Below are 56064 nucleotides of genomic sequence, written 5' to 3'. Positions count from 1 at the left end.
TGCCGCAAGTGCTGCGATGGAATCCGGCTCACGGTAGTCGAGATAAAAGGCCTCGATGCCGTCGGCTTCAAGTGCGGCTATGTCATCCGGCTTGCGCGCCGTTGCAAACACGCGCCAGCCATCCGCCTTCAGCGCACGGGCGCAGTGGGCGCCTATCCCGGACGAGGCGCCGGTGACGATGATGGTGCGCAACTCTTTGGCAGGCGGCATCGTGGTTTGAGCAAGGGTTGCCATTTGCCACAATCCCTTCCCATATTCGCGGCGTCGAGACAATCGAAGGGAACGCGGCTCTTGATGCGGAATATCGTCGTGCTGCGCCGCGTGCTCTATGACGCGCTTGGCCATTTCAACACCGATGACGGCTGGGCCATGGCCAGCCATCTGGCGATCACTTCGCTCATGGCGCTGTTCCCGTTCCTGATCTTCGCCACCACGCTGGCGAGCTTCCTCGGTGCGCAGGCGTTCGCCGATACTGCCGTGCACCTGGTCTTCGACACCTGGCCCGAACAGATCGCCAAGCCTATCGCGCGCGAGGTGCTCAACGTGCTGACCGTGCGGCGCACCGATCTTTTGACCTACGGCGTGCTTCTGGCGGCCTATTTCGCCTCCAACGGCATCGAGGCGCTGCGCACCTCGCTCAACCGCGCCTACCGCGTCGCCGAAACGCGCGGCATCATCTACCGCCGGGTGCAGAGCATTTTCTTCGTGCTGATCGCGACGGCCGGTTTCCTGGCGATCAGCGTGCTCCTGGTCTTTGCGCCTTTGCTGGCGCGGCTGGCGGAAGCTCATTTCGAGTGGATCAAACCCTATACGGGCACGATCACGCTGTGGCGCTACGTCATCGCCTCAACCGTCATCATTGGTGGCTTGTTTGCCGTCCACTACTGGCTGCCGGCGGGCAAGCGCCGCTTTGTCTCGCTGGTGCCTGGCATCATCTTCACTCTGGCTGCGTGGCTTGTCGGCTCGACGATGTTCGCGACCTACCTCGACCATTTCTCGTCCTATGTGACGACCTATGCCGGCCTCGCCTCGATCATGATCGCCGTGGTTTTCCTCTATATGCTGTCGGCGATCTTCATCCTCGGCGGCGAACTCAATGCGGCGATCAGCCGCTTTCTCGAAGCGCGCGCACGGGTCGGCAGCTAGGTTTTGGCTGGCCGAGCCGTGGCCAGCCCGACGCCGAGCGTCGCGATTGCCATGCCGACGATCTGCACGAGGCTGAGCTGTTCGCCGAACAGCGCCCAGGCGATGACAGCGGTGACGGCCGGCACCAGGTAGAACAGCGACGCGACCTTCGACATCTCGCCGTCGCGGATCATCACCATCAGCAGGAAGATGGCGCCGATCGACAGCACCAGGACCAGCCAGGCCATGGCGAAGATCAGTTCGCCGTTGATGATCACCGTGTGGGTCTCCAGTGCCAGCGAAGCCAGGATCATCAGCGAGCCGCCGCCGATATATTGCCACATCGTCGCCGCCACCAGGTCGCCACCCGAGGCATAGCGCTTCTGCCAGATGGTCCCGGCGCTCATGCCCAGCACCGAGACCAGCGACGCCGTCAGGGTTTCGGGCGTAACGCCGCCGCCGAGAGCGCCGAGCTTCGGCCACAGCACGATGATCACTCCCACAAGGCCGACGGCAAGGCCGGCCCAATGGCGCGGCAGGATGTCCTCGCCGAGGAACCGGCCGGCAAGCACGGCGGTGATCAGCGGTTGCAGGCCGACGATCAGCGCCGAAAGCCCGGCGGGCATGCCCCTGTGGATCGCCCAGAACACGGCGCCGAGATAGATGCCATGCATGAGGATGCCGGCGACCGTGGCGTGAAGCGCTTCTGCCCTTGTGGCTCGCTTCGAGCCAAGCACGAGCATCAGCCCGGCAAGCAGCAAGGCGGCGATGACAAAGCGGGCTGCCAGAAAGGTGAAGGGCTCCGCCCAGGGCATGGCGTAGCGCGCGCCGATGAAACCTGTCGCCCATAGGACGACAAACGAGGCGGGGATGAACCGCTTGAGACTGTGCATTTTCGGGGAAGCCGTTTCCGGTGGAGAGGTCCGATTCGGTGAAGAGACAAATACGGCAATTGCTCTAATGCGGTTCAATCCGGCAAGCAAAGCGAAACAATTGGTACATAAGCTCATCCTGATGTAGGAGGTGGCCGAATTCAAAGGGCGGCGTCAGGGCAATCGACTTCTGTCGATCGATCCGGCGACATGGCGTTTTGGCTTCGACAGGGAGCGCGCATGCTGTTGCATCTGGACACAAGCTGGCTGTTGATGACGGTGGCCAGTGTGGCCGTGTTCGGCTTCTTCTTCGGTTCAGCGCTCGACGCCATCATGCAGGAGGACGGTTTTGGGTCGACCGGCAACACGCTGCTGTTCACGCTCGGCTTTTTCGCCGCGGTCATGGCCGCGAACGAACATGGCATCGTCCTGAGAGATCTGAAGCTCGCGGTTGCCTGGGGACTGGGCGGCGCCTTCGCGTTTATCGGCGCGTTGGCGCTGCTCAAGGCGGGGCTGGCCCGGCTTTAGTCATAGCCCGGCCAGCCGCCTGACTTCGTCCGGCGACATGCCTGCCTGCCTCAGCGCGGCAAGGCCGGTATCAGCAAAACTCTTCGACAGTTTGCGCCCATCCGGACCGAGTATGAGACGGTGGTGGAAATACTGCGGCTGGCCGAGGCCGAGCAATTCCTGCAGCAGGCGCTGGATGCCGGTCGCGGAATAGAGGTCGCGGCCACGCACGACATGGCTGACGCCTTGCAGAGCGTCGTCGACGACGACGGCCAGGTGATAGCTGGTCGGGATGTCGCGGCGCGCCAGAATGACGTCGCCCCAGTCCTGCGGACGCGCCTCGACGCGCTGCGTCGCCGAAAGCGTCTCGTTGGTGAATTCGCGCCAGGACAAATCCGTGCCGACGCGCGCCAGCGCCGCCTTAACGTCGAGGCGCCAGGCGAAGGGCGCATTTTCGGCGATGCGGCGGTTGCGTTCGCTGATCGGCAGCGCCTTGTCGGCGCCGGGATAAAGCGGCACGCCGTCCGGGTCGCGCGGCCAGTCGCGGCCGCGCTTTTCGCTGTCGGCGATGAAGGCCCTGATCTCGCCACGGCTCATGAAGGCAGGGTAGACGAGTTCTTCGCGGACCAGCCGGTCGAGCACGGCCTGATAGTCGGTGAAATGCTCGGCCTGGCGCCGCACCGGCTGTTCCCATTCGAGACCTAACCATTCGAGGTCGCGAAAGATGCCGGCCTCGAATTCAGGCGTGCAGCGGATCGTGTCGATGTCCTCGATGCGCAGCAGCAGGCGGCCGCCGGCCGCACGCGCCAGTTGCTGGTTGAGCAGTGCCGAATAGGCATGGCCGAGATGCAGTTCGCCATTCGGGCTCGGCGCGAAGCGGAATGTCAGGAGCGTCATCTCACAAGCGGCAATCGGGTTGTGCAGCGGTTTTGCCAATTGCTACCGTGCGGCCGGTTCAGGAACAAGAAAACATGCAACGCATCGCGACACTGGACGATATTGCGCGCGGGCTGGATGCGCTTTGCGCAATCGATCCGCGCCTGGAAAAGGTGCGCGGCATGGCCGGAGAGGTGCCGCTGCGGCTGTCGGAGCCCGGCTTTCGAAGCCTGGCCTCCATTATCGTTTCGCAACAAGTATCCCGTGCGAGCGCCGATGCGATTTTCGGCCGGCTGGTGAAACTGGTCGCTCCGCTGACGCCGCAGGCGATCCTTGCCGCCGGCGAGGACATGTTTCGCGAGGCCGGGCTGTCGCGGCCGAAGCAGCGCGGTCTGATCGCGGTTGCGCAGGCCGTGGTTGACGGGCTCGACCTGCATCACCTCTGTTCGCTCGACGCCGAAGAGGCGATCGCGGCTATGATCGCGGTGCCGGGCATCGGCCCGTGGACGGCGGAAGTCTATCTCCTGTTTGCCGCCGGCCACCCCGATATTTTCCCCGCGCGCGACGTCGCGCTGCAGAGCGCGGTTGGCCACGCGCTCGGCATAGAGCCGCGTCCGCCGGAGAAAACACTGATCGCTCTGGCCGAATCATGGAGCCCGTGGCGAGGTGTCGCATCGCGGCTTTTCTGGTCCTATTATCGCGAAACCAGGGGCAGGGACGCAGCACCCCCGGCCTGAATCGGCAAAAAAGCGTTAAAATCCTGCATTTTTGCCGCTTTTGACGAGTGACAATCCGCTTCACATCCCTGTCATGTCGGGCTTACAGTATCCGCGCCGATCGGTTCTAGAACGAGGAGGTCAACAAGGTGACGGTTGCCGTATCTCCGGATGGGCTTCCTGCGCTGGTGCTGAATGCGGATTACCGTCCGCTCAGCTATTACCCCTTGTCGCTCTGGTCCTGGCAGGACGCCATCAAGGCGGTGTTCCTCGACCGGGTCAACATCGTCGCCGAATACGAGCATGCGGTGTCTTCGCCGACCTTTTCGATGAAGCTGCCCAGCGTCGTCAGCCTGAAGGCCTATGTGAAGCCGTCGAGGCACCCGGCATTCACCCGCTTCAACGTGTTCCTGCGCGACCGCTTCCAGTGCCAGTATTGCGGCACGCCCGAGGATCTGACCTTCGACCACGTCATCCCGCGCCATCGCGGCGGGGCGACGACGTGGGAGAATGTCGTGGCCGCATGTTCACCCTGCAATCTGAGGAAGGGCGGCATGATGCCGGCGCACGCCAAGATGTGGCCGCTGCAGAAGCCCTACCAGCCGACCGTGCACGACCTGCACAACAATGGCAGGCTGTTCCCGCCCAACCATCTGCATGAAAGCTGGATGGATTATCTCTACTGGGATGTGGAGTTGGAGCCGTAGGGATTGGCCCGATCGGCCTTGCCAGGGCAATCGCCGATGTCAGGTGCTGCCCCTCATCCGGCTGCCGCAACCTTCTCCCCGAATAGTGACGGGGAGAAGGGAATTGGCTGCAAATTTGGCGCCCTTCTTTCAGCGTTCGGGATTGGCGATACCATTGATGACTGCGTCTTTCTCCCCGTCACTATACGGGGAGAAATGCCCGGCAGGGCAATGAGGGGCGGTGCCAACTTAAGAGACTGGCCGCATGGCGCGACCTCGCACTTGATTATTCGCGCGCCAGCGCGCCGCGGAAGGCGACGGCGGCGAGGATGAAGCTGGCGATGGCGTTCCAGCCGGCCAGCGACAGGCCGAGGATACGAAGGGCTGCCTTGTCGCAGGATGGCGGCACGAATTTGTCGAGCGCGTCGAGCACGCCTTTGCCGCCGGTATCGACCGGGCCGGCGCCGGCCGTGCAATCGGCCGGACCCTGCCACCAGGCCCATTCGACGCCCGAATGATAGACGCCGAGATAGAGCCCGTAGAGCATCAGCAGGCCGCCGACGGCAAGCAGGCCGCGCGTCAGCCATGCGGGTGCGCTGAACATCGAGGCGATCACCGCCAGCAACATCAGCGGGGCGCCGATATAATAGGGCGTGCGCTGCTCCAGGCAGAGATGGCAGGGGATGTAGCCGCCTATGTGCTGGAAGGCGAGCGCGGAGCCGACCGTGGCGGCCATGGCGACGGCGAGAAACAAAGCGGTGCGCGTCCGCTGGCGTCCGGTATCGGCTGTCATCGTGGCTGTCATGTTTCGTCCGTTGAATTCGCCGTCCGCCGGCATAGTCCTGACCCACCGCCCGCCTTGGGCGGTCAGAAGGCGTATCTGACGACGATATAGAGCAAAATCAGGGCGGCGGCGCCGGCGCCGACGATCAATCCCAAACGCTTCTCGATGAATTCCTTGATCTCCTCGCCATAGCGGCGCAGCAGCCAGGCAAGAAGCAGGAAACGAGCGCCACGCGCCAGGATGGCGGAGACGATGAAGACGACAAGATTGACGTGGAGGGCGCCTGCCAGAATGGTGACCACCTTGATCGGCGGCAGGTGGGCGGCACCCGATGTGACGAGCAGCACCAGCATCAGCCCGGTGCCGGCCGACTGCCACCTCTCGAACGCGTCAAGGCCGCCAAAGTGCTCCAGCATCGGCCGTGCTATCGTGTCGTAGGCATAGTAACCGATCAGCCAGCCGGCAATGCCGCCCAGCACGGACGCGACAGTAGCGGTCAACGCGTAGCGATAGGCGCGTTCGGGCCGCGCCAACGCCATGGGCAGGTACAAGACGTCGGCAGGTATGAAAAACACCGAGCTTTCGACGAAGGCGATGAAGGCCAGCCACCATTCGGCGGATTTGCGGGCGGCCAGCGACAAGGTCCAGTCGTAAAGTCCGCGAAGCATCGGCTCTCCTGGATGCAGGTTGCCCAGACGCAACGCGCTTTGATGCGCGTCTGTCTAGAAAGATTTTCCGCGCCGCACAATGGCAGGAGCTTCACGAAACAGAAAGGCGGGCTTTTGCCGCAAGCAGGGCACGGCGGCGCATTTGGCCAGTTGACGAACACGCCTCCAACCGTATAGTCCGCGCCCATCCAGGCCTTTGGGCCTGAGCCCCTATGGCGGAATTGGTAGACGCGCTCGACTCAAAATCGAGTTCCGCAAGGAGTGCTGGTTCGATTCCGGCTAGGGGCACCATTTTTGATCTCACGCCAGTTCGCTTCGCTCACGGGCTCCGATGGGGCGGCCTGACCGGCCGACGGGCGGTCGCCCTTGCGAACCCTCCGGGTTCGAACAGTGCCTCGACAAAGACCCAGCGGCGGCTGCTGCGAATGACAGCGATAGCGCCAATCAGCGGCGGCCGGTAGCCCCGCTCTACGTGCTCTCAGGCCGCCGCACGGTGTTCTTCACGGGCAGCTTCCCACACTTCGCGGGCCGCGTCGGCGTTCATGACCGCGATCCCCAATCCCACCGCCAAATCGGGCCACGCGGAATGCCAGAGCAAGGCCGTGACGAACCCTGCGGCAATAATGGCGATGTTGGCCAAGGCGTCGTTGCGGGCCGACAGGAAGGCCGCCTTTGTGAGGCTGCCGCCACGATGCCGGTGCGCGGCCAGCATGTAGGCACAGGACAGGTTGACGGCGAGGGCGCCAAGTCCCGCCAAGGTCAAGGCGATGGGCTGCGGCGGCACCGGCACGTTGAACTTCTCCCAAGCCGTCCAGAGCGTTGCCAGACCCGGCATGAGAAGGATGAGCGCCAATGCCATCCCCACCCGCGCACGGGAGCGCACAGACCACCCAAGTGCGAGCAGGATAAGGAGGTTCACGGAAGCATCTTCAAGAAAGTCGATGCTGTCGGCGAACAGGGACACTGATCCAATGGCGAGCGCCACAGCGAACTCGATCCCGAAATAGGCAAGATTGAGAAGCGCGACGATGAGGACGATGCGGCGAAGGTTCATCTTCTGGCAGGATCCGAAACCAGTGTGTGGAGCTACAGCTTCGCGGTTTCCAAGGAAAGCCCCTGCTCGTTCCGGGTCCCGGCCGATGGGCGGTTGCCCTTGCGACCTTTTGCGTTCGAGCCGCGCCTCGAACACGGACTTAGCGCATATTCCCCGTATGGCCTTGGGAATACCGTCCCGGTTGCGGCCACACCGTCAGGCCGTGCGGCTCTGAGCCAACCCGAAACTTGGTCACCGCGCCCGATGTCGTGTCGATCATGTAGGCGGCACTGTCGAAGCGGCCGGACAGCCATAGTTGTTTGCCGTCGGCGCTGACATTGCCCATGTCGGGGCTGCCGCCGCCGGGGATCGGCCATTGCGTGACGACCGCGCGGGTGGCGAAGTCGATCACGGTCACGCTGCCCGGTCCCTTTGCCTGGCCCTGCTCCATCTTGTGCGAGCCCCGGTTCGAGACATAGAGCCGCTTGCCGTCGCGGCTGACGACGAAACCATGGGCGCCGATGCCGGTCGGGATGAAGCCGATCTCCTTGAAACTGTCGCCATCGACGAGGAACACGCCGTCATTCATCATGTCGGCGACGTAAAAAACCTTGCCGTCGGGCGAGAGGCGGATGTCCTGCGGCATGCCCATTTTCGAGAAGTCGAGATGGCCAAGCACCTTCTGGTTCTTCAGGTCGATCTTTGCCAATCCGCCATTGCCGTATTCGCAGGTGAAGATCGCGTAGGCCCCGTCGACCGAGAATTCGGCGTGGTTGATGCCGGGGCAAGTGGGCGTCGGCAGGCTCGACATTAGCGCCATGGTGTGAGGATCGCGGAAATCGAGCCGCTCCAGGGCTTCGTCGACGACGATGGCCGCGCCCGGCATGAAATACAAATTGTAGGGATCGTCCACGGCGATCTGCGGGCCGGGCTTGCCGGTCATCGGGTCGATCGGCGTCAGGCTGCCGTTCTTGCCGGTGCCATTGTTGGCGACCCAGAGCGTCTTCAGGTCCCAGGACGGCACGACGTGCTGCGGTTTGCTGCCGACCGGGAACCTGTCGACTTCCTTGAGTGTCATGGTGTCGATCACCGTGACGCTGTTGGAGGAGCGGTTCGGCACATAGACGCGCGGCAGTGCACCCAGCGTGGCCGGGCTGAGATGGCTGGCGGCGGTGTGGCTGTAGATGTTGATGGACGGCGCGGGCTCGCTGCAATCCTCGGGACAGCTATCGGCCCAGGCGCGGACAGGCAGCAGCGCAAGCAGCAAAAAGGCCGCACGGGGACCGGCGTGACGCAAAAAGGTTCTGATCATCAGGATGGCTTGTCGTGAAGGCCGGCCGAAATTGCCGCGCCGACCCATAGCTGGTGTCTTGCCGTTGATCCAGTGGCTTTTCTCAGGCTCCCCGCGCGGTTGGCGCAGTCATTGGTGACCTGTATCGCGAGCACAAGCGGCTCGATAGCAACCAAGATCAAAATCCGTTTCGGTCAATATCAGCCTGCTTTGGCGCGTCGGATGCCTTGACCGCGCTACAGCGCCGCCATCGAAGCGGCCGGACAGTCAAAGCTGTCTGCCGTCTGCACTGAGATTGCCCACGTCCGGACTGCCGCCGAAGCGCTCAATTTCGCTCGCAATATTGCATGGCTTCCATCATTACCTCACGTTGCGAACGTCCTCGGATCTCCTCGTCCACCTTGCACACAGGTTGACACACTGCCTGCTAATGACCGCATAAGTTGTTGCTCAGGAGCAACATCGAGAACGCCATGTCGCCGAGCTGGGCCTGGATTCGGGAGGAAAACCGCTATTGACGATTGACTCAACCTTGGGCCGCCGATCACCTTTACGCAGGGAATGGTGGTGGAGGGCGTGATGGACTCAACTTGCAAAGCTTCTCACGAGAGCCGATTTGGCTGCGTAGTGGCCTCGCTGTCAGTGTTTTTTCTCATTCTCATGCTTTCTTCGGTAGCGCCAGCTTCGGCACAGGTCGTCTTCGGTGGTGACGCGGGAGATCCAGAGAACACGATCTGCAGCTTTGCCGGCGTGATCGGCACCACAATAAACGACGATTGTTCGGACTCCGACGATTATTTTGTGCCCGCACCGGGTATCACTATTGGCCCCAACGGCAGCCAAATTAATTTCGACGCGGCGACGGGTGCGGCGACCTTCGGTGGAGCGGTTGATATGGGTGGCAACATCGTAACGAACGTCGGCACCCCGACGGCAGGAACGGATGCGGCCAACAAGGATTATGTTGACGGCGTCGTCGGCGACGCTTCAGCAAAGAACATTGAGCAGGATGGCCGACTAGACGATGTCGAAGCCAAGAACACGCAGCAAGATACTCGGCTCACCGGCGTCGAGACCAAAAACGTCCAGCAGGACACCACCCTCGCCAATCACGAGACGCGGATCACGCAGACGGAAGCGAAGGATACGGAGCAAGACGGCCGGCTTGCCGGACACGACACCATGCTCGCGTCGCTCGATACGCGTGTGACGACAAACACCAGCGATATCGCATCGCTCGACGGACGAGTCGGCGCGCTGGAGAGCGGCTTCTCTGAACTAGGGACGGAGATTTCCGAGAATCGCACCGAGGCCCGTCAGGGCATCGCAGCGGCAATAGCAATGACAACTGCCCCAATGCCGTCCGTTCCGGGCCGCACGAGCTGGGCCGGCAATGTCGGTTATTTCAAGGGTGAAACGGCGTTCGGTGGCTCGCTCGCTCATCGCCTCGACTTCGATGAACCTTTCGCGTTCACCGCGGGTTATGCCTATGGCGGTGGAACCAGCCATGGTTTCCGCCTCGGTCTAGCCGGCGAGTTTTAGCGCCTGCCTGCAAGCGCCGAGGATGGAGCAAGAGCCGGCGGCCTTGGCCGGAGGGTGTGAAAAATGCGCCGATTGACGTGGCTGGCCTTGGTCATGGCCGTCTGCTGCCTGCAAGTGCTTCCCGCCCACGCACAGGCTAAGAAGGATGGTCGTTCGGCGTCCAAGGTGTCCGACGCCCCAAAACCGGCGGACATCGACCACAATGGCGTCCTGATCTTGGTCAGGTCCACATTGCTGGCACTCGACCATGCAAACAGGACCGGAAATTATTCCGTGCTGCGTGAGCTTGGCGCCCCGGACTTTCAAGCCAACAACCCTGCTCGGCTGGGTGAGATTTTCGCGAAGCAGCGCAACGAAGGGCTTGATCTCAGCGGTGTAGCCGTGCTCGAGCCGCAATTGACGTTGATGCCGCAAATCGAATCCAACGGCATGCTGCATATGGCAGGGTTTTTTCCCTCTGCCGCGATGCAGCTAAACTTCGAACTTGTTTTCGCTCCTATCGACCGGCAGTGGAAGATTTCTGCCATGTTGGTCAAAGTCGGCACCAGCGCTCCCAAGGCGCCCGATAGCCCCCCAATTCCAGCCCCCTCCCGCCGGTCCAAAAACCGGAACCGCCAGCTGCCGCGATTACTACAAAGTCTCAGATCAAGAAGCCCGGTCGCGCTCCGCCACTATAACAACGCGCAGGCCATCGGCTCTATCGCCGTCCCAGCAAACTCTTCACGCGATTGCGCAGCAGACGGGCCATGTTGCGGGTCTCGCGGTAGAGATGCAGCTGCGAGGCGGCCTGGCGGGCGAGGCGGTCGGCATCCGGCGTCAGTCCGATCACCAGCGAGCCCATCGGCTTGCGCTCGCTCCACAGCCGGCTCATCACCGGATGGTCGGGCACGGCGCAGGAATCGGTCATCATAATGTTGGGGTCGTCGAGATGCTGCCTGGTCACCTCGATCATCAACAGCGTGCCCGGCGAATAGGTCGCCAGCGTCTCGTCATAGGCGGTCTTCCAGGTGTAGGCGACGCCGGCCTCGACGAAGACGACCAGGCAGGCGATCGTGCGGCCGTCCAGCGTCAGCGAATGGATGCGGCACATGTCGTGCTCGGCCAGCCGGTGCACGGCTTCGCGGGCAAAGGCGGCGCGGTAGCGGTCGATGGCCATGGCGGTGCGCTCGCGGCCCTTCCAGCCGGCGGCTTCCAGCGTCAAAAAACTTTCGATGGCGTGGCGGATTTCGTCCGGTCCCCGCGCCACGACATGTTCCAGCCTGCCGAGATCCCCCAGGCGCCGCTTCAGGCGGCGGAATTCGCGGTAGTGGTGCGCGCGCAGCGATGCCTTCAGATACGCCTCGCCGTCGAGCGTACTTTCCAGCACCGGCCGGTCCGCCTTGCCGGTGGTGACCATTGTCAGGCCGCGCGTCTCGGCAACGGTGGCAAGCACGCTGGCCAACGGGCCGTCGAGCCGCATGTCGGGCAGCACGAAGACCTTCGGCAACTTGAGATGCGGCCGCGACAGCATGCCGAAGAAATCCTCGACGACGCCGATCGGGTCGTCGTGGTCGACCAGCGGTGTGCCGATCGGGCCGAACGGGCTCGACCATGTGCGCATCACCGGAACGCCGAGCGGCACGGCCGGCCTTTCGACCGAGAACGGCACCAGCAGGCGCAGCCGGTTGCGGTATTCGTCGCCGTCGCGGATCACCGCCAGCTTGACCTCGCGATCTTCCAGCCGGGGCATGGCCGGCGCCAGAAAGCGCGGGTTGAAGAAGACGTTGGGCTCGATCGTGCGGGTGCACAGATAGTCGAGTTCCTCGACCAGTTCGAAGCCGGCCGAAGCCGGATAGATCGCCAGCTTGCGCAGCGGCCGGTTGTTGGCGAGGATCTCGAGATGCGCCGGATCGGCGTCGCGCGCCAGGCCGGCAAGGCCGGACACCATGGCGCCGGCCGGACCGCCGCTGGTTTCCTCGATCAGCGGGATGGCGGCCATCAGGCGGCTCCCTCGGCAGCGGGCACGAAGATCAGCATGACGATGCCGAGCTTGCGCCAGACGGTGAAGGACAGGGCGCTGGCCTCGAAGACCATGGCGAGGCTGGTGGCGATCGCCGCGCCCCACAGGCCGAAGAACGGGATCAGCACCACGTTGAGACCGATGTTGAAGGCCAGCGTCATGGCATAGACGGCGGCGCAGATGTTCTGGTTGCCGCTCATCGTCAGAAGGCTTTCGCACGGGCCGACGGCGGCGCGCGCCACGACGCCGAACACCAGCAGGAACAACAGCGGATAGCCGGCGGTGAATTCCGGGCCGAACAGAACCAGCATCGGTTCGCCGAGCGCCAGCACCAGCAGCGCCATCAGCAGCGACGGCCAGAACGTCCACGACACGGTCTCGCGGGCGAAGGCGGCGAGCTTTTCCGGTTCGCCATGGGTGAACTGCGCATAGCGCTGGGCAACGCCGGCCTTGACGGAGAAATAGACGAAATGCACCAGCGCCAGCGTCTTGACGGTGGCGAAATAGACGGCGACATCATTGGGCTGGAGATAGGCGCCGACCATCAGCACGTCGGCGTTGGTGAGCAGGAAGAAGAAGCTCTCGACCAGGAAGATCGGCAGCGAAACGATGAACCACTCGGCGAAATGCACCTTCATCGGCCCGGCCGGGATATTCCTGCCCATGCGTGTGGTCACGCCGATGAGCTGGCCGAGCGTGGTGGCGTAGGTGGCGGCGATCGAAGCGAAGATCGCTGTCCTGGCGTCGGGCGCATAGCCCATTGCCAGCATCAGCGCCATCAGCGCCAGGATCAGCACCGGCCGCACCAGATAGGTTGGCGACAACGCAAACAACGCCCAGGAATTGGCGCGTGACTGGCCTTGCAGCAGATCGCCCATGGCGATCATCGGCAGGCAGAACAGGCCGAGGATGAAGGGCATCACATAGTAGCTCTCGATCCAGTTCGCGCACAGCCAGACGCCCAGTGCGCCAAGTCCGGCGATCGCGGTTGAGGCAATCAGCACGAACAGGCGGCTGGCGACCACGATGCCGCGCAGCTCGGCCAGCATGTTGCGTTCGCGGTATTCGGGGATGAAGCGGATGACCGAGGTGTGGAAGCCGAGGCAGGCGAGGTTGCCGACGATGACCATCGTCACCCAGACGAGGACGAAGATGCCGTATTCGAACGAGCCCATCCAGCGCGCCATCAGAACCTGGCTGATGAAGGCGATAACGGCGCTGACGATGCGGATGGCAAAGGCGATCAGCGACATGCGCCCGGCTTCGCCGCGCTCGTCGGCGGTGAACAGCACCGCATCGATGCGGCCAAGCAGAGGCCCCATGCGCAGCGCCAAGCGCTGCGGCAAGAACCGCCCGGCCGTCGTCGCCGCGGAAAAGCGCACCCCGATGTCTCTCCGTTTTCCGCCTCTTTTCAAGGTTTCGATGTAGCGGAGACACATTAAGAAACGGTTGGGTGGGGAGCGGGTAGCCGAGCGGACAAGGACGGCCGCGTGTGCAAGGTGCGTCAATCGCATGCCGGCGGCAAAACGAACGGCGAGCGAACGCCGGGGAGTTGCCGAAGGCAATCGGTCCCCGGACGGGAGTGGACGAAAGCTTCTCCGAGCAGTTGGAGCTAGCTTTGGCCTGGCGCAAAGCGCCTACTGTTCATCGAACAGAGGGGCCACACCGTACGACGTGGCCCCTCCTTTTAGGTTCGGCGAACTGCTCAGCCTTTCGGCGGATACGGATCATTACCAAAGCTGTCTCGCTCGCGGATCTGTCCGTTGCGCCCGTGAACGAGGAGTTCCGCCGCTTGGTTCTGCGCAATAGACCGCGCATGGCTAATGGCCTCTCGCTGGGTTTCGTGAACGGCTGTGACGCGACTATTTCCCGCGCCCCGTACCGCCCAGCCATCCGCGTGAGGAACGACGTGCTGGTTCTTTCCTGACATATCAATCACCTCCTTTCCGGCCCGGCTTTCACAACTACGGGCTATCACCGATGTGACGCCATAGGTTTACATCATAAAGTTTTGAGTTGTCAATTGATAGGATTAGGTTTACAAATGTCAATTATCAATTGACGTGGTGATCATGGCTATCTCAAAAAACGACGTACTTGAACTCCTCGATGCGGCGCTTGCTGCAGATTACACACGGGTGCGCCGCATCGGAGGCAAAATCGCTCAATCGCTGAGCAAGGAGGATGCAGATGCGGCAAAGGAAATACGTGCGCTAATTCGCAAGAAGGGTGTGCCGCTTCGAGCCTCGGGCTACGTCGAAACGCTGCCGGTGGATGTAAAATCTAGGCTGCCCTTGGTCGAAGAGCAGGTTCTGCCAAGCACCCCTATATTCCTTGATGGCGCCAATAGAAGTACGTTTCAAGCATTCTTGGACGACGTCAAAAACGTAGACATACTTATCAATGAAGGGCTGTCGACACGCCTATCAATGCTTATCTCTGGGCCGCCGGGAACCGGAAAAACACTCCTCGCCGGACATATCGCTTCTCATCTCGATATGCCACTTTATGTGGTTCGCTTGGACTCGGTTATTTCGTCATTGCTAGGGGATACCTCAAAAAATATCCGTAATGTTTTCGAGTTCGTACCAAATCAGCGTGGTGTTTTATTCCTGGATGAAATGGACGCTGTAGCAAAGCTGCGCGATGACCATCACGAATTGGGCGAACTCAAGCGCGTCGTCAATACCGTCATTCAGGGATTGGATTCTTTAGACGACCACGCGGTTGTGATAGGTGCAACAAATCATGCGCAACTGCTTGACGCAGCGATTTGGCGCCGATTTCCCTATAAGATTGAGCTTTCAGCACCTAACGAAGCAATACGTGAAGACCTTTGGCGGTATTTTTTACCGCAAGACGACGCATCGATACCTGCCATTTTAGCACGAATTTCTAATGGGCTAAATGGCGCGGACATTCAAAATCTAGCGTTGGCAACGCGCAGGCAAGCACTGTTGGACAATCATGATTTAGATTTAGCCGCAGCCGCATGGTCGATCATTCAGACCAAGAATGGACGTGTAGTTCTCCCGGAGCGCAATGGCCTTTCAACGGAACAGAAGAAATCTCTTTCGGCAACGTTGACCCGTGAAGGTCGCGCGAGTGGTGCGGATGTTGCGCGGATTCTTGGAGTAAGTCGGCAAGCGGTGTCCGCCTACCTGAAGGAGGAGCGAGATGCCAATTGACAAGCGTCCTTCCCAACCGCTGCTCAATCCGGTTTTGGCTCTTACAAAAGAACCAGTTCCTGAGAGCCCTGCAGTTGGAGGGCAGGGGGAGGCCGGTGTCGTCGCCGAGAGATTGGATGGACAGCGCACTGCCTTGGCAAGGGATATTGAAGCGCTCACAAGGGACGTGGAAAGCTACCCGAAACACGGGGGCAAAATACAAATAGTAGCTTCCATGTTCCGAGACTCCTTCGCTCCCACTTGGACGCCGAAGGCATTGTTTGACCTCAGATTTGGATGCACGCTTACCGGCCCTGTGTCGGGTGGCTATCTTGTTGAGGCTGACGTCAAAAAAATAGGTGCCTTCGCCTCGTTTGTCAGAAGTGCAAGCAGTATTGAGGCGCGTACCGCCATTTCGCGCGTGAGATCCATAAAGCCATTTGGCGAAAAGGATATTCTGCGCGGCAACACGATCGAATCCCTTTGGAAGGAAGCAGACGACGTGGATGGTGGGAAGGCATTTATTATCTGGCTTGCTCCATTTCGAGACGAGAATGCCCGCGCGTCAGTCATTGAGACGCTAAGTAGGATAGAGAACCAGAGCCTGATTCTGCCTACATATTCTCGGGTAGATTTGCCGTCGCCCGACGGAGATGCTGATGCGGAAGGCATTGCAGTAGTAATGAGCAATGATCAAACCGCGATTCGCAGAGCGGCTAGGCGTTATCGAAACGATGGCGCGGCCCGCGCTTACGTCAGGGTTCCAAATCGCAGTTCTTTGCGGGAGTTGGTGGCCTCCGGGGCATCATATCGAATTGATCCCGTAAGAAGAGTCGAGGTTACGGCGCCGAACGTTGGCTCGGAACCCGGGCCGCCGCTCCCAACTCCGGCTACACAGCCAGTCGTTGCTGTTGTTGATGGTGGTTTGACCGCTAGAAGCTACCTCGCTCTTGAGGCTTGGCGCGCTCCGCCACTTGTCGTCAATCGTGTCGCCGACCATGTCCATGGGAATAGAATCTCTTCTCTGGTCGTCCAAGCGTTCGCTTGGAACAATCAGCTAAATCTTCCAGAGATTGAATGCCGGATTGGAACGGTACAAGCGATTCCAAGGGCGGGGGGGAATTCTTCCACAAATACTGAGATGCTTATCGACTATCTTCGGCAGGTTGCCAGAAGGTTTCCGGACGCCAAGGTCTGGAACATGTCCTTCAATCAGACAATTCCGGAGGATGATCTTGAAGTCGTCAGCTACCTAGGACACGAAATCCGCCAGATTGCGCGCGAGTTCAACATCTTGCCCGTGATTTCAATAGGAAATCAACATCCGGACAACCCGAAAAAACAACTATGCCCTCCCGCTGATTGTGAAGCTGCCCTCACTGTCGCGGGTCGCAAGTTTGACGGCCGTGGAATGCCTTCTGGCCCCTGCCAAGTATCACTGGTTGGCCCTGGGCCAGATGGAATGCTAAAGCCAGACCTTTCTTGGTATTCAACTCTGAACATGGTTGGGGGTGGCCCACCGCAATCGGGTAGCAGCTATGCGGTTCCGCTAGTTTCTTCTCTTGCAGCTCACACATATGCAAATCTGAAGGAGCCATCCCCTGACCTAGTTCGAGCTCTCTTGATTAACAAGGCAGAGTTGGAGGCTCACGAGACCACGCGTGGTTGGGGCACCCCGTTCCACGGAAACATGCCTTGGATATGTGAACCTGGTAGCGTCACAATGGCATGGCGGGCGGCATTGATCCCAGGTTACGCCTACTATTGGAACGATATTCCAATACCTCCCGAATTGATTAGCGCGGGCAATCTCTTTGGTCGGGCTCGCTTAACAGCAATACTAAATCCGGTTGTGTCTCAGCTAGGCGGACCAAATTATTTTGCCACCAGGCTGCAAGTTGCGTTGCAGTATAAGAAGGCGTCTGGTGGTGTTGGGAATCTACTAGGCAGCATGCGAGAGGATAAGGACCCAGAGGAGACTGCTCGCTCTGAATTGGCGAAGTGGCACCCTGTAAGGCGTCATTCCCGAGATTTCAGCCGCCGCGGCGGACTTACATACTCGGGAAATGTCATGCGGCTTCATGCGCGGGTTTTTGCTCGGGATCTTTTCCAGTTTGGATTGTCAAATCATCGCGAGCTTGGGGAGCAGGAAGTTGCGTTCGTGTTGACCCTCTCTGGTCGGTCGCCCAATTCCGCGATTTATAATTCTACAGCTCAACGCCTCAGAAATTTTGTGGAAAGCGCCGTTATAGGTCAGGAGATCGATGTAGGCGTAGGCAACTAATTGCAGAGATGCCAAAAATAGCACTCTTACCAGCCGCGTTTCCAAACGTTAGGACTTGGTCGTCCTGGGCGCTGAACTTTGCTTAAACGTCCACGATGCCTGCATCCCCCTTCGTCGCCTCGCACGACACGTTCGGGTTCATGTTGGCAAAGGTGCCGGTCGGGTTCCGTTTCCAGGCCCAGGCATGCAGTTCGTAGAGCCGGCCGAGGCCGTAGCGGTTGGGGGCGCTCTTGAATTTGAACAACTGGCCTTCGAGCGAGGCCGCCCTTCGAGGTAATATATTCGACCGTGCTTTCAGGCTGCCGTAGGCCATCGGCTCGTACATCACCGCCTCCGGTTTGGCGACGGCGACGGCGTCGTCCTTGAGATAGGCGGGATTGTCGGAATTGATGCTCTTGGAGCTACCGGTGATGTCGCTGGCGCGTGGGATCGACACGTCTAGTTTGGAAGCGCGGCTGTTGAGGTGCGTCATTTTTCATTTAGCCGGGGTAAAACGAAAAGGCGAGCGAACGCCGGGGAAGACTGGGGAGCCGGTCGGCGTTTCGCTCGCCCCTCCCCCGCCAAGGGGGATGGCCAGGCACCGGGTGTGTCCGGTGCCGGAGGTGTCGGGGCGTTACATCCCCTTCATCGCGTCGCAGGACACGTTCGGGTTCATGTCGGCGAAGGCGCCGGTCGGGTTCTGTTTCCAAGCCCAGACATGCAGTTCGTAGAACGGGCCGAGGCCGTAGCGGTTGGGGGCGCTGTTGAAGTTGAACAGCTGGCCTTCGAGCGAGGCCGGGCCTTTCGAGGTGATGTATTCGACCGCTATCAGCTTCAGGCTGCCGTCGGCCGTCGGCTCGTACATCACCGCTTCGGGCTTGGCGACATCGACGGCATCGTCCTTGAGATAGGCGCCGTTCACATAGTGGATGCCCATGGCGCCGCCGGTGATGCCGCTGGCGCATGGGATTGGCGCGTAGCCTTCGGCAGTGGCGGCTGCCACATTTTCGAAGCGGCTGTTGGCGGCGCGCACCTTTTCGGCCAGCGGGTTGGCGTCGTGCGCCTGGGCGGCCGCACCCGCCGTGATCGAGATGGCGGCGAAAGCCGCGAAGCGTGTCGTCCAAAGAGTTATGGTCATGGTCTTCCGTCCGTTTGTTGACGCTCGAGGCGACGGCGGCCGATCAGGCTGCCCGAAACGCTGCGGCGTTGGTTTAGGATTTGGTTTGTCCGTCCCGGTTCATGCGATGCGGCTTCCGTTGCCGGGCTTTGGCCGCAGCCCTTAAAAACCGTGAAAAATCAACGATCCCAAAAGTAATATTGCCAATATTCCTGCGGGACGTCCCGCTCCGATAGCCCGATGTCGCGCCTCAGATAGTCGCCTTCCGGGGGCAAGCGCCGCCTTTCAGACAGATACGCAGGCAGCTTCGACGCGAACCGCCATAGACGGCCGAGCACGGAGGTTGGCCGGCCGGTCTTTCCCAGGACAGGCCCGATTCCACCGAGCGGCAGGCCATCAGGCAGTTCGCCATGGCCGCGAAGGACAGTTTGATGCTCATCACCGTGGCGACCGAACGCAGGATCAGAGGTAAAAGTAAGGGTCAAGAACCCGCACCTCCGTGATCTTGTCGACCGGCAGCGAGTTTTTCTGAGCGGTGCTGCGGATAGCTTCGGGCGTCGGCGCGTCGTAGATGCAGAAGCTGTGCTTCTTGTCGGGCGTGACGAAGGACTGGATCCAGGTGACGCCCTTTTCGGCATTGCGCATGACGACGCCGCCCACCGCGCTGGCGCCGATGTCGGTCATCGGTATGTTGAGGCCGTCCGGAAATGTGCGTTCAATCAGGTAGCGAGGCATGGAAGGTTTCCTTTTCCATTGGTTCACGCTCGATCGGAGCGCGGCTGGACGTTGACCACGCCGGCCCGGCCCGCGCATCGGAACGATTCCCCATATTTGGCGGGACGATTCCCTATATTGGCGTCGTTCTTTGTGGAAAGAGGCACGGCAATGTGTGCAAAGTCACATTGCGTCGCTTTCTTCACGGGCTAATCGTGAGCGGCCCGCCATGGTGGGAAAACTCCGATCGTATGAGACGATGATAATGATGCTTCTGGAACGGCAGACGCAGCTGCAGCAGTTGGAGAGCCTGCTTGGCGATGCAATAGGCGGCCATGGCCGCGTCGCCGTGTTGGCCGGGGAGGCCGGCGCCGGCAAGACGGCGCTTGTCGAGGCATTCGCGGCCCGTGTCGGAGAGAGCGCGGCGACGTTGCGCAGCGCTTGCGAGGATCTGTCGATCCCCGATCCGCTGGGGCCGCTTTACGATCTGGCCCGTGAGGCGCAATGGGCGCTGCCGCGCGCAATCGACGCCCGGCATGGGCAGAGACTGCCGCTGTTTTCCGATGCGCTCGACGCCTTTGCGGCCAAGGGACCGAGCCTGCTGGTGATCGAAGACCTGCACTGGGCCGACGATGCGACGCTCGATTTCGTGCGCTTCCTTGGCCGGCGTATCGCCAACACCCACATCCTGCTGTTGCTCACGGCGCGCACCGACCGCAGCGAAGGACAGATGCGCGTGCGCCGCGCCCTTGGCGAAATCCCGACCGGCAGCGTGGCGCGCATGGACGTGCCGCTGCTCAGCCAGGCGGCCGTGCTGTCGCTCGCCGATGCGGCCGGCCGCGATGGCGACGCCATCTACCGGGCGACCGCAGGCAATGCCTTCTTCGTCACCGAATTGTTGTGCGCCGAAAACGAAATGGCGCTGCCGGCAAGCGTGCGCGACGCCGTGCTGGCAAGGGCCGAGCGGCTGTCGGTTGGCGCCCGGGCCATGCTCGACGCGGTGTCGGTGTTTCCGCGCCGCGCCGACGCCTGGGCCCTGCAGGGCCTGTGCGGCGTCGCCAGCGCCGGCCAGCTGGCCGAGTGTGTCGCCAACGGCCTGCTCGACGATCTGGGCGACGGCTACGCCTTCCGGCACGACATCGCGCGGCGCGCCATCGAAATGATGCTGACGACGTCGCACAGGCGGCAATTCAACCAGCGTGCGCTGGCGGCACTGCTCGAAAATGGCGACGTCTCCACAGGCCGCCTGGTGCATCATGCGGTCGAGGCGCATAATCTGGCGGCGGTGCGCGAACTTGCGCCAATCGCCGCGCGCGAGGCGTCGCGCGTCGGCGCCCATCGCGATGCCGCCGGCTATTACGAGATCGCCCTGCAGCAGGCCGACAGCCTGCCGGTGATCGAGCGCGCCGCGCTCTACGAAAGTCATGCCTTCGAGTGCCATCTCATCGGCAAGATCGATGATGCGCTTGCAGCGCAGGGACAGGCGCGCCGGTTGCATCAGGCAGACGGCAACAGGCTGAAGGAGGGCGATAGCCTGAGATGGCTCTCCCGGCTGAGCGAAATGGGCGATGACCGCGAGGCGGCGGCCGCCTTCGGCGCCGAGGCTGTGGCGATGCTGGAAGCGGCTCCCGCCGGTCCCGAACTCGCCATGGCCTATTCGAACCTTTCGCATCTGGCGATGCTTTCGGAGAGGGTGGAGGACACGCTGTTCTATGGCGAGAAGGCAGCGGCGCTGGCTGCGCGCATGAACCGTCCCGACATCGCGTCGCATGCCCTCAACAATGTCGGCTGCGTCGAGCAGTGGCTCAATCCGGATGCCGGACGCCTGCGCCTCGACGAAAGCCTTGAAATTGCGCTCCAAGGCAATTTCCAGGAACATGCCGCGCGCGCCTTCACCAACCGCGCCTGTTTCGAGATCACCCAGATGAGCTACGACGCGGCGCGTCCGGTGCTGGAGAGCGGCATCCACTATTGCACCGAAAACGACCTCGGCACCTGGCGCGACTATCTCAGGGGCATGCTGGCCGATGTGCAGCTGCGCCAGGGCCAATGGGATGAGGCCGCCGCGACGGCAAGCGATGTCATCGACAATGAGCGGACAACCACCGTGGGCCGGTTTCCGGCGCTGCTGGCATTGGCGAAACTGCGCCTGAGGCGCGGCGATCCCTCGGCCGAGCCGCTGTTCGCCGAAATGGCGCGCCTGGTCGGAAGCGGCGGCGACCTGCAGATGCTGAGCTCCTACGCGGCCCTGATGGCGGAGCAGGCATGGCTGGGGCTGGCCGACAGGCAAGAGGCGCTGGCGCTGATCACCCGCGCCGAAACGCCGGTGCGCTCGCGCGCCCATGTCGGGGAACTGGCTCTGTGGCGAACATTGCTCGCTCCCGACATGGCCCCCGATATGGCCGTCGTCGATACTGCCGACATGGCGACACCATACCGGCTGCTTCTGACCGGCGACTGGCGTTCGGCTTCGGCACTCTGGGCCGAATTGAATGCGCCATACGAGCGCGGACTGGCGCTCATCCTCGGCGATGACGAGGGGCAGCGGCTGGCGCTCGACATTTTCGATGGCCTGGGGGCACGGCCGGCCGCCCAGCGCCTGCGCGATATCATGCGCAGAAGCGGCGTTGGCGGCATCGCCCGCGGCCCACGCCGGTCGACGCGCGCCAATTTGGCCGGCCTCACCTTGCGCCAGATGCAGGTGCTGCAGCTGATCGAACGCGGCCTGTCCAACAAGCGGATCGCCGAGCAATTGACGATTTCGCCGAAGACGGTCGATCACCACGTCTCGGCGGTGCTGGGCAAGCTGGATGCGGTGTCGCGCGGCGAAGCGACGGCGGCAGCGCGCGATTCGGGGTTGTTGTGAGGTTTTGACGAAGGTTGCACGGAGAGGTCGCGATCCTTCGCGCCCCCCTCTGTCCTGCCGGACATCTCCCCCTCTAGTGGGGAGATTGGCCGTCACGGCGGCTTTCGCCAATTGTCGACGTTGGAAGAGAAGCGGGACGCTTCAACCGCGTAATCTCCCCCCTTGAGGGGGAGATGTCCGGCAGGACAGAGGGGGGCGCTGTCCCTCCGACCTATCAATCGAAAGTCACGCCCTTCAGGCGAACGCGCCGTGGCAGTGCTTGTATTTCTTGCCGGAGCCGCAGGGGCAGGCTTCGTTGCGGCCGATCTTGCCCCAGGTCGCCTGGTTGTTCGGGTCGCGGTCTTCGGGAGCGACGATGGCGTTGCTCTCCTGGCGGACCAGAAGTGCCGTTTCGCCGCCCTGAAAGTCGTCCTCGCCGGTGGTGCCGTCAATGTGGCTGCCGAACATGTCGGGCGCTTCGGGCGGCGGCGCTTCGGCGGCCTGGCGGACCAGTTCGACGCGCATCAATTGCGCGGTGACGGCCTGGCGCAGATTGCCGAGCAGCGCCTGGAACAGCTCGAACGCCTCGCCCTTGTATTCCTGCAGCGGATCGCGCTGGGCGTAGCCGCGGAAGCCGACGACCGAACGCAGATGGTCGAGGTTGACGATGTGCTCACGCCACAGATGGTCAAGCGTCTGCAGCACCACCGAACGTTCGACATAGCTCATCACGTCGGGGCCGAACCGCTCGGCGCGCTCCTTGGCGGCGGCGTCTGCGGCCTCGGTCAGGCGCTCGCGGATGTCGTCCTCGGCAATGCCTTCTTCCTTGACCCAGTCCTCGACCGGCAGGTCGAGATTGAGGAATTCGGCGACCTCGGCCTTGAGGCCGGCGACATTCCACTGCTCGGCATAGGCGTTTTCGGGGATGTTCTTGGTGACGATCTCCTCGATGACGCCTTCGCGCATCTCGGCGATCGTCTCGGACAGGCCTTCGCCGTCCATCAATTCGATGCGCTGCTCGAACACCACCTTGCGCTGGTCGTTCGACACGTCGTCGTATTTCAACAGGTTCTTGCGGATGTCGAAGTTGCGCGCCTCGACCTTCTTCTGCGCCTTTTCCAGCGCCTTGTTGATCCACGGATGGATGATGGCCTCGTCTTCCTTGAGGCCGAGCTTCTGCAGCATGCCGTCCATGCGCTCGGAGCCAAAGATGCGCATCAGATCGTCCTGCAGCGACAGGAAGAATTTCGAACGGCCGGGGTCGCCCTGGCGGCCGGAACGGCCACGGAGCTGGTTGTCGATGCGGCGCGATTCATGGCGCTCGGTGGCGAGCACGTAGAGGCCGCCGGCGGCCAGCGCCTTTTCCTTCAGGCGCTCGACATCGGCAATGATTTCCTTTTCGCGCGCCTCGCGCTCGGGGCCTACAGGCATGTCCCCCAGTTCGTCCTCGATGCGCATCTCGGCGTTGCCGCCGAGCTTGATGTCGGTGCCGCGTCCCGCCATGTTGGTGGCGATGGTGATGGCGCCGGGCTTGCCGGCCTGGGCGACGATGGCCGCTTCGCGCTCGTGATGGCGGGCGTTCAGCACTTCGAAATCCTTGAACCCTTCCTTGCGCAGGCGCTCGGCCAGCTGCTCGGATTTCTCGATCGAGGTGGTGCCGACCAGCGTCGGCTGGCCCTTGGCGCGCGCTTCCTTGATCTCCTTGACGATCGCCTTGTACTTCTCCTCGACCGTCCGGTAGACCTCGTCGTCCTCGTCCTTGCGGATGACCGGCAGATTGGTCGGGATCTCGGTGACTTCGAGGCCGTAAATGTTGCCGAACTCCTCGGCCTCGGTCAGCGCCGTGCCGGTCATGCCGGACAGCTTCTTGTAGAGGCGGAAATAGTTCTGGAAGGTGACGGATGCCAGCGTCTGGTTTTCCGGCTGGATCGCCACATGCTCCTTGGCTTCGAGAGCCTGGTGCAGGCCTTCCGAATAGCGGCGCCCCGGCATCATGCGGCCGGTGAATTCGTCGATGATGACGATCTCGTCGTTGCGGACGATGTAGTCCTTGTCCTTCTGGAACAGCCGGTGCGCCTTCAGCGCGTTGTTGACGTGGTGGACGATGGCGACGTTCTCGACGTCATAGAGCGACTCGCCCTTGAGCAGGCCGGCCGCGCGCAGCAGGTTTTCCAGCTTCTCGGTGCCTTCCTCGGTGAAGATCGAGGTCTTCTGCTTCTCGTCGATCTCGTAGTCGGCCGGGCCGAGCTGCAGCATGAAGGCGTCGATGGTGTTGTACATTTCCGAACGGTCCTCAAGCGGACCGGAAATGATCAGCGGCGTGCGCGCCTCGTCGACCAGGATGGAATCGACTTCGTCGACGATCGCGTAATTGTGGCCGCGCTGCACCATCTGCGCGCGCTCATACTTCATGTTGTCGCGCAAATAGTCGAAGCCGAGCTCGTTGTTGGTGGCATAGGTAACGTCGGACGCGTAGGCGACGCGGCGTTCCTCGTCGGACAGGCCATGGACGATGACGCCGACCGAGAGGCCGAGGAATTTGTAGACGCGGCCCATCCATTCGGAGTCGCGGGTGGCAAGGTAGTCGTTGACGGTGACGACATGGACGCCCTTGCCGGCAAGCGCGTTGAGATAAACGGGCAGGGTGGCGACCAGGGTCTTGCCCTCGCCGGTACGCATTTCGGCGATGCCGCCATTGTGCAGCACCATGCCGCCGATCAGCTGCACGTCGAACGGGCGCATGCCGAGCACGCGGCGGGATGCCTCGCGGACGGTGGCGAAGGCCGGCACCAGCAGGTCATCGAGCGTAGCGCCGTTGGCGATATCCTGGCGGAATTTTTCCGTGCGGGCCTGAAGCTCGGCGTCGGACAGCGCCCGCATCTCGTTTTCCATGGCGTTGATCGCCTCGACACGCGGCCGGGTCGATTTTACGCGACGATCGTTGGAGGAACCGAAAACCTTACGGGCGAGACCGCCGAGACTGACCATCCGATGGTCCTTTCGATAGAATTCTCAATTTTGAGATGAGCGCCGGCCGGCCCCATCAATTCCGCGTGAAACGCGGACAAACACAAAAAGCGCCCGGAAAACGGTTCTGGACGCAAAGTCGTTGGACAGATAAGAGGGGGCTCAACTGATGTCAACGCCGCGTTAGCCCTATGGGCAGCGCCAAATTCCGCCACAATCCGGCTGATCTGCAAGCCCTACCAATCCCCCCTTGGAGTTAATCTTGATGTCCTTACTGTTTCGCCGTGCGTCGCTCGCCAGCCTTGGCTTGGCTTTCGGCCTGTCGGCCCTGTCGCTGTCTCCGCTGATGGCCCAGGAAGCCGCTCCCGCCCCGGCCGCTGCCGCAGCAGCGCCGGCGGCAGCCCCCGTCGATCCGAACGCCGTTATCGCTACCGTCAATGGCCAGAAGCTGACCGAGGCGGACCTTGGGCTTGCCGAGGGCGAGCTGTCGCAGCAGTTCTCGCAGTTGCCACCCGAGCAGCGCCGCGCCGCCGCCCTTTCGGCGGCCATCGAAATCCGCGTCATGGCCGCCCAGGCGGTCGCTACCGGGCTCGACAAGGATCCCGAATTCCAGCGCCGCATGGCGTTCCTGCAGCAGCGCGCGCTGCATGGCGAGATGGTCGAGAAGGGCGTCGTCGACAAGGTTACCGATGCCGAGGTGCGCGCCCGCTACGACCAAGAAATCGCCAGCACGCCGCCGGTCAATGAGATTCATGCCCGTCACATCCTCGTGAAGACGAAGGAAGAGGCCGAGGCGATCATCAAGCAGCTCGATGGCGGTGCCGACTTCCAGAAGCTCGCCAACGAGCATACCAGCGATCCCTCGGGCAAGACCAATGGCGGCGATCTCGGCTGGTTCGGCCCGGGGCAGATGGTGCCGGAATTCGACAAGGCGGCAGTTGCGCTCGAAATCGGCAAATACACCAAGGAGCCGGTGCAAACGCAATTCGGCTGGCATGTCATCAAGCTCGAGGACAAGCGCACCAAACAGCCGCCGGCCTTCGACGACGTCAAGGACCAGGCCAAGCAGGCGGTGATCCGCGACAAGTATTTCGCACTGGTCAAGCAGCTGCGCGGCGCCGCAAAGGTTGAAATCCCCGACGCCAATCTGAAGAAGGCCGTCGACACGATGGAAGCCGGCAAGTAAGGCCGGCACCGAAAACATGCAAAGGGCGCCGTTCGGCGCCCTTTTCAATTGCGGGAGATGCCTGACATCACATAGCGGACAGTGGCAAGGATTGTCGCCTCATCTTCGTCCAGCCGGTTGGTCAAAAGGTGTTTCCAGGCATAGGAAGCGATGAGGTCGGCGACCAGCGCTGCGTCGATATCGGCCGCAACCTCGCCGCGCGCTTTGGCGCGCTCGATGATCCGAGCGGTGTGGGACACGCGCCCATCGGCATAGCCAGTCAGGGCCGCGGCCGCCGCTTCGTCCGACTGGGCCTCGGCGATCAGCGAGCGGAATACGCTGCCCGAGGATGTGTCGCGCCAATGCGCGAAGAGGTTCCTCAGGAAACCGACGAGGTCGTCTTCGAGACTGCCGGTATCGGGGACGTCGACACGCTTTTGCCGCTTGTAGACCTCCAGCAGCAGGGCCGCCTTGCTCGGCCACCAGCGATAGATCGTGGGTTTGCCGGCGCGCGCCCGCCGCGCCACGGCCTCTATGGAGAAGCCGGCATAGCCGGCCTCGACCAGCACCGCCTCCGCGGCCTCGAGAATGGCCTCGGCGCTGTCTGGGTTGCGCCGCGCCCCGATCGATCTGCGGGCCGGATCCTCGCCCATGTCTGTCCTCGCCAACAATGTCTGCCCTCGCCAACAATCTCGCCGGCAATATAGGTGAGCTGGCAGGCAAACGAAACGGCCCGTTTCCAGCGCTTGTAGAAGCAGGTCTCACATTCGCTTCGCGGGGATTTCAGTTCATCGCTTGCGAGGTTTCCGAGGCGATACGCCACTGGCCGTCGCTCTTCACCAGCCCAAGCGTGACTCGTGCCTTGCCGGTCATGCGCGCCGCCGATTTGTCTTTCGACATATAGTCGTAGCTCATCGCGAACACGGCTTCGGCGCGGTTCTCGCCCTGCGGCGTCACCTCGAGGCTGCCGGGCTCGAGACTGAACGACCAGGATGCAAATTGCGCGAACCAGTCCGTCTTGAGCTTGACGACGGCGTCGCTGTCATAGCGCGTGCCGAAGATGGTGGCGGAAGGCGCATAGAGCCGCTTGACGGTCTCGCCGATCGCCGCGGCATCGGGCGCAAGATAGTCGTCGCGCAGGAATTTCTCGATTGCGGTCTTGTCGTCGCCTACAGACCGTTCGAGTGCCGCAACCTTTGTTTCGGGCGCCGGGGGGACGGCGGGCTTCGGCTGTGCAACCGTTTCGCCGCCGGGCACAAACTCAAACCGTTCGAGCAGCGAACCCTGTTCCCATGGGCGCTGTCCCTCGCGGGTTTCGGAGACCACGTCGCGGCGCACCGCGATCATCATGTCGTTGATGCTCTGGCCGGGCTCGGCCATGTGCCGCAGCAGGGCGGCGGCGAACGGCGAATTGCGTCCGGTGCCGTCCATGGCGACAGCGCCTGGCGCCGTCGAGAAGGCGATGAAGGAGCCGCGCGTCGAATCGAACTGCGCCAGACCGGCAAGCGCCGTTGCCGAGCGCGTGGTGGCGGTGCGGCTCAGGCTGCGGGCAAAGGGATTGTTGCGGCAGGCATCGAGAAAGACCAGGCTGACCTTGGTCTGCTGCTCCATGATGTCGAGGACTTCGTCGATCGGCACGGCTTCGAGCTGCAGCTTGACCGGCATGTCGAGCCGGGCGTCGACCGGCACGATGTAGTTGCGCCCTTCCACCTGCAGGCCGTGGCCGGCGTAATAAAAAAGCCCGACGCCCGCACCTTCCAGCGCATCGGAAAATTCGCCGATCTTGCGCTCGAGTTCGCGCTTGCCGAGATCGTTGCCCTCGATGACTTCGAAGCCGATCGAGCGCAGCTTGCCGGCAATATCGAGCGCATCGTTGACCGGATTGGTGAGCGTGCCGGCTTCGGCATAGGTGCCATTGCCGATGACCAGCGCCACGCGCCGTTCCGGCTGCGCATCGGCGCTCAGGAGCAAAAGCCCCATAAACGCCACCGCCAAGATCACCAGCCTGCCCATGGCCGATATCATAACGCCAGAGGCCCCGCCGACGCCAACGGATTTGAAATGCAAGCTTAATCCCTGGTGGCTTGCCCACAGCGGCGGCCAAGAAAACGCCCTTGCGCCGGGCCGTGCTATCGGGCAAACCGGCCTTCGCCTAGCGTTTTTCCGTCGCCCGAGGTCCCCAATGTACGCAACGATTTCGCCGCTCGCGCCGAAGAAATATCCCAAAATGCCTGCCATTGAGGGCGTGCGCATCGCCACCGCAGAGGCCGGGATCAAGTACAAGAACCGTACCGACCTCTTGGCCATGGTCTTCGATGCCGGCACAGCGGTTGCCGGCGTGTTCACGAAGTCGAAATGCCCCTCGGCGCCGGTCGACTTCTGCCGCGAGAACCTTGGCGCCGGCAAGGCGCGGGTGCTTGTGGTCAATTCCGGCAACGCCAACGCCTTCACCGGCAAGAAGGGCCGCGCCTCCACCCAACTGACCGGCGAGGCCGCGGCCAAGGCCGCAGGCTGCACGCCAGGCGAAGTGTTCCTCGCTTCTACCGGGGTAATCGGCGAGCCGCTCGACACCACCAAATTCAGCCATTTGCTGGCCGGACTGGTCAAGGACGGCAAGCCGGATCTGTGGATCGGGGCGGCAAAGGCCATCATGACCACCGACACCTATCCGAAAGTGGCGACAGCGACGGTCAAGCTCGGCGACACCGACGTCATCATCAATGGCATCTCCAAGGGCGCCGGCATGATCGCGCCCGATATGGCGACTATGCTGTCCTTCATCGCCACCGATGCGCCGATCGCCGCCCCCGTGCTGCAGGACTTGTTGTCGCGCGGCACGGCCAAGACCTTCAACGCCGTCACCGTCGACAGCGACACCTCGACCAGCGACACGCTGCTGTTGTTCGCCACCGGAGCCGCTGCCAAGCGCGGCGCGCCCGCCATCAGCGATCCCAAGGATGCGCGTCTCGGCGCGTTCCGCGGGGCGCTGGGCAAGGTGCTCAAATCGCTGGCGCTGCAAGTGGTGCGCGACGGCGAGGGCGCCCGCAAGCAGGTCGAAGTCACCGTTACCGGCGCCAAATCGGCGCGCTCGGCCAAGCGCATCGCGCTGTCCATCGCCAATTCGCCGCTGGTCAAGACGGCGGTTGCCGGCGAGGACGCCAATTGGGGCCGCGTCGTCATGGCCGTCGGCAAGGCCGGCGAGCCGGCCGATCGCGACCGGCTGTCGATCTGGTTCGGCGACAACCGTCTGGCGCATGAGGGCGAACGCGACCCGGGCTACTCCGAGGAAGCGACCTCGGCCTATATGAAGCGCGACGACATTCGCATCCGCGCCGATATCGGTATCGGCCGCGGCAAGGCGACGGTGTGGACCTGCGACCTCACCAAGGAATATGTCGCCATCAATGGCGATTACCGGAGCTGATGGAGTTGGCTTCCAGGCATCCGGCAAGCATGCTCGCCATCGTGCGCCGCTACGAGGCTGCGGGGTTTCGCGCCTGGCCGGCGGCGGCCGTGCATTATGACGGCACCTGGGTGGTGCGGCTGACAGCCGGCCATCCGGCCAAGCGGCTGAACTCGGTCAACCCGCTCGATCCCGGCGACACCCAGCACATTGCCGAGCGCATCGGCCGCGCCAGCCGGCGCTTCGACGCCTATGGCAGGCCGCTGACCTTCCGCATCTCGCCGCTGTCGGGGCCGGACCTAGCCAAGCATCTCGACAATGAGGGCTGGAGCACATTCGACGAATCCCTGGTGATGCGGCTGCCGCTGGCGGACGCGCAACTGGCGCCGGCCATGGACCAGATTCCGCTGAAGGATATCAGCCGCTTTCTCGGCGCGTCGCTCAAGGTCAGCGGCTCGGATGCATCGCTGCGGCCCGGTCTTTCGGAAATCATCGGCGCCATCCAACCCGAAGTCGGGCTGTTTGCGCTGGAGGAAGGGGCCGACCCTCTGGCGGTGCTGATCTGCGTCCATGACGGCGATCTTGCCGGCCTGTTCGAGATCGCCACCGCCAAGTCGGCGCGCAATCAGGGCCATGGCCGCAACCTGATCCTGTCGGCGCTGAAGTGGGCGAGGCTGCGTGGCGCTCGCGAAGCCTGGCTGCAGGTCGAGGCCGGCAATGCGCCGGCGCTGGCGCTCTATCGCTCGCTGGGCTTCGACGAAGTCTATCGCTACCACTATCGCCGGCCGCCGGGCGCATGAGCGAGATCACCGGCAAACGCCTGCTGCTGGTCGCCGCGTGCGCGCTGGTCGATACCGATGGCCGCGTGCTTCTGGCGCAGCGGCCCGAGGGCAAACAGCTTGCCGGCCTGTGGGAATTTCCCGGCGGCAAGGTAGAGCCAGGCGAGACGCCGGAACAATGCCTGATCCGCGAACTGCAGGAAGAAATCGGCATCGAGACCGACATTCCTTGCCTGGCGCCGCTCACCTTCGCCAGCCATTCCTATGATGATTTCCATCTCCTGATGCCCCTGTTCGTCTGCCGCCGCTTCCGCGGCATCGCGCAGCCCAGGGAAGGGCAGGCATTGAAATGGGTGCGGCCAAAGCAGATGCGCGACTATCCCATGCCGCCGGCCGACGCGCCGCTAATCCAGTTCCTCATCGACCTGTTGTGATACAAAGCCATTTCGCGGTCTGATCTAGCCAGCGTTAATGGAAGATTTATCTCGTCGTGAAAAATTGCGGCAAAGCGGGTTCGCGGGGAGCGATTGCATGAGCCTCGACAGGGAATGGGACTCGATCCGGCCAGATCGCAGCTTTCGCGCCGCCGGCGTCCGCTTATTGCGCGTCACGCTGTTGTTCGGCTCGGCCGCAGTGGCGCTGGCGCTGATCGCGGTCCCCATGCTGGACAACCAGACGCGATCATCCAGCCGCGATGCTCTTGCAGGCGGTCTCGACCCGATGAGCACGGGTTCGATCGGCTCGCGGGCCACCTATACGCTGCGCAGAAGCGTGCTGCAGCCCTCACCGAGCTCAGTCTGCATCATCCGCGCCGACGGCCAACGCAGCGGCGACTGCTGACCAACAAGGTCGACACCAGCTTGAGAACTTCCTCAACGCAGGCCCATTTCACAGCCTGTTAAGCTTGTGCCGTTAACCTTTCTTAACAGGTCGGCGATATGGTCGGGGATGAGAGGGATCGACGATCATGAAGCCATTGCTGCGCCGATTTTTGCAGGACGAAACAGGCGCCACGGCCATTGAATATGGCCTGATCGTTGCGGTGCTGTCGCTTGCCATCGTCGGGGGTGTCGGCAAGGCCAGCAATGCGATCCAGTTTCTGTTCAGCGACAACAACAGCAGGCTCGCAAACGCCTTCGCCGAGCACTGATCCGGAGCGCCGTCACCGCCCGCCGGGGTTTTCCAGTATCGTCTTCAGCGAGACCTTCGCCGAACCCGGTTTCAAGGGCTTTTGCTGCGAGGCATCGGGCGCCCAGCCCGACATCCAGACGATGGAAAAGCTTGCCCTGATGCGGCCATCAGCGTCCGAAAAGCGTTCGGCATAGATTTCGGCGGCACGGGTAAAAAGCTTTCGCGCTCCCGGTCGCCGGCTGCGATCAGTCAGCGCGCTGGTTTCGCCCATCGCCCTGAGATCGGCAATGAGCTCGAAGAGGGTATCGTAGCGGACGGTCACCGTTTCGACGTCGGCCACCGGCAGCGCCAGTCCGGCGCGCTGCAGCAGTGCGCCGGCGTCGCGAACATCGGTGAAGGGGATGACACGCGGGCTGGCGCCGCCATAGAGTTCGGTCTCGGCGGCGAGCAGGCTTTCGCGCAATTCGGAAAGCGTGCCGGCGCCGGCAAAGGCGCCGAGGAAAAGCCCGTCGGGCCGCAGAGCGCGGCGGATCTGCACCAGCATGCCGGGAATGTCGTTCATCGCCTGCAACGACAGAAGTGAAACGACGAGGTCGAGGCTTTCCGGCTGGAACGGCACTGTTTCCAGCGGTGCTATCAGCCCTGGCCGGCCGTCCAGAAACGCTGGATCTGCCTCGACGCGCACGATCTCCGCTGCCTTGCCGCTTGCAGCGACCACGTCCGTTGCGTCCGGCGTCTGGCAAAACAGCACCGCGGCCTTGCCGAATTTCCGCTCGACCGCGCCGAGCCGGTCGGCAAGGTCTTCCGCCGCCCGCCGCATCAGAAAATCCGCGCCGGCTACGGGGTGGGCCAGCGCCCTGCGCTTGCGCACCAGCCAAAGTTCAGTATCGATGATCGGCTGCAACGGTAGACATCCCTGTTTGTCCGTCTAGTGATATCCTGGCGCGGACGACAAAACCACGTGGCCGATCCGGTGATGGAGATCAAGAGCCTCGCTCAAACCATGTTGAAACTGGCCATGTTGGACTGGCCGGCCCGGATGCTGTTCCCGCCGGTCTGTGCCGGCTGTCGCAGGCACGTCTCGCAACCCGGCGTTTTGTGCGGTGCCTGCTGGCCGAAACTCAGGCTGCTGGAGCGGCCATGGTGCGCGGTGATGGGCACGCCATTCACGCACGATATGGGCGAGGGATTCCTGTCGGCCGAGGCGATCGCCGATCCGCCGCCGTTCGAGCGGGCGCGGGCGGCCGTGGCCTATTCAGGTGTCGCCCGCCAGATGGTGCAAGGTCTGAAATACCAGGATCGCACCGATCTGGCGCCGTGGATGGCGCGCTGGATGCTGCGCGCCGGCGCTGAGGTAATTGCAGACGCCGATGTCGTCGTACCGGTGCCGCTGCACTGGCGGCGCTTCTTTCGGCGGCAGTTCAACCAGTCGGCGGAGTTGGCAAGGGCGGTTGCGCAGCTTAGCGGGCTGCCTTTCTCGCCCTCGGCGGTCCGGCGCGTCAAGCTCACGCGCCAGCAGGTCGGGCTGGAGCGGCAGGAGCGCGAGGACAATGTGCGCGCCGCCTTCCGTGTGCCTGCGGAAGCCGAAATCGAGATCACTGGGCGCCGCGTGCTTCTGGTCGACGATGTCTACACCACCGGCGCTACCGTGCGCTCGGTCGCCAAGGCGCTGAAGAAGGGCGGCGCCGGAGCGGTCGATGTGCTGACCTTTGCGCGTGTCCTGCCGGGGGACTTTCGGGCCGACGAGTCCGCGACTATATAAGGTCAAAGAAAGGCACGGACCGATGCTCGATGTGACGATTTACACCCGTATGATGTGCGGCTATTGCGCAGCGGCCAAGCGGTTGCTCGACCGCAAGGGCGTCGCCTACACCGAGCATGACGCTTCGTTTTCGCCGGAATTGCGCCAGGAAATGATTTCGCGGGCGCATGGCCGCTCGACCTTTCCGCAGATTTTCATCGGCGACACGCATGTCGGCGGCTCCGACGACCTCCACGAGTTGGAGGCACGGGGGCAGCTGGATAGGCTGCTTGCCAACGGCTCGACGACAAAGAGCGGTTCGTAGCGCCGCTCTATGTCTTTGTTTTTACGCAATTCCGGACGGAAAACCGTTACACACTTTTCCTGGAATTGCTCAAAGAGGACGTGACGATGGGTATTTTCAAGGCGGCGGCGATCCAGATGCGTTCGGGCGAGAGCCCCGAGCGCAACGCGGTCGATCTCGAACGGCTGGTGCGCGAAGCGGCAGGCCTCGGTGCAACCTACATCCAGACCCCGGAAATGACCGGTGCGCTGATCCGCGACAAGGAAGCCAGGGCTGCTTCCTTCACCTTGGAAGACAAGGACATCGTCGTGGCGGCCGCGCGCAAGCTCGCCAGCGAACTCGGCGTCTTCCTGCACATCGGCTCGACCGCCATCCTGCGCACCGACGGCAAGCTCGCCAACCGGGCGCTGCTGTTTGGGCCGGACGGCGCCACCCTTGCCACCTACGACAAGATCCACATGTTCGATGTCGACCTCGACAATGGCGAGAGCTGGCGCGAATCCGCCGCCTATGAGCCGGGCACCGAGGCCGTCGTCACCGAGATCGACGGCGCTAGTCTCGGCTTTGCCGTCTGCTACGATCTACGCTTTCCACAGCTGTTCCGCGCCGAGGCGATGGCCGGCGCCGACCTCTTGTCGGTGCCTGCCGCCTTCACCCGCCAGACCGGCGAGGCGCACTGGCATGTGCTGCTGCGAGCCCGTGCCATCGAGAACGGCGCCTATGTGGTTGCTGCAGCACAAGGTGGCCTGCATGAGGATGGCCGCGAAACCTATGGCCATTCGCTGATCGTCGACCCATGGGGTCGAATTCTCGCCGAGGCCGACCATGACGATCCGGAGGTGATCATCGCCGAGATCGACACGGCGCAGTCGTCGGCCGCGCGTAAGAAAATCCCCAATCTCAAGAACGCGCGTGATTTTGCCGTCAATGCCGGCGCAGTGGAAGCGCCGCGGCTCAGGGGCGCGGCTTCGTGATCCGCTTTGCCCTGATCTGCGAGCACGAGCACGAATTCGAGGGCTGGTTTCGCAGCAATGACGATTTCGACACGCAGAAGAAGCGCGGCTTCGTCGATTGCCCGAGCTGCGGCTCGCACAAGGTGCAAAAGGCGCTGATGGCGCCAGCCGTCTCCACCGCGCGGAAGCAGGAAACAATTGCGCTGGCCATGGGCGAAACCCAGAAGCAGGCTTTGGCGCAACTGAAGGCGATGGCCGAGAAGGTGCGCGAGAATGCCGACTATGTCGGCGACAAGTTTGCCGAAGAAGCGCGCAAGATCCATTTCGGCGAGAGCGATGCGCGCGGCATCTATGGCGAGGCGACGTTGGAGGAAGCCAAGAGCTTGGCCGAGGATGGCATCGATTTCATGCCGATCCCGAGTTTTCCCGAGGAGCGCAATTGAGCGATCAGCTGGCGCTATCGATCAATTTGCCAAGCAACTGAGCCAGTGCCCCCCGCTCCGTGTCGGTGAGCCCGGCGAGGATTTCATGCTCGTTGGCGACGTGGGCGGTCAGGGCTTCGTCGATCAAGGCCAGACCTTTTTCGGTCAGTTGCACGACAATGCCACGCCGGTCGTTGGGGTGCGGGCCGCGCAGGATCAGTCCGGCCTTCTCAAGCCGGTCGAGCCGGTTGGTCATGGCGCCGGAGGTCACCATCGTCGCCTCGTATAGAGCGGTCGGTGTCAGCGCGTAGGGCTGGCCGGAGCGGCGCAGCGTCGCCAGCACATCGAATTCGCCGGCCTGCAGTCCGAAACGGGCAAACAGCGGGGCGAGGCGCTCGCGGGCGATTAGCGACGAGGCTTCGTTCAGCCGCCCAAGCACCAGCATTGGCGACACCTCCAGGTCCGGCCGTTCCCGCTTCCATTGCTCCACCGCCTTTGCCGCGCGATCCATCTGTCTCACCGCTAAGTATCTTGACGTTAAGAATCTTTGTGGTATGCTACCTCAAGATACAGTTTCGACCCAGTGCCGCAAGTGAGTGACGGGACCATCCGATGAAATTTCTCTGGGAATCGGCGCTTGGCCTGCTGGTCGTCACCGGCGGCCTGCTCGGCCTGACCCTGCCGTTCGGCAAGCTGGCGACGGCTGCCGGCGTTCCGGCCATGGTCTGGGCCTTCGTCATCTCGTTCGGCGCCGGGGGCGTGCTGCTGTGCCCGTTGCTCGCGAACGGCGAGCGCATGCGGCTCACGTCGCACAGACTGCGCTATTTCTTCATCACCGCCGCCGTGTCCTACGCCGTGCCCAATCTGCTGATGTTTTCGGCTATCCCGCATCTCGGCGCCGGCTATACCGGCATCATGTTCACGCTGTCGCCGGTCATCACACTGGTGTTTTCGATCCTGCTCGGCGTTCGACGGCCAAATACGCTCGGCAGTATCGGTATCGCCGTCGGCTTCATCGGCGCCGTCATGGTGGCGGTGACGCGCGGCGAGGCCGGCCAGCCGGCCGATGTCTACTGGGTGCTGGTCGGACTTTTGATCCCGGTCAGCCTTGCCGCCGGCAATATCTATCGCACCGTCGACTGGCCCGAAGGCACCGGTCCGATCGAACTGGCCGTCGGCAGCCACCTGGCCTCGGCGACGCTGCTGCTGATCGGCATTCTCACGCTGTTCGGCGTCGGCGCTTTCGCCCCGCTCAGGGCCGTGCCGCTGGTTGTCGTGGCGCAAGTCGCTTCGGCCTCGGCGATGTTTGCCTTCTTCTTCCGGCTGCAGGCCGTGGGCGGTCCGGTCTATCTCAGCCAGATCGGCTATGTGGCGGCGGCCGTCGGCCTGTTTGCCGGAACCATCTTCCTCGGCGAGCACTACCAGTTGCTGACCTGGGCCGGCGCGGTGATCATCACCATCGGCGTGATCATCACCACCAAGGCGCAGAGCCAGAAGGCATAGGGTCTTTGGTTTACGCAATTCCCTAGGCAAAGCGCTATGCGCTTTTCCCGGCAAAACCGCTTCACACTTTGCTCGAACTGCTCAAGCTTAAATTTGGCTCGCGTCGAGGCGCTTCCGTAGCGCCGGCGGGGCGACGTTTCGCCAGGCCGTCCGAACGGCGCTGCGGAATGTCTGTTCGTCGCAGGCTTCGAGCATGATCGACGTCCATCCCTTTTGGCCCCAGCCGCCTGTCACGGGCCTGAAAACCGATGGCTCAGCCGCGGCCATCATCTCTTGCTGGTCCCGGTCGAGCTTGACGACAGCACGGTCGGCTTCGGGCAGCGAGACGAAGATACGGTTGCGGACGCGGAAGTCAGCCTTGCCGAAATGCGATTGCTCGACCGTTTCGGGAAGATCGAGCGCCAGCTCTCGGGCCCTCATAGTGTCCACGGCCGCCCCTTCGTTCAGACCGATCGTTTTTCCGCCAGCACCATATAGTTGACGTCCATGTCCTTGGAGCGTGCCCAGCGGTCGGCGAGAGGATTGTAGGTCACGCCGGTGCGGTCGATGATGGTCATGGCGGCGCTGCCGAGCGCCTTTTCAAGCTCTTCGGGCCGCACCAGCTTGCCGAACTGGTGGGTGCCGCGCGGCAGCCAGCGCAGCACATATTCGGCGCCGATGATGGCCAGGCCCAGTGCCTTCAGCGTGCGGTTGATGGTGGCCACGAACATGATGCCGCCGGGCTTGACCATCTCGCCGCACTTGCCGATGAACAGGTCGACATCGGCAACATGCTCGACGACTTCCATGTTGAGGACGACGTCGAATTTCTCGCCGGAATCGGCCAAATCCTCAGCGGTCGTAGCGCGATAATCCACCGTCACGCCGCCTTCGGCCGCGTGCAGCTTCGCCACCTCGATGTTGGTTGCCGAGGCGTCGGCGCCGACCACTTCGGCTCCAAGCCTTGCCATCGGCTCGCACAACAATCCACCACCGCAGCCGATATCGAGGAAACGCAGGCCTTCGAACGGCCGCGCCGCCCGCGGATCGCGGCCGAAGCGCGCCGCCACCTGGTCCCGGATATAGGCCAGCCGGACCGGGTTGAATTTGTGCAGCGGACGGAATTTGCCGTTCGGGTTCCACCATTCGGCGGCAAGCGCGGAAAAGCGTTCCACTTCTCCGGCATCGATTGTCGATCGTCGGGCCTCTGGCATGGGGCGGGTCTCCTCGGACGCTAGGAAGTCGGGTGCCGGGGCAAGAAAGTCAAGGCCGGTTTTATGCGACTGCTGGCAAGTCGACCTAGGGCCTCGAGATCACAATCGCCGCATGTCCCATCTCAACACTCGCGGAATCGATGGCCCGCATCGCTTCGCAATCGCCGATCTCGGCGATGATGCGGCCGGCGGCGGCGAGAGCCTGCTCGCGACTTCGCCAGCGCACGACATCGACCCAGCTGCCATCGTCCCGCCGCGCCAGGCAGCGGTTTACGAAACCAGGTTGCCGCGCCAGCCAGTCGGCGACCAGGTTGTTGGCGGCGGCAAAGCCCGCTTCCGCTCCAGGCTTGAGGCGAAAGGTGACGATTTCCAGGGCCTCGGTCATTTTGCGTCCAGCACGTCGCGCAATTTCGCCGCCAGCTGCTCGATGGTGAAGGGCTTGGCCAGGAAATGCACGTCATGGTCGAGCACGCCATTGTGGACGACGGCGTTCCTGGTGAAGCCGGTGGTGAAGATCACCTTCAGCTTCGGCATGCGCGCCAGCGCCTCCTCGGCGAGCTTGCGGCCATTCATCACCGGCATGACGATATCGGTGAACATGAGCGCCACACCAGGGTTGTCGCCCAGCTTTTCCAGCGCTTCCTGGCCGCTTGCGGCATGAATGACGGTGTAGCCGAGTTCGCGCATGGCATCGGTTGTGGAAGCCCGCACGCGTGGATCGTCCTCCACGACAAGGATGGTTTCGGTGACCGGCACGGCAGGATTTCCGGCTCGTTCCGAAGATATGGCGGCCTCTTCCGGGCCGAAGAAGCGCGGCAGGTAGATCCTGATCGTGGTGCCTTGGCCGGGTTCCGAGTAGATCTTGACGTGTCCGCCGGACTGTTTGACGAAGCCGAACACTTGGCTCAGCCCGAGGCCGGTGCCCTTGTCGACTGGCTTGGTGGTGAAAAATGGCTCGAAAGCCCGCTCCATGACGTCCGCCGGCATGCCGGCGCCGGTGTCGCTGACCGCGATCATCACATACTGGCCGGCTTTGACCTCGGCATGGGTGGCGGCGTAGCTCTCGTCGAGGTGGCTGTTGGCGGTCTCGATGGTCATCTTGCCGTCCTCGCCCATGGCGTCGCGCGCATTGACCGCCAGATTGAGAATGGCATTTTCGAGCTGGCTCGGATCGGCATGGGTCTTCCACAGGCCGCCAGCCAGCACGGTTTCGATGCGGATGGTTTCGCCGAGCGCCCGCCGAAGCAGGTCCGACATGCCGGCGACCAGACGATTGGCGTCTACAACCTGAGGCGCGAGCGGCTGCTGGCGCGAGAAGGCAAGCAGCCGTGACGTCAAGTTTGCGGCCCGGGTCGCCGCATCGGTCGCCGCTTCGATGAATTTCATGATGTCGTGCTCGCCCCGCGTCAGCTTGCGCTGGGCGAGGTTCATGGCGCTGATGATCACCGCCAGCATGTTGTTGAAATCGTGGGCGATACCGCCGGTCAGCTGGCCCACAGCCTCCATCTTCTGCATCTGGCGGATCTGCGATTCGGCCTTTTCACGCGTCTGGATTTCGTTGCCGAGCTCGATGTTCTTGCGCATCAGCTCTTCCTGGGCGATCGCCACTGCGCGGAACCGGCGGCGCGAAAGGCGAACCGTGTAGGCGCCAAGCAGGAAGATCGCCAGCAGCGCCGCTATCGAGCCGATTCGCAGCCAGTTTTCGACCAGGTCGGTATGAGCGTCGCGCGCGGCGATGGCTGCGCCGCCAATGCGCCGGATCGTGTTCATGCTGGCCCGGATCTGGTCCATGGCGGCCTTGCCCTGGCCGCTGCGGACCAGTTCCAGAGCTTTTGCCGCATCGCCGCGATCGTAGAGTGCAATCGTCTCAGCCAATTCGGCCTGGTTTTGTGAAAGCGCGTCCTTGACGTGGTTGATCTGCTGCACGAGTTCGTCGTCGGGCGCGGTCATGCCGTCGATGCGGGCAAGCTGGCCCGGAATGGCGTCGACCGCCTGCCGATAAGGCTGGAGGTAGGATTTCTCGCCGGTCAGGAGATAGCCGCGCTGGCTGGTCTCGGCCTCCTGAGCCATGGCAAGCAAACCGGAAAGCAATTCCTGATACTCGACCGCCTCGCGCGCGGCCTCACGATTGGCTCTCTGGGTCTCGACCAGCACGGCGCGTGTGCCGACGATCAACGCCAGCACGGCGAAGCCGATGAACAGCGGCAGCGATTGCCACCGCATGGCGCGTCGAAGGCGAACAATCATTCGATATGCCGGACCAAAAGGAGTTTCCCGCAGGCAGCATTTGGTAAGCGGCGGCGGGGCCGAACGCAATATGCCGCGATCCTGAAGCCGGCATCCGCCGCCAGCCTTGCGAAACCGTGATCATTTGGCTAAGGAGGCGCGCATTCAGCGGCCGGCTTCTGTCGAGCGCTTACTTCCCCTTTCGGTCCTGGGCCGGCTTCAGTCAAAGGCATTTCGCTTCCATGGCGCGCATCGTGATGAAATTCGGCGGAACCTCCGTCGCCGACATCGCCCGCATCCGCAATGTGGCGCGTCACGTCAAACGCGAGGTCGATGCCGGCCATGAGGTCGCTGTCGTGGTTTCGGCGATGGCGGGCAAGACCAATGAACTGGTTGGCTGGACGCGCGAAGCCTCGCCCATGCACGACGCGCGCGAGTATGACGCCGTGGTCGCCTCGGGCGAGCAGGTGACTGCCGGCCTGCTGGCGATCACACTGCAGAATATGGGCGTCCATGCCCGCTCCTGGCAGGGCTGGCAGATCCCGATCAAGACCGACAACGCGCATGGCGCGGCGCGCATCCTCGAAATTGACGGCGCGTTCCTGATCAAGCGCTTCGGCGAGGGCCAGGTGGCTGTCGTCGCCGGCTTCCAGGGCATCGGCCCGGACAACCGCATCGCCACGCTCGGCCGCGGCGGCTCCGACACAAGCGCGGTGGCCATTGCCGCGGCGGTCAAGGCCGACCGCTGCGACATCTACACCGATGTCGACGGCGTCTACACCACCGATCCGCGCATCGAGCCGAAGGCGCGGCGGCTCAACAAGATTTCGTTCGAGGAAATGCTCGAAATGGCCTCGCTCGGCGCCAAGGTCTTGCAGGTGCGCTCGGTCGAGCTTGCCATGGTGCACAGGGTGCGTACGTTCGTGCGGTCGTCCTTCGACGATCCCGATGCGCCCGGAATGGGGGATTTGCTCAATCCTCCGGGAACGCTCATTTGCGACGAGGAAGAGATCGTGGAACAGCAGGTCGTCACCGGAATTGCCTACGCCAAGGACGAAGCGCAGATTTCTCTGCGCCGCGTCGGCGACCGCCCGGGCGTTGCCGCCGGCATTTTCGGCCCGCTGGCCGAGGCCAACATCAATGTCGACATGATCGTCCAGAACATCTCAGAGGACGGCAAGTTCACCGACATGACCTTCACCGTGCCGTCCGGCGACGTGGACAAGGCGTTGGCCGTGCTGGAGCGTCTGAAGGCTTCGATCGGCTATGACGTGGTGCAGTCGGAAGCCGGCATGTCGAAGGTTTCGGTCATCGGCATCGGCATGCGCAGCCATGCCGGTGTGGCCGCCACCGCTTTCAAGGCGCTGGCCGACAAGGCGATCAACATCCGCGCCATCACTACCTCCGAGATCAAGATTTCGATACTGATCGACGGTCCCTACACGGAACTCGCGGTTCGCACTTTGCATTCCGTGTACGGTCTGGATAAGCAGTAGCGAGAGCGATTTGAGTTGTTGCGTGTGCGCCGGTCGCAGTGGAAACTGCGGCGGGCAAAATGCCCATTGGAGAAGAAGCCGCGATGCGTGATACGGCCAGTGGCCCGCGCGTTCTGCTGAAACGGCTCCGCGAGCTCATGCAGGAGCCGCTGGAGCCGCAGGAGCGGCTCGACCGGATCGTGCGCGACATCGCCTCCAACATGGTCGCCGAGGTCTGCTCGCTCTATGTGCTGCGCGCCGATTCGGTGCTCGAACTCTATGCCACCGAAGGTCTGAACCCGAACGCCGTCCATCTGGCGCAGCTGCGGCTGGGGCAGGGCCTCGTCGGCACCATTGCCGCGAGCGCGCGGCCGCTCAACCTCTCAAATGCGCAGGAACATCCGGCCTTCGCCTACCTGCCGGAGACGGGCGAAGAGATCTACAATTCCTTCCTCGGCGTGCCCGTACTCAGGGCAGGGCGCACGCTGGGCGTGCTGGTGGTGCAGAACAAGACCATGCGCCACTACCGCGACGACGAGGTCGAGGCGCTGGAAACGACCGCCATGGTGATCGCCGAGATGATCGCCACCGGCGATCTCGCGCGCCTGACCCGGCCCGGCCTCGAACTCGACCTGCGCCGTCCCGTCAGCTTTACCGGCCTGTCCTTCAACGAGGGTGTCGGCCTCGGCCATGTCGTGCTGCATGAGCCACGCATCGTCGTCACCAATCTGTTCAACGAGGACAGTGAGGAAGAGGTGCGCCGGCTGGAGACGTCGCTCGGTTCGCTCAGGCTTTCCATCGACGACATGCTGGAGCGGCGCGATGTCGCCTTCGAGGGCGAACATCGCGAGGTGCTCGAAGCGTATCGCATGTTTGCCAACGACCGCGGCTGGGTGCGCCGGCTGGAAGAGGCGATCCGCAACGGCCTGACAGCGGAAGCGGCGGTGGAAAAGGTCCAAAGCGACATGCGCGCCCGCATGCTGCACATGACCGATCCTTATTTGCGCGAGAGGATGAGCGACTTCGACGATCTCGCCAACCGGCTGCTGCGCCAGCTGATGGGGCGCGGGCCTGACGACGTCGCGGCGTCACTGCCGAAGGATGCCATCCTGGTCGCGCGCTCGATGGGCGCGGCCGAACTGCTTGATTATCCCAGGGACAAGCTGCGCGGCGTGGTGCTGGAAGACGGCGCTGCCACCAGCCATGTCGTCATCGTAGCGCGCGCCATGGGCATTCCGGTCGCCGGCCAGATGAAGGGCGCCGTTTCCATGGCGGAAAACGGCGATGCCATCATCGTCGACGGCGAGGAAGGCACCATCCATCTGCGGCCGCAGCCCGACCTCGAAGCTGCCTATGCCGAAAAAGTGCGCTTCCGGGCGCGCCGGCAGGAAGTCTACCGGGAACTGCGCAAGAAGCCGTCGGTGACCAAGGACGGCGTCCAGGTCGACCTGCTGATGAATGCGGGCCTGGCCGTCGACCTGCCGCAGCTGGCCGAGGCGGGTGCCGCCGGCATCGGCCTGTTCCGCACCGAATTGCAGTTCATGGTCGCCTCGACCTTCCCGCGTGCCGAGGCGCAGGAGCGGCTCTACCGCGACGTGCTGGACGCGGCGCGCGGCAAGCCGGTCACCTTCCGCACCATCGACATCGGCGGCGACAAGGTGCTGCCCTACTTCAAGGGCGCCATCCAGGAAGAAAACCCTGCGCTCGGCTGGCGCGCGATCCGGCTGACGCTCGACCGGCCGGGTCTGCTCAGGACCCAGATCCGCGCTTTGCTGAAGGCCTGCGGCGGGCGCGAACTGAAGCTGATGCTGCCGATGGTTACCGAACTCGGCGAAATCGCCCAGGCGCGCGAGATCATCGACCGCGAAGTGCGGCATCTCTCCCGCTTTGCCCACCATCTGCCGACCAGCCTCAAGGTGGGCGCCATGCTGGAAGTGCCGTCGCTGCTGTTCCAGCTCGACGAGTTGATGAAGGCGGTCGATTTCGTCTCGGTCGGCTCCAACGACCTGTTCCAGTTCGTCATGGCGGTCGATCGGGGGAACACGCAGCTCTCCGACCGCTTCGACACGCTGTCGACGCCGTTCCTGCGGGTTCTGAAGCAGATCGCCGACGCCGGGGTTCGCAACCACACGCCGGTGACGCTGTGCGGCGAGCTTGCCGGAAAACCCATTTCCGCCATGGCGCTGATCGGCCTCGGCTACCGCTCGATCTCGATGTCTCCAGCCTCGATCGGCCCGGTCAAGGCGATGTTGACCGAACTGCCACTGGAGGAATTGGAGGCTTTCTTTGCCGACAATCTGATGGCGCCAGCTCAAGGGCTGCCGATGCGGGCGCTGCTGCAGGCCTTCGCCGACGACCGCTCCATCCCGCTATAGCATTAGCCATGGTCAATCTTCCCCGCGAGCGTATGGATCAGGTCGTCAAGCGTTTCGAGATGCTCGAAGCGCAGATGTCGGCCGGCCCGGCGGCCGATGCCTATGTGAAGATGGCTTCCGAATATGCCGAGCTGCAGGACATGGTGGCCAAGGTCAGGGAACTGCGCTCAGTCGAGCGCGAGCAAGCCGACCTCGAGGCGATGCTTGCCGACAAGGGCACCGACGCAGAGATGCGGGCCTTGGCGGAGGCAGATCTGCCGGGCGTCGAAGCGCGTATCGAAGAGCTGCAGAAGGACATCCAGATCCTGCTGTTGCCCAAGGACGCGGCCGACGACAAGAACGCCATCCTTGAAATCCGCGCCGGCACCGGCGGCGATGAGGCGGCATTGTTCGCCGGCGACCTGTTTCGCATGTATGAGCGCTATGCCGCCGAACGCGGCTGGCGCTTCGAGACGGTGTCGGCCAGCGACGGCGATGCCGGCGGCTTCAAGGAAATCATCGCCACCATTTCCGGTAGGGGCGTCTTTGCCCATCTGAAATTCGAATCCGGCGTGCACCGCGTGCAGCGCGTGCCGGCGACCGAGGCCAGCGGGCGCATCCACACCTCGGCGGCGACGGTGGCCGTTCTGCCGGAAGCCGAAGAGGTCGACATCGACATCCGCGCCGAAGACATCCGCATCGACACGATGCGCGCCTCGGGTTCGGGTGGCCAGCACGTCAACACCACCGATTCGGCCGTGCGCATCACCCATTTGCCGACCGGTATCATGGTGGTGCAGGCGGAGAAGTCGCAGCATCAGAACCGGGCGAAAGCCATGCAGATTCTGCGTGCGCGGCTTTACGACCTCGAGCGCAGCAAGGCGGACGAGGAGCGCTCGGAGTCACGCAAATCGCAGGTTGGTTCGGGCGACCGTTCGGAGCGCATCCGCACCTACAATTTCCCGCAGGGCCGCCTTACCGACCATCGTATCAACCTGACGCTCTACAAGCTCGACCGGGTGATGATGGGCGAGCTCGATGAGGTCATCAATGCGCTGATTGCCGACCATCAGTCGAAGCTGCTCGCCGATATTGGCCTCGATGGCTGACATGTTGCCCAGCGCGCTCGGGCCGTTGTTGCGGGTGGCGCGGGAGCGGCTTGCCGCGGCCGGCCTTTCCGACTCGGCGCTGGATGCCAGGCTGATCGTCGAACATTTTTCCGGCACGGACCGGACGCAGGCGATCGCCGACCCGCAACGGACGGTCGATGCGGGTGCGGTTGCCGCAATCGGCGCTGCTCTGCAGCGCCGCATGGCCGGCGAACCGGTGCACCGCATCCTCGGGTTTCGCGAGTTTTACGGCCTGCGGCTGTCGCTGTCGCCGGAAACGCTGGAGCCGCGGCCGGACACCGAAACGCTGGTCGAGGCGATCCTGCCTTTTGCCGGAGCGACGGCCGAAAGGCTGGGGGAATGCCGTATCCTCGATCTCGGCACCGGTACCGGCGCGATTGCGCTGGCGCTGCTCAGCGCGGTTCCGGCCGCGACGGCCACCGGGGTCGATATTTCACAAGGCGCGCTGGCAACCGCGATACGCAATGCCGAGCAACTCGGACTCGCCGGCCGGTTCGTGGGGCTGCAGTCCGACTGGTTCGAAAAAGTTTCGGGCCGATACCATGTAATTGCCGCAAACCCTCCCTATATACCGACTGGAGACATTGGAAATCTGCAGGACGAGGTCCGCGATTTCGATCCGCACAGAGCCCTTGATGGCGGTGTGGACGGTCTTGGCCCCTACAGGATCATCGCTGCCGAGGCGGCAAAGTTTCTGGAAGCACAAGGCAAGATAGCGGTCGAGATCGGCCACACGCAGCGCAATGAGGTCAAAGACATATTCGCGGCAGCCGGCTACAGGCTGGCCGGGGCATTTGTCGATCTTGGCGGAAACGACAGGGTTCTTATGTTTGAACAGGGAAAGCCTTGACGCAGTGCAAAAAAGCGCTTGGCAATGCCGGGGAATGCGGCTAGGGTCCGCCCTAACCGGATGAGACGAAGCAGGCAGTGCTCTTAGCGATTCGGTTTTCCTTGGAAATAGCTGCCTTCTTGCGCAAACGACGCCCAAGCTTCGTGCGGGAATCGTCCGGCAAGTGATGTAACCGGAACAGGATGACACGTGGCGCCAACGCAATTGATGCGGGCGAACGCCGGTGAAGAAACGAAACGGCTGGCTGCATGAGCGCCTCCGTTCGTGAAACGTTTTTCGAAAATTTCAAAATGAAGAGAGTCTTATGAGGCCACAACAGCAGAACAGGCGCATGCGCGGTCGCAACAACAATGGCGGCGGCGGTGGCAACAACAATAACAATAACAACAACCGCAAGGGCCCAAATCCCCTGACGCGCAACTACGAGAGCAACGGCCCGGACGTGAAAATCCGTGGATCGGCTCAGCAGATCGCCGAAAAATACGCCACTCTGGCCCGTGACGCGCAAAGCTCCGGCGACCGGGTTATGGCGGAGAATTACCTCCAGCACGCCGAGCACTACAACCGCATCATTGCCGCCGCACAGGCGCAGATGCCGATCCAGAATGCCCCGCAGAACCGCGACGAATTCGACGACGATGAAGATCGCGACGATTTTGACAATGCCGGCAGCGGCAATGGCGGCGAGACGCAAGCGCCGATGGCCAACCACGGCAACGGTCCGCAGCCGACGATTGAGGGCACGCCGGCCGAACTCGCATACGGCCAGGAAAACGGCCGCGAGAACAACAGTGGCCGTGACAATAATGGCCGCAACAATAACGGCCGCGACAACAATGGCCGCAACCGTGACCGCCGCCCCAATGGCGGCTATGGCCAGAACGACCAGCGTGGCGACTTTGCCCAGCGTGGCGAGCAGAACGGCCAGCGCGGCGACCAGCAGCGCTTCACCGAAACCCCGGCACAGGCGGAAACCGTTTCCGCGGTTGAGCCCGAAGCCGAGAGTGGTTTCTCCGAGCCGGCGCCGCTGTACGAAAACCTGTCGCCGGCGGCTCTTGCCGCCCGGGCCGAACTCAATGAGGCAGCCGCCGAGAGCGGCGCTGCCCGTCGCCCGCGGCGTCCGCGCCGCCCGCGCAACAATGCCGATCAGGTCGGTGACGAACAGTCTGGTGGTGGCCAGGTGGTGGATGGCGCCGGCGAGACCGCTGCCGCTGTTGACGTGGTTGATGCGGCGCCGGCCGAAAGCTCTGCCGGCGACCCGTTCGCCGTCGACGCCAACAACTGACCCACAAGACATAAGTCGATGAAACGGCGGAGAGAAATCTCCGCCGTTTTCGTTTGCTCGGCCATGCAATATCATCAGCCGGACGTCTTGAGCGGCAATGGCTTGCGCCCCATATCTGGCGTGAACTGGACCCGGCTCGGATGAGCGGGTCCGTCACCGCAATCTGATCCGGTGCCGCAAAGCGGGCCGGTGATGGAAGGAGACAGATATGAACCTCGAGAAATACTCCGAGCGCGTCCGCGGATTCATTCAGTCCGCCCAGACCATGGCGCTCTCGCGCAATCACCAGCAATTCACTCCCGAACATATGCTGAAGGTCCTCGTCGATGACGACGAGGGGCTGGCCGCCTCGCTGATAGAGCGCGCCGGCGGCAACGTGCGCGACGTCAAGCTTGGCGTCGAGACCGCCCTTGAGGCCATGCCCAAGGTGGAAGGCGGCAACGGCCAGCTTTATCTGGCGCAGCCGCTGGCCAAGGTGTTTTCGACCGCCGAGGAATTGGCCAAGAAAGCCGGCGACAGTTTTGTCACGGTCGAGCGGCTGCTGCAGGCGCTGGCGATGGAGAAGTCGGCCAAGACGGCCGATATCCTGTCCAAGGCCGGCGTCACAGCGCAGGCGCTGAACCAGGTGATCAACGACGTCCGCAAGGGCCGAACCGCCGATTCGGCGAGCGCCGAGCAGGGCTATGACGCGCTGAAGAAATACGCGCGCGACCTCACCGCCGATGCCCGCGCCGGCAAGCTCGACCCTGTGATTGGCCGTGACGACGAGATCCGCCGCACCATCCAGGTGCTGTCGCGGCGTACCAAGAACAACCCGGTGCTGATCGGCGAGCCGGGCGTCGGCAAAACGGCGATCGCCGAAGGTCTGGCGCTGCGCATCGTCAATGGCGACGTGCCCGAATCGCTGAAGGACAAGCAGTTGATGGCGCTCGACATGGGCGCGCTGATTGCCGGCGCCAAATATCGCGGCGAGTTCGAGGAGCGGCTGAAGGCCGTGCTCAACGAAGTCACCTCGGCGGCCGGCGGCATCATCCTGTTCATCGACGAGATGCACACGCTGGTCGGCGCCGGCAAGGCCGATGGCGCCATGGACGCTTCGAACCTGTTGAAGCCGGCGCTGGCGCGCGGCGAACTGCACTGCGTCGGCGCGACCACGCTCGATGAATACAGGAAGCATGTCGAGAAGGACGCGGCCCTTGCCCGCCGGTTCCAGCCGGTCTTCGTCAACGAGCCGTCGGTGGAAGATACCGTGTCGATCCTGCGTGGCCTGAAGGAGAAGTACGAGCAGCACCACAAGGTGCGCATCTCGGATTCGGCGCTGGTCGCGGCGGCGACCTTGTCCAACCGCTACATCGCCGACCGTTTCCTGCCGGACAAGGCGATCGACCTTGTCGACGAAGCCGCGTCGCGGCTGAGGATGCAGGTCGATTCCAAGCCCGAGGCGCTGGACGAAATCGATCGCCGCATCATGCAGCTCAAGATCGAGCGCGAGGCACTGAAGGTCGAGAAGGACGAGGCGTCAAAGGACCGGCTCGCGCGTCTCGAAAAGGAACTCGTCGGCCTCGAGGAGGAATCGACCGAGATCACCGCCAAATGGCAGTCGGAGAAGCAGAAGCTTGGCCTCGCCGCTGACCTCAAGAAGCAGCTCGACGCGGCCCGCAACGACCTCGCCATTGCCCAGCGCAAGGGTGAATTCCAGCGCGCCGGCGAGCTTGCCTATGGCAAGATCCCGGAACTGGAAAAGAAGCTGAAGGAAGCCGAAGCCCAGGACGGCAAGGCCGGCATGGTCGAAGAGGTGGTCACGCCCGACCACGTCGCCCATATCGTGTCGCGCTGGACCGGCATTCCGGTCGACAAGATGCTGCAGGGCGAGCGCGACAAGCTGCTGCGCATGGAAGACGAGATCGGCAAGCGAGTCGTCGGCCAGGGCGAAGCGGTGCAGGCGGTGTCCAAGGCCGTGCGTCGTGCCCGGGCCGGGCTGCAGGATCCGAACCGGCCGATCGGCTCGTTCATGTTCCTCGGACCGACCGGCGTCGGCAAGACCGAACTGACCAAGGCGCTGGCCAATTTCCTGTTCGACGACGAGAGCGCTATGGTGCGCATCGACATGTCGGAATACATGGAGAAGCACTCGGTCGCCCGGCTGATCGGAGCGCCTCCCGGTTATGTCGGCTATGAGGAAGGCGGTGCGCTGACCGAAGCGGTGCGGCGCCGGCCCTATCAGGTCGTGCTGTTCGACGAGATCGAGAAGGCGCATCCGGATGTCTTCAACGTGCTGTTGCAGGTGCTCGACGACGGGCGGCTGACCGACGGGCAGGGCCGCACGGTCGACTTCCGCAACACGCTGATCGTCATGACGTCGAACCTCGGCGCCGAATATCTGGTCAATCTCGGCGAAGAGCAGGACGTCGATGCCGTGCGCGACGAGGTTATGAGCGTGGTGAGAGCCTCGTTCAGGCCGGAGTTCCTCAACCGCGTCGACGAGGTGATCCTGTTCCACCGGCTGCGCCGGCAGGATATGGGCCGCATCGTCGAGATCCAGCTCAAGCGGCTGGAAAGCCTGCTCGCCGACCGCAAGATCACACTGTCGCTCGACCAGGATTCGATCGACTGGCTGGCGGCGAAGGGCTACGACCCGGCCTATGGCGCGCGGCCGCTGAAGCGGGTGATGCAGAAGGACCTGCAAGATCCGCTGGCGGAAAAAATCCTGCTTGGCGAGATACTCGACGGCTCGACCGTCAAGGTCACGGCCGGCTCCGACCGGTTGAATTTCCGGTCCAGGCCCACTGTGGTGCCGACCGACGCGGCAGCCTGATCCAACGCCGCGCGTCCGACCGGACGCGCGGCATTTTCTTATGAAACAACAATCCTTTGACGGGGGTGCAGATGACGCTGGACGACTACAACAGCTTCTGCGCCTCGCTGCCGCAGACGACGCATGTCGTGCAGTGGGGCGGGGCCGATGTCTGGAAAGTCGGTGGCAAGGTCTTCACCATCGCCGGCCATGACCGGGAGGGTGGCGTCTTCGTCACCTTCAAATGCTCTGAAATGGCTTATGACGTGCTGAAGGATCAGCCCGGCTGCCGGCCGGCGCCCTATCTCGCCTCGCGCGGCATGAAATGGATCCAGCGTCAGACAAGCCAGAGCATGGATGATGATGCGCTGAAGGACTATCTCGGCGAAAGCCACCGCCTCGTCGTCCTCAAGCTGACGAAGCAGACGCGCAAGGAATTGGGCCTGTAGCAACCAGTAATCCGCCATCTTCATGCCCGGTTCATGTTGGAAAGCTTATGTTGTGGTTTGCTGGCGAAGGGGTTTGCCTGCAGGCTTTTGACGATCAGGGCGTTCCTTGCGCATCCAAACGGTGGCGAGAACGTTCTGGTGGGAACACTGCCGGGCGGCGGCAATTACGCATGACCCCGAAAATCGAAATTCGATTTTCGGAAAGGATCATGCGCAGACATGAAGTGTTACAGCGTCCTTTGCGCGTCCAAACGGACGCGCGGCGCTGTAAGTACCGGAGAGTTTGACCACCATGTTCCGCACGATCCTTGCCTTTTCGGTGCTCGCCGCCGGGCTGCTCACGTCCAGCGCCATGGCATCGCCGACTGTGGACAACGCACTGCCGGCCGTCCGCGCCGCCGATAGCGGCGGCATTGTGCTTGCCCAGGACGGCAATCTCGACATCTATTACGACGCCAGGGGCAACCGCGTCATCGTCGATGCCGAGACCGGCAAGGTCATCGCCATCCAGCCGCCGCAGACCAGGCTCGACCGCCGCGCGCTGCGCCGGGAAATGCGGGCACGTGAGCTTGGACGCGCACCGGTCGAAGACGACGACCGCTACTATCTCGACGATCCCGAAGACATGGCGCGTTTCCGCCGCAGGCAACTGGACGATCAGGGACGAATCCCCGGCCCGCCGGTTGATGAATACGATCCTGAAAGCGACAGATTCCTGGGGGCCGCTCCGCAGGATGATGCCAATGACAGCGACACCTATCCGGAAGCGCCGAAATCCGCTGAACCGCGGCCCGTCAAGCGCCAGCCGCTGAACGAAGCCTCTATCGATCCCGCCGAACCGGCGGCGCCCGCCGGCCAGGCCGCGCTGCCGCCGAAAGCCGGTGGCAAGACCGTGGTCGATCCCTCGCTTTCACTCGGCGCACGCCAGGATGTAGCCGCCTTGCAGGTGCTGCTCGACCGCGCCGGCGCTTCACCCGGCGTCGTCGACGGGCGCTTCGGCTCCAATGTCGACAAGGCGCTTGCCGCCTATAACCAGATCACCGGCAGCAATCTGCGCTCGACCGACGCGGTCGGCATCCAGGCTGCGCTGGCGCAAACCGGTGGCGATGCTTTCGCCAATTATACGATCACGCCCGAAGACGCGGCCGGGCCTTATGTCGCCTCGATACCGGAGGATTACAGCCAGAAGGCGCAGCTCGACCGCATGGCTTACACCTCCGTCACCGAAGCCTTGGCCGAACGGTTCCACATGGACGAGAACTACCTGAAGGGGCTCAATCCCGAGGCCGACTTCAGCCGTCCCGGCACCATCATCAAGGTCGCCAATTTCGGCAGGCTGGTGGCGACGCCGGTTGCCCGCATCGTCGCCGACAAGGACAAGAAGCAGGTGTTCGCCTATGACGCCGGTGGCAAGCTGGTCGCGGCCTATCCGGCCACCATCGGTTCAGCCGACACGCCCTCGCCGACCGGCACCCATACGGTGTCGCGCGTCGCGCTCGATCCGAACTACACCTACAATCCCAGCATCAATTTCAAGCAGGGCCAGAACGACAAGATCCTGACCATCCCGCCGGGTCCGAACGGCCCCGTCGGCTCGGTGTGGATCGCGCTGGACAAGCCGACCTATGGCATTCACGGCACGCCCGATCCCTCCAAGATCGGCAAGACCGAAAGCCATGGCTGCGTGCGCCTGACAAATTGGGATGCGCGTGAACTGGCCAAGCTGGTGTCGCCGGGCGTCACCGTCGAGTTCGTCGGCGGTCCCTCGGCCGATGATGTTGCGGAGCAAGTGAGCGCTCCAGCGCAGTGATATCGGCCTGCCCATAAGGCAGGCCGATATCCAAAGCTGGATTCATGAGCGCAGGGTGCTGGCTGGTTGTTGCCGGCCCGCAACAAGTCTAAGCAGACGCTCATGAAGTCTCCGAGCGAAGCCGCAGCCGTTCCCCTGACCAGGGCGCTTTCCAACGGTACATTTTGCCCGCAGTCGCAGCGCAAGTTCGTGCTGGTAGCGGCGATCCTGGCGTCAGCGCTCGGCTTCATCGACGGGTCGATCCTGGCCATTGCCATGCCGGCAATGCGCGTCGACCTCGGCGCCAGCCTGGCCGAGGTCCAGTGGATTTCCAACGCCTATGCGCTGACGCTGTCGGCGCTGATTCTGGCCGGCGGCGCCGCCGGCGACCGGTTTGGCCTCAGGCGCGCCTTCGTTGCCGGCATTGCGCTGTTCATCGTCGCTTCGCTGGCCTGCGCGGTGGCGCCCAATGCGCTGGTGCTCATCGCCTTTCGCGCCATTCAGGGCATTGGTGCGGCGATCATGGTGCCGGGCAGCCTCGCCATCATCGCCAAGGCCTATCCGAAGAAGGAGCGCGGCCGGGCGATCGGCATCTGGGCCGCCGCCTCGGCGCTGACGACGGCGCTCGGTCCAGTGCTCGGTGGCTTCGTCCTGTCGGCCTTTGGCGGCGGTATCTGGCGGGCGATCTTCGCCGTCAACCTGCCGCTCGGGCTGATCTCGATCTATCTCCTGCTGGCCAAGATTCCCGCCGACGCGCCGACGGAGAAGCGAAGCCTCGATCTCGGCGGCGCCGCTCTCGCCACGCTTGCCTTCGGGGCGCTTGCCTACGGACTGACCTCGATGAGCGCCGAAGGCAGGGGGTTGATGTCGGGGCCGAGCATCGCCGCAGGCGCCGTGCTGCTTATCATCTTCATCGTCTTCGAGCTTCGGCAGCGCGAGCCGATGATCGATCTCAAGCTGTTTCGGATCGGCGCCTTCGCCGGCGCCAACCTCGCCACCTTCTTCCTGTATTTCGCGCTGTCGGCCAATCTGTTCTACCTGCCGATGCTGTTGATCGCCGGATGGGGGCTGAGCACCAAAGAGGTCGGTTTCATCTTCCTGCCGCTGTCGGCGTCGATCGCGCTGCTGTCGGGTCTCGTAGGCCAGTGGTCGGATCGCATCGGTCCGCGTTTTCCGATCGCCAGCGGCTGCCTGGTGGTCGCCATCGCCTTTGCCGGGCTGGCTTTGCTCACTCATGCCGGCATGCACAATTTCTGGACCGGTATCTTTCCGCTGATGGCGGTGATGGGGCTCGGCATGGCGCTGGTGGTGTCGCCGCTGTCGACGGCGGTCATGACCGCGGTCGAGGACAAGGATACCGGCGCCGCTTCCGGCATCAACAATGCGGTTTCGCGCATTGGCGGGCTGATTGCTGTGGCGGCGATGGGCTCGCTCGCGGCCTGGGTCTATTCGACGATGCTCGATACCAGCGTCAGGCCGGGCATTCCGGGATTCGGCGAACCGGCATTGGCCGGCCTGGCGCCAGACCTTGATGCAACACGGCTCGCCGCCAGCGATGCGGCGTTCGCGGCCGTGTCGACAGTGACGGCCGTGCTTTGCCTCCTTGCCGCTATTATCGCCTGGGTCACCGTTTCGGGGCAAAAGCTGCCTTGGTCACGAGCCGAAGAGGAGCAGTCGACCTGATTCGGAGCCGACCCGATTCGGAATGCTCTGATGGGGCGATTATGATTCGCCGGCGTCGAGTGTGACGGCTTAAAGCGCGTCGCGCTGAAACGGATTCATACGACGCGCTTTAAGTGTTTGTTTTGAGGCATGTCGTTGTCCCAGAGCCGCGGCACACTTCTGGGCGACATGCACTAGCCTTCGATCTTGGCGCTCGCGACCTTCAGCGGATTGCTGTCTTCCTGCTTGAGCAGTTCATCGATGCGCTCGCGCTCGCGCTTGAAAGCGACCAGGTCGTCGCCCTTCAGCACCTTGCCGACCGGCAGGCGCACGCGCATCGGGTCGACCTTGGTGCCGTTGACGATCAGCTCGTAGTGAAGATGCGGACCGGTGGAGAGGCCGGTCTGACCGAGGAAGCCGATGGTCTGGCCCTGGCGGACATGAACGCCGGGTTCGATGCCTTTGGCAAAGGCGCTCTGGTGATTGTAGGAGGTCTCGTAGCCATTGGCATGGCGGATGATGATCTGTTTGCCGTAGCCGCCGGCCCAGCCGGCCTTTTCGATGGTGCCGTTGCCGGCGGCGATGATCGGCGTTCCGATCGGCGCCGCCCAGTCGACGCCGGTATGCATGCGGACATAACCGAGGATCGGATGTCGGCGGGCGCCGAAGCCGGAGCGGAATTTCCCGGCCGGCAGGGGGTTGCGCAACAGGAACTGCTCGGCGCTCGATCCGTCCTCGTCGAAATAGTCGGTCGAGCCGTCCTGCATCTGGAATCGGTAGAAATTGCGTGTCTGGCCGCCGAAGGTCGACGAGACATAGAGCAGTTCCGATTCGTCGGAGGCCTGGTCGTCGCCGTCCGGCTGCGAGAACAGGACGTCGATGCGGTCCGACGGATTGAGCCTGGACTGGAAGTCGACGCCGGAGGCCAGGAGCTTGACCAATTGCTGGGTCAGCTTCTTCGACATGCCATAGGAATAGGCGGCGCGGTAGATGCCGTCATAGACGTTCGGCAGATTGCCGCGCACCACCACCGGTGCCGACGAATCGTCGAACGCGGTCAGCAATTCGGGGTTCGGCTCCGGTTCCTGCGCCGGCACATACTGGCCGCGGTCGTCGAGCGCGATGGTGACGATGTGCGTTGTCTTGTCATAGACGCTGGTGCGAACGACCTTGGCGGCGTCGCCATGTACCTCGAGCCCGACCCGCAGCACGGTTCCGGCCTTCAGCGCCGGTGCGTTGAGCAGCTTGCCGATCGCCTCCGCCATGCCGGTGGCGTCATCGCCCGTATAGCCCGAATCAGCGAAAGCCTCGGCAATGTCGCGGTCCCTGGTGAAGGGAATGATTTCCTCGGCGAAAGCCGGGGTCTGGTCGTCGAGCGCGACGCGCGGCGCCACCGAGACGTTTTCCGGCACGATCTTGACGTCGTAGGAGCCGGCCATCGATTCGGCGAAGGCATCGCCGAATCGCTGCGGGTCGACATAATGCAGCGAGGCGACCTGCACGGCGCCGTCGCTGAGGTCGGTGCCGGCTTCGCGCACCACTTTTTCCACCTCGTCGGCGGACAGGTCGCTTTTCTCGTCGAAGGAGGCCGTCTCGACCGGGAAATCGACCGTCTTCAGGCTCATTTCGCTTTCGACCTTGGCGCCGTAGATCTGGCCCCCAACTGCGGAAGCCGTCGCCGGCTGCGCCGGCGTCGAGTCGCCATCGTCGCCGAACACCTGCATCGGGTCGAAAGGCGGATAGGCGCGGTTGGTGGTGTGGCCGGCGGCCAGCGCCATCTTGATCTGCACGAACGGCATGGTGTGGATAACGTCGCGGTCGCCGACCTTGGTCACCATCGACACTTCCATGCGCCGGCGGTCCTTGGCCTTGGCGATCTGGCGCGGCGCCACCAGCCTGGTGGTCTTGGCGACCTCGCCGGAATCGCCGCCGCTTTCGAGCTGGGCCAGTTCGGCGATTTCGGGCGGGGTTGCCAGCTGCTGGCGGCCGTCAAGGGCGGCAAACAACGCCACGCCCATCAGCACACTCGAGGTCACGCCGGTAAGAAAGGTGCCCGACAGCCAGCGCGCCGAAACCTCGCGCCGGTCGGGCGGGCCGCTGCGGCCATCCGCGATCAGCGGCGGCTCATTGCCGAGTTCGGCTATGACATCTTCCGTGTCTGGCATCCAGAAAGGCTGCTTCTTCCCCGGGCGGAACGGCTTTTCGCTTCTGTTGGGCCATGACATTTGCCTGTCACGGCGAGTGAAGTCAACGAAGCGGCGAAATCCCCACGCACACGCTCTGT

Annotated in this window: 53 protein-coding genes and 1 tRNA gene (1 of these 54 running past the window's edge); 29 read left to right on the top strand and 25 right to left on the bottom strand. The window is 63.1% G+C overall.

Annotated elements, in window-relative coordinates:
* Positions 1–234, bottom strand: partial view of an SDR family oxidoreductase gene (locus NLY36_RS11700; RefSeq protein WP_084026156.1) — the 5' portion only. 633 nt of this gene lie to the left of the window's left edge; 234 of the gene's 867 nt are visible here — the first part of the coding sequence; the start codon lies at positions 232–234; its stop codon lies beyond the left edge, outside the window.
* 60 nt (positions 235–294) lie between these two features.
* Between NLY36_RS11700 and NLY36_RS11695 the strand changes: the two genes are divergently transcribed.
* Positions 295–1146 (top strand): YihY/virulence factor BrkB family protein, encoded by an 852-nt coding sequence (locus tag NLY36_RS11695; RefSeq protein ID WP_023671675.1) that lies wholly within the window; start codon positions 295–297, stop codon positions 1144–1146.
* Here the strand turns inward: NLY36_RS11695 and NLY36_RS11690 are convergent.
* A complete protein-coding gene (locus tag NLY36_RS11690; RefSeq protein ID WP_031195766.1) occupies positions 1143–2018 on the bottom strand; it encodes a DMT family transporter in 876 nt (291 codons plus the stop codon). The genes NLY36_RS11695 and NLY36_RS11690 overlap by 4 nt on opposite strands.
* A 219-nt stretch (positions 2019–2237) precedes the next feature.
* Between NLY36_RS11690 and NLY36_RS11685 the strand changes: the two genes are divergently transcribed.
* On the top strand, positions 2238–2525 hold the full coding sequence (locus NLY36_RS11685) for a hypothetical protein (RefSeq protein ID WP_023671677.1): 288 nt from the start codon (positions 2238–2240) through the stop codon (positions 2523–2525).
* Here NLY36_RS11685 and gluQRS read toward each other — a convergent pair whose 3' ends face one another.
* Positions 2526–3401, bottom strand: coding sequence for a tRNA glutamyl-Q(34) synthetase GluQRS (gene gluQRS, locus NLY36_RS11680; protein WP_023698698.1), 876 nt, complete (start codon positions 3399–3401; stop codon positions 2526–2528).
* A 74-nt stretch (positions 3402–3475) separates the two neighbouring features.
* Here gluQRS and NLY36_RS11675 point away from each other — a divergent pair, with 74 nt between their 5' ends.
* Both NLY36_RS11675 and NLY36_RS11670 read left to right on the top strand, forming a co-directional pair.
* The gene (locus NLY36_RS11675) at positions 3476–4117 is read left to right on the top strand and encodes a DNA-3-methyladenine glycosylase family protein (protein ID WP_023698697.1); all 642 of its coding nucleotides are present in this window, start codon (positions 3476–3478) and stop codon (positions 4115–4117) included.
* Positions 4118–4245: 128 nt separating this feature from the next.
* Complete coding sequence (locus NLY36_RS11670; RefSeq protein WP_008874122.1) at positions 4246–4803, top strand: HNH endonuclease; 558 nt, start codon at positions 4246–4248, stop codon at positions 4801–4803.
* 265 nt (positions 4804–5068) lie between these two features.
* Here NLY36_RS11670 and NLY36_RS11665 read toward each other — a convergent pair whose 3' ends face one another.
* Together NLY36_RS11665 and NLY36_RS11660 are read right to left on the bottom strand one after the other, a co-directional pair.
* Entirely contained in the window at positions 5069–5587 is a 519-nt protein-coding gene (locus NLY36_RS11665; protein ID WP_023698696.1) for a disulfide bond formation protein B, read from the bottom strand.
* Between the two features lie 62 nt (positions 5588–5649).
* Positions 5650–6234, bottom strand: coding sequence for a YqaA family protein (locus NLY36_RS11660; protein ID WP_023735179.1), 585 nt, complete (start codon positions 6232–6234; stop codon positions 5650–5652).
* 206 nt (positions 6235–6440) lie between these two features.
* Between NLY36_RS11660 and NLY36_RS11655 the strand changes: the two genes are divergently transcribed.
* Positions 6441–6525 (top strand) — tRNA-Leu (locus NLY36_RS11655).
* A 187-nt stretch (positions 6526–6712) separates the two neighbouring features.
* On the opposite strand, the gene NLY36_RS11650 is transcribed toward NLY36_RS11655, so the two are convergent.
* A complete protein-coding gene (locus tag NLY36_RS11650; protein WP_023704303.1) occupies positions 6713–7288 on the bottom strand; it encodes a cation efflux transmembrane domain-containing protein in 576 nt (191 codons plus the stop codon).
* 139 nt (positions 7289–7427) lie between these two features.
* A complete protein-coding gene (locus NLY36_RS11645) occupies positions 7428–8579 on the bottom strand; it encodes a YncE family protein (protein ID WP_023694009.1) in 1152 nt (383 codons plus the stop codon).
* Between the two features lie 606 nt (positions 8580–9185).
* On the opposite strand from NLY36_RS11645, the gene NLY36_RS11640 reads away from it, so the two are divergent.
* The gene (locus NLY36_RS11640) at positions 9186–10100 is read left to right on the top strand and encodes a hypothetical protein (protein WP_023735178.1); all 915 of its coding nucleotides are present in this window, start codon (positions 9186–9188) and stop codon (positions 10098–10100) included.
* Here NLY36_RS11640 and NLY36_RS11635 read toward each other — a convergent pair.
* The 4 genes from NLY36_RS11635 to NLY36_RS11620 all read right to left on the bottom strand — a co-directional run bounded on the left by NLY36_RS11635 (position 10083) and on the right by NLY36_RS11620 (position 14029).
* A complete protein-coding gene (locus NLY36_RS11635; RefSeq protein WP_286461893.1) occupies positions 10083–10538 on the bottom strand; it encodes a hypothetical protein in 456 nt (151 codons plus the stop codon). The genes NLY36_RS11640 and NLY36_RS11635 overlap by 18 nt on opposite strands.
* A gap of 259 nt (positions 10539–10797) precedes the next feature.
* Positions 10798–12078 carry a GNAT family N-acetyltransferase gene (locus tag NLY36_RS11630; protein ID WP_023698693.1) on the bottom strand — a complete coding sequence of 427 codons (1281 nt, stop codon included), beginning with the start codon at positions 12076–12078 and terminating at the stop codon, positions 10798–10800.
* Entirely contained in the window at positions 12078–13481 is a 1404-nt protein-coding gene (locus NLY36_RS11625) for a lipopolysaccharide biosynthesis protein (protein WP_023735177.1), read from the bottom strand. The genes NLY36_RS11630 and NLY36_RS11625 overlap by 1 nt, the downstream gene beginning before the upstream one ends.
* 323 nt (positions 13482–13804) lie before the next feature.
* On the bottom strand, positions 13805–14029 hold the full coding sequence (locus tag NLY36_RS11620) for a DUF2188 domain-containing protein (RefSeq protein ID WP_084026155.1): 225 nt from the start codon (positions 14027–14029) through the stop codon (positions 13805–13807).
* Between the two features lie 142 nt (positions 14030–14171).
* Between NLY36_RS11620 and NLY36_RS11615 the strand changes: the two genes are divergently transcribed.
* Both NLY36_RS11615 and NLY36_RS11610 read left to right on the top strand, forming a co-directional pair.
* Positions 14172–15287 (top strand): AAA family ATPase, encoded by a 1116-nt coding sequence (locus NLY36_RS11615; protein ID WP_023673761.1) that lies wholly within the window; start codon positions 14172–14174, stop codon positions 15285–15287.
* Positions 15277–17550: a S8 family peptidase gene (locus NLY36_RS11610; RefSeq protein ID WP_245260185.1), complete on the top strand. Its 2274-nt coding sequence runs from the start codon at positions 15277–15279 to the stop codon at positions 17548–17550. Before NLY36_RS11615 ends, NLY36_RS11610 begins: the two co-directional genes overlap by 11 nt.
* Before the next feature lie 82 nt (positions 17551–17632).
* Here the strand turns inward: NLY36_RS11610 and NLY36_RS11605 are convergent, their stop codons facing one another.
* The 4 genes from NLY36_RS11605 to NLY36_RS11590 all read right to left on the bottom strand — a co-directional run bounded on the left by NLY36_RS11605 (position 17633) and on the right by NLY36_RS11590 (position 19381).
* Positions 17633–18022: a hypothetical protein gene (locus tag NLY36_RS11605; protein WP_023735176.1), complete on the bottom strand. Its 390-nt coding sequence runs from the start codon at positions 18020–18022 to the stop codon at positions 17633–17635.
* 141 nt (positions 18023–18163) lie between these two features.
* A complete protein-coding gene (locus NLY36_RS11600) occupies positions 18164–18667 on the bottom strand; it encodes a hypothetical protein (RefSeq protein ID WP_023673764.1) in 504 nt (167 codons plus the stop codon).
* Positions 18668–18825: 158 nt separating this feature from the next.
* Complete coding sequence (locus NLY36_RS11595) at positions 18826–19131, bottom strand: hypothetical protein (RefSeq protein WP_081731383.1); 306 nt, start codon at positions 19129–19131, stop codon at positions 18826–18828.
* A complete protein-coding gene (locus tag NLY36_RS11590; RefSeq protein ID WP_023673765.1) occupies positions 19109–19381 on the bottom strand; it encodes a DUF4242 domain-containing protein in 273 nt (90 codons plus the stop codon). Before NLY36_RS11590 ends, NLY36_RS11595 begins: the two co-directional genes overlap by 23 nt.
* Before the next feature lie 244 nt (positions 19382–19625).
* On the opposite strand from NLY36_RS11590, the gene NLY36_RS11585 reads away from it, so the two are divergent.
* Positions 19626–22226, top strand: a complete 2601-nt coding sequence (locus NLY36_RS11585; protein WP_031249039.1) for a helix-turn-helix transcriptional regulator — start codon at positions 19626–19628, stop codon at positions 22224–22226.
* A gap of 234 nt (positions 22227–22460) precedes the next feature.
* Here the strand turns inward: NLY36_RS11585 and secA are convergent, their stop codons facing one another.
* Positions 22461–25193 carry a preprotein translocase subunit SecA gene (gene secA, locus NLY36_RS11580; protein ID WP_023735174.1) on the bottom strand — a complete coding sequence of 911 codons (2733 nt, stop codon included), beginning with the start codon at positions 25191–25193 and terminating at the stop codon, positions 22461–22463.
* Between the two features lie 244 nt (positions 25194–25437).
* On the opposite strand from secA, the gene NLY36_RS11575 reads away from it, so the two are divergent.
* Positions 25438–26358 (top strand): peptidylprolyl isomerase, encoded by a 921-nt coding sequence (locus NLY36_RS11575; RefSeq protein WP_023735173.1) that lies wholly within the window; start codon positions 25438–25440, stop codon positions 26356–26358.
* Between the two features lie 44 nt (positions 26359–26402).
* Here the strand turns inward: NLY36_RS11575 and NLY36_RS11570 are convergent, their stop codons facing one another.
* Both NLY36_RS11570 and NLY36_RS11565 read right to left on the bottom strand, forming a co-directional pair.
* Positions 26403–26990: a TetR/AcrR family transcriptional regulator gene (locus tag NLY36_RS11570; RefSeq protein ID WP_023714960.1), complete on the bottom strand. Its 588-nt coding sequence runs from the start codon at positions 26988–26990 to the stop codon at positions 26403–26405.
* A gap of 130 nt (positions 26991–27120) precedes the next feature.
* On the bottom strand, positions 27121–28350 hold the full coding sequence (locus NLY36_RS11565) for a caspase family protein (RefSeq protein WP_023731046.1): 1230 nt from the start codon (positions 28348–28350) through the stop codon (positions 27121–27123).
* Positions 28351–28519: 169 nt separating this feature from the next.
* Here NLY36_RS11565 and argJ point away from each other — a divergent pair, with 169 nt between their 5' ends.
* The 5 genes from argJ (at position 28520) to NLY36_RS11540 (ending at position 31669) form a co-directional block, all read left to right on the top strand.
* The gene (argJ, locus tag NLY36_RS11560; RefSeq protein WP_023735172.1) at positions 28520–29761 is read left to right on the top strand and encodes a bifunctional glutamate N-acetyltransferase/amino-acid acetyltransferase ArgJ; all 1242 of its coding nucleotides are present in this window, start codon (positions 28520–28522) and stop codon (positions 29759–29761) included.
* Between the two features lie 29 nt (positions 29762–29790).
* Positions 29791–30540: a GNAT family N-acetyltransferase gene (locus tag NLY36_RS11555; RefSeq protein WP_023713717.1), complete on the top strand. Its 750-nt coding sequence runs from the start codon at positions 29791–29793 to the stop codon at positions 30538–30540.
* Positions 30537–30953, top strand: coding sequence for an 8-oxo-dGTP diphosphatase MutT (gene mutT, locus NLY36_RS11550; protein ID WP_023685791.1), 417 nt, complete (start codon positions 30537–30539; stop codon positions 30951–30953). The genes NLY36_RS11555 and mutT overlap by 4 nt, the downstream gene beginning before the upstream one ends.
* 97 nt (positions 30954–31050) lie before the next feature.
* Complete coding sequence (locus NLY36_RS11545) at positions 31051–31359, top strand: hypothetical protein (protein ID WP_023735171.1); 309 nt, start codon at positions 31051–31053, stop codon at positions 31357–31359.
* A gap of 127 nt (positions 31360–31486) precedes the next feature.
* Positions 31487–31669 carry a Flp family type IVb pilin gene (locus NLY36_RS11540; RefSeq protein WP_023672984.1) on the top strand — a complete coding sequence of 61 codons (183 nt, stop codon included), beginning with the start codon at positions 31487–31489 and terminating at the stop codon, positions 31667–31669.
* Between the two features lie 12 nt (positions 31670–31681).
* On the opposite strand, the gene NLY36_RS11535 is transcribed toward NLY36_RS11540, so the two are convergent.
* Positions 31682–32554, bottom strand: coding sequence for a methyltransferase domain-containing protein (locus NLY36_RS11535; protein ID WP_286461881.1), 873 nt, complete (start codon positions 32552–32554; stop codon positions 31682–31684).
* Between the two features lie 72 nt (positions 32555–32626).
* Between NLY36_RS11535 and NLY36_RS11530 the strand changes: the two genes are divergently transcribed.
* The 4 genes from NLY36_RS11530 (at position 32627) to NLY36_RS11515 (ending at position 35091) form a co-directional block, all read left to right on the top strand.
* Positions 32627–33412, top strand: a complete 786-nt coding sequence (locus NLY36_RS11530; RefSeq protein WP_196813620.1) for a ComF family protein — start codon at positions 32627–32629, stop codon at positions 33410–33412.
* A gap of 22 nt (positions 33413–33434) precedes the next feature.
* Positions 33435–33716 carry a glutaredoxin 3 gene (gene grxC, locus NLY36_RS11525; RefSeq protein WP_023672982.1) on the top strand — a complete coding sequence of 94 codons (282 nt, stop codon included), beginning with the start codon at positions 33435–33437 and terminating at the stop codon, positions 33714–33716.
* Positions 33717–33802: 86 nt separating this feature from the next.
* A complete protein-coding gene (locus NLY36_RS11520) occupies positions 33803–34669 on the top strand; it encodes a carbon-nitrogen hydrolase family protein (protein WP_023672981.1) in 867 nt (288 codons plus the stop codon).
* The gene (locus NLY36_RS11515) at positions 34666–35091 is read left to right on the top strand and encodes a DUF1178 family protein (RefSeq protein ID WP_023735169.1); all 426 of its coding nucleotides are present in this window, start codon (positions 34666–34668) and stop codon (positions 35089–35091) included. Before NLY36_RS11520 ends, NLY36_RS11515 begins: the two co-directional genes overlap by 4 nt.
* 4 nt (positions 35092–35095) lie before the next feature.
* On the opposite strand, the gene NLY36_RS11510 is transcribed toward NLY36_RS11515, so the two are convergent.
* On the bottom strand, positions 35096–35581 hold the full coding sequence (locus tag NLY36_RS11510) for a MarR family winged helix-turn-helix transcriptional regulator (RefSeq protein WP_023735168.1): 486 nt from the start codon (positions 35579–35581) through the stop codon (positions 35096–35098).
* A gap of 101 nt (positions 35582–35682) precedes the next feature.
* Here NLY36_RS11510 and NLY36_RS11505 point away from each other — a divergent pair, with 101 nt between their 5' ends.
* Positions 35683–36573 carry a DMT family transporter gene (locus NLY36_RS11505; protein ID WP_023735167.1) on the top strand — a complete coding sequence of 297 codons (891 nt, stop codon included), beginning with the start codon at positions 35683–35685 and terminating at the stop codon, positions 36571–36573.
* Positions 36574–36660: 87 nt separating this feature from the next.
* On the opposite strand, the gene NLY36_RS11500 is transcribed toward NLY36_RS11505, so the two are convergent.
* From NLY36_RS11500 to NLY36_RS11485, 4 genes are all read right to left on the bottom strand, one after another.
* Positions 36661–36993: an MmcQ/YjbR family DNA-binding protein gene (locus NLY36_RS11500; RefSeq protein ID WP_023685781.1), complete on the bottom strand. Its 333-nt coding sequence runs from the start codon at positions 36991–36993 to the stop codon at positions 36661–36663.
* A 23-nt stretch (positions 36994–37016) separates the two neighbouring features.
* Entirely contained in the window at positions 37017–37766 is a 750-nt protein-coding gene (gene ubiG, locus NLY36_RS11495) for a bifunctional 2-polyprenyl-6-hydroxyphenol methylase/3-demethylubiquinol 3-O-methyltransferase UbiG (RefSeq protein WP_023672976.1), read from the bottom strand.
* Positions 37767–37851: 85 nt separating this feature from the next.
* Positions 37852–38151, bottom strand: a complete 300-nt coding sequence (locus tag NLY36_RS11490) for an antibiotic biosynthesis monooxygenase family protein (RefSeq protein WP_050588814.1) — start codon at positions 38149–38151, stop codon at positions 37852–37854.
* A complete protein-coding gene (locus tag NLY36_RS11485; RefSeq protein WP_023735165.1) occupies positions 38148–39989 on the bottom strand; it encodes a CHASE3 domain-containing protein in 1842 nt (613 codons plus the stop codon). Before NLY36_RS11485 ends, NLY36_RS11490 begins: the two co-directional genes overlap by 4 nt.
* A gap of 245 nt (positions 39990–40234) precedes the next feature.
* Between NLY36_RS11485 and NLY36_RS11480 the strand changes: the two genes are divergently transcribed.
* The 9 genes from NLY36_RS11480 to NLY36_RS11440 all read left to right on the top strand — a co-directional run bounded on the left by NLY36_RS11480 (position 40235) and on the right by NLY36_RS11440 (position 53801).
* Positions 40235–41488, top strand: a complete 1254-nt coding sequence (locus NLY36_RS11480; protein WP_023672973.1) for an aspartate kinase — start codon at positions 40235–40237, stop codon at positions 41486–41488.
* A gap of 83 nt (positions 41489–41571) precedes the next feature.
* The gene (gene ptsP / locus NLY36_RS11475; RefSeq protein ID WP_023693992.1) at positions 41572–43842 is read left to right on the top strand and encodes a phosphoenolpyruvate--protein phosphotransferase; all 2271 of its coding nucleotides are present in this window, start codon (positions 41572–41574) and stop codon (positions 43840–43842) included.
* An 8-nt stretch (positions 43843–43850) separates the two neighbouring features.
* Positions 43851–44930 carry a peptide chain release factor 1 gene (prfA, locus tag NLY36_RS11470; protein ID WP_023672971.1) on the top strand — a complete coding sequence of 360 codons (1080 nt, stop codon included), beginning with the start codon at positions 43851–43853 and terminating at the stop codon, positions 44928–44930.
* Entirely contained in the window at positions 44923–45801 is an 879-nt protein-coding gene (gene prmC, locus NLY36_RS11465; protein ID WP_023735164.1) for a peptide chain release factor N(5)-glutamine methyltransferase, read from the top strand. The genes prfA and prmC overlap by 8 nt, the downstream gene beginning before the upstream one ends.
* A 304-nt stretch (positions 45802–46105) precedes the next feature.
* A complete protein-coding gene (locus NLY36_RS11460) occupies positions 46106–47086 on the top strand; it encodes a DUF4167 domain-containing protein (protein WP_023698975.1) in 981 nt (326 codons plus the stop codon).
* Positions 47087–47294: 208 nt separating this feature from the next.
* The gene (gene clpB, locus NLY36_RS11455) at positions 47295–49901 is read left to right on the top strand and encodes an ATP-dependent chaperone ClpB (protein ID WP_023672968.1); all 2607 of its coding nucleotides are present in this window, start codon (positions 47295–47297) and stop codon (positions 49899–49901) included.
* Positions 49902–49972: 71 nt separating this feature from the next.
* A complete protein-coding gene (locus NLY36_RS11450) occupies positions 49973–50329 on the top strand; it encodes an MmcQ/YjbR family DNA-binding protein (RefSeq protein WP_023685771.1) in 357 nt (118 codons plus the stop codon).
* Between the two features lie 292 nt (positions 50330–50621).
* Positions 50622–52139, top strand: a complete 1518-nt coding sequence (locus NLY36_RS11445; RefSeq protein ID WP_023698976.1) for a L,D-transpeptidase family protein — start codon at positions 50622–50624, stop codon at positions 52137–52139.
* 102 nt (positions 52140–52241) lie between these two features.
* Entirely contained in the window at positions 52242–53801 is a 1560-nt protein-coding gene (locus tag NLY36_RS11440; RefSeq protein WP_023735163.1) for an MFS transporter, read from the top strand.
* A 173-nt stretch (positions 53802–53974) separates the two neighbouring features.
* On the opposite strand, the gene NLY36_RS11435 is transcribed toward NLY36_RS11440, so the two are convergent.
* A complete protein-coding gene (locus tag NLY36_RS11435) occupies positions 53975–55945 on the bottom strand; it encodes a M23 family metallopeptidase (RefSeq protein WP_023686664.1) in 1971 nt (656 codons plus the stop codon).
* Positions 55946–56064 lie beyond the last annotated feature (119 nt).

The sequence above is a fragment of the Mesorhizobium sp. C399B genome (assembly GCF_030323185.1).
Classification (GTDB): Bacteria; Pseudomonadota; Alphaproteobacteria; order Rhizobiales; family Rhizobiaceae; genus Mesorhizobium.
The sequence above is the reverse complement of the archived record's forward strand: the minus strand, read 5'-3'. Positions and strand labels throughout refer to the sequence as shown.

Coding starts and splice junctions, on each gene's coding strand:
- NLY36_RS11545 (WP_023735171.1), top strand. CDS start 31,051: ATGAGCCTCGACAGGGAATGGGACTCGATCCGGCCAGATCGCAGCTTT.
- grxC (WP_023672982.1), top strand. CDS start 33,435: ATGCTCGATGTGACGATTTACACCCGTATGATGTGCGGCTATTGCGCA.
- NLY36_RS11610 (WP_245260185.1), top strand. CDS start 15,277: ATGCCAATTGACAAGCGTCCTTCCCAACCGCTGCTCAATCCGGTTTTG.
- argJ (WP_023735172.1), top strand. CDS start 28,520: ATGTACGCAACGATTTCGCCGCTCGCGCCGAAGAAATATCCCAAAATG.
- NLY36_RS11450 (WP_023685771.1), top strand. CDS start 49,973: ATGACGCTGGACGACTACAACAGCTTCTGCGCCTCGCTGCCGCAGACG.
- NLY36_RS11445 (WP_023698976.1), top strand. CDS start 50,622: ATGTTCCGCACGATCCTTGCCTTTTCGGTGCTCGCCGCCGGGCTGCTC.
- NLY36_RS11660 (WP_023735179.1), bottom strand. CDS start 6,234: ATGCTTCGCGGACTTTACGACTGGACCTTGTCGCTGGCCGCCCGCAAA.
- NLY36_RS11505 (WP_023735167.1), top strand. CDS start 35,683: ATGAAATTTCTCTGGGAATCGGCGCTTGGCCTGCTGGTCGTCACCGGC.
- NLY36_RS11650 (WP_023704303.1), bottom strand. CDS start 7,288: ATGAACCTTCGCCGCATCGTCCTCATCGTCGCGCTTCTCAATCTTGCC.
- gluQRS (WP_023698698.1), bottom strand. CDS start 3,401: ATGACGCTCCTGACATTCCGCTTCGCGCCGAGCCCGAATGGCGAACTG.
- mutT (WP_023685791.1), top strand. CDS start 30,537: ATGAGCGAGATCACCGGCAAACGCCTGCTGCTGGTCGCCGCGTGCGCG.
- NLY36_RS11590 (WP_023673765.1), bottom strand. CDS start 19,381: ATGCCTCGCTACCTGATTGAACGCACATTTCCGGACGGCCTCAACATA.
- NLY36_RS11570 (WP_023714960.1), bottom strand. CDS start 26,990: ATGGGCGAGGATCCGGCCCGCAGATCGATCGGGGCGCGGCGCAACCCA.
- NLY36_RS11630 (WP_023698693.1), bottom strand. CDS start 12,078: ATGGCCGCCATCCCGCTGATCGAGGAAACCAGCGGCGGTCCGGCCGGC.
- NLY36_RS11600 (WP_023673764.1), bottom strand. CDS start 18,667: ATGACCATAACTCTTTGGACGACACGCTTCGCGGCTTTCGCCGCCATC.
- ubiG (WP_023672976.1), bottom strand. CDS start 37,766: ATGCCAGAGGCCCGACGATCGACAATCGATGCCGGAGAAGTGGAACGC.
- NLY36_RS11615 (WP_023673761.1), top strand. CDS start 14,172: ATGGCTATCTCAAAAAACGACGTACTTGAACTCCTCGATGCGGCGCTT.
- NLY36_RS11460 (WP_023698975.1), top strand. CDS start 46,106: ATGAGGCCACAACAGCAGAACAGGCGCATGCGCGGTCGCAACAACAAT.
- ptsP (WP_023693992.1), top strand. CDS start 41,572: ATGCGTGATACGGCCAGTGGCCCGCGCGTTCTGCTGAAACGGCTCCGC.
- NLY36_RS11490 (WP_050588814.1), bottom strand. CDS start 38,151: ATGACCGAGGCCCTGGAAATCGTCACCTTTCGCCTCAAGCCTGGAGCG.
- NLY36_RS11605 (WP_023735176.1), bottom strand. CDS start 18,022: ATGACGCACCTCAACAGCCGCGCTTCCAAACTAGACGTGTCGATCCCA.
- NLY36_RS11690 (WP_031195766.1), bottom strand. CDS start 2,018: ATGCACAGTCTCAAGCGGTTCATCCCCGCCTCGTTTGTCGTCCTATGG.
- NLY36_RS11685 (WP_023671677.1), top strand. CDS start 2,238: ATGCTGTTGCATCTGGACACAAGCTGGCTGTTGATGACGGTGGCCAGT.
- NLY36_RS11510 (WP_023735168.1), bottom strand. CDS start 35,581: ATGGATCGCGCGGCAAAGGCGGTGGAGCAATGGAAGCGGGAACGGCCG.
- NLY36_RS11520 (WP_023672981.1), top strand. CDS start 33,803: ATGGGTATTTTCAAGGCGGCGGCGATCCAGATGCGTTCGGGCGAGAGC.
- NLY36_RS11675 (WP_023698697.1), top strand. CDS start 3,476: ATGCAACGCATCGCGACACTGGACGATATTGCGCGCGGGCTGGATGCG.
- NLY36_RS11575 (WP_023735173.1), top strand. CDS start 25,438: ATGTCCTTACTGTTTCGCCGTGCGTCGCTCGCCAGCCTTGGCTTGGCT.
- NLY36_RS11620 (WP_084026155.1), bottom strand. CDS start 14,029: ATGTCAGGAAAGAACCAGCACGTCGTTCCTCACGCGGATGGCTGGGCG.
- NLY36_RS11485 (WP_023735165.1), bottom strand. CDS start 39,989: ATGCGGTGGCAATCGCTGCCGCTGTTCATCGGCTTCGCCGTGCTGGCG.
- NLY36_RS11530 (WP_196813620.1), top strand. CDS start 32,627: ATGGAGATCAAGAGCCTCGCTCAAACCATGTTGAAACTGGCCATGTTG.
- NLY36_RS11635 (WP_286461893.1), bottom strand. CDS start 10,538: ATGCAGCATGCCGTTGGATTCGATTTGCGGCATCAACGTCAATTGCGG.
- NLY36_RS11555 (WP_023713717.1), top strand. CDS start 29,791: ATGCTCGCCATCGTGCGCCGCTACGAGGCTGCGGGGTTTCGCGCCTGG.
- prfA (WP_023672971.1), top strand. CDS start 43,851: ATGGTCAATCTTCCCCGCGAGCGTATGGATCAGGTCGTCAAGCGTTTC.
- NLY36_RS11500 (WP_023685781.1), bottom strand. CDS start 36,993: ATGAGGGCCCGAGAGCTGGCGCTCGATCTTCCCGAAACGGTCGAGCAA.
- NLY36_RS11480 (WP_023672973.1), top strand. CDS start 40,235: ATGGCGCGCATCGTGATGAAATTCGGCGGAACCTCCGTCGCCGACATC.
- NLY36_RS11440 (WP_023735163.1), top strand. CDS start 52,242: ATGAAGTCTCCGAGCGAAGCCGCAGCCGTTCCCCTGACCAGGGCGCTT.
- clpB (WP_023672968.1), top strand. CDS start 47,295: ATGAACCTCGAGAAATACTCCGAGCGCGTCCGCGGATTCATTCAGTCC.
- NLY36_RS11565 (WP_023731046.1), bottom strand. CDS start 28,350: ATGGGCAGGCTGGTGATCTTGGCGGTGGCGTTTATGGGGCTTTTGCTC.
- NLY36_RS11540 (WP_023672984.1), top strand. CDS start 31,487: ATGAAGCCATTGCTGCGCCGATTTTTGCAGGACGAAACAGGCGCCACG.
- NLY36_RS11585 (WP_031249039.1), top strand. CDS start 19,626: ATGATGCTTCTGGAACGGCAGACGCAGCTGCAGCAGTTGGAGAGCCTG.
- NLY36_RS11665 (WP_023698696.1), bottom strand. CDS start 5,587: ATGACAGCCACGATGACAGCCGATACCGGACGCCAGCGGACGCGCACC.
- prmC (WP_023735164.1), top strand. CDS start 44,923: ATGGCTGACATGTTGCCCAGCGCGCTCGGGCCGTTGTTGCGGGTGGCG.
- NLY36_RS11435 (WP_023686664.1), bottom strand. CDS start 55,945: ATGCCAGACACGGAAGATGTCATAGCCGAACTCGGCAATGAGCCGCCG.
- NLY36_RS11695 (WP_023671675.1), top strand. CDS start 295: ATGCGGAATATCGTCGTGCTGCGCCGCGTGCTCTATGACGCGCTTGGC.
- secA (WP_023735174.1), bottom strand. CDS start 25,193: ATGGTCAGTCTCGGCGGTCTCGCCCGTAAGGTTTTCGGTTCCTCCAAC.
- NLY36_RS11645 (WP_023694009.1), bottom strand. CDS start 8,579: ATGATCAGAACCTTTTTGCGTCACGCCGGTCCCCGTGCGGCCTTTTTG.